The sequence below is a fragment of the Serratia sp. T13T92 genome, assembly GCF_047530105.1.
In the GTDB taxonomy this organism is placed as follows: Bacteria; Pseudomonadota; Gammaproteobacteria; order Enterobacterales; family Enterobacteriaceae; genus Chania; species Chania fonticola.
Genome location: NZ_JBLJAK010000017.1, coordinates 57,672 through 114,055, shown reverse-complemented (window position 1 = coordinate 114,055; position 56,384 = coordinate 57,672). Strand labels below are relative to the sequence as shown.

Annotated in this window: 61 protein-coding genes, 1 pseudogene and 1 riboswitch (2 of these 63 cut by a window edge); of the genes and pseudogenes, 38 read left to right on the top strand and 24 right to left on the bottom strand. The window is 53.9% G+C overall.

The window, feature by feature from the left end:
• The 13 genes from leuS to lipA form a co-directional block, all read left to right on the top strand.
• A protein-coding gene (gene leuS / locus ACMV5I_RS16885; RefSeq protein ID WP_414824878.1) for a leucine--tRNA ligase crosses the window boundary here: on the top strand, nt 1-221 show its 3' end. Its footprint begins 2,362 nt before the window's first position; 221 of the gene's 2,583 nt are visible here — the last part of the coding sequence; its start codon lies off the left edge, out of view; the stop codon is at nt 219-221.
• Nucleotides 222-235: 14 nt separating this feature from the next.
• Nucleotides 236-799, top strand: coding sequence for an LPS assembly lipoprotein LptE (lptE, locus tag ACMV5I_RS16880; protein ID WP_024483201.1), 564 nt, complete (start codon nt 236-238; stop codon nt 797-799).
• Nucleotides 796-1,830, top strand: coding sequence for a DNA polymerase III subunit delta (gene holA, locus ACMV5I_RS16875; protein WP_414824877.1), 1,035 nt, complete (start codon nt 796-798; stop codon nt 1,828-1,830). Before lptE ends, holA begins: the two co-directional genes overlap by 4 nt.
• Nucleotides 1,820-2,482 (top strand): nicotinate-nucleotide adenylyltransferase, encoded by a 663-nt coding sequence (gene nadD, locus ACMV5I_RS16870; protein WP_121606184.1) that lies wholly within the window; start codon nt 1,820-1,822, stop codon nt 2,480-2,482. The genes holA and nadD overlap by 11 nt, the downstream gene beginning before the upstream one ends.
• Nucleotides 2,483-2,665: 183 nt before the next feature.
• Complete coding sequence (rsfS, locus tag ACMV5I_RS16865; RefSeq protein ID WP_021180005.1) at nt 2,666-2,983, top strand: ribosome silencing factor; 318 nt, start codon at nt 2,666-2,668, stop codon at nt 2,981-2,983.
• A gap of 3 nt (nt 2,984-2,986) precedes the next feature.
• A complete protein-coding gene (rlmH, locus tag ACMV5I_RS16860) occupies nt 2,987-3,457 on the top strand; it encodes a 23S rRNA (pseudouridine(1915)-N(3))-methyltransferase RlmH (protein ID WP_414824876.1) in 471 nt (156 codons plus the stop codon).
• A 38-nt stretch (nt 3,458-3,495) separates the two neighbouring features.
• Nucleotides 3,496-5,391: a peptidoglycan DD-transpeptidase MrdA gene (mrdA, locus tag ACMV5I_RS16855; RefSeq protein WP_046808103.1), complete on the top strand. Its 1,896-nt coding sequence runs from the start codon at nt 3,496-3,498 to the stop codon at nt 5,389-5,391.
• An 8-nt stretch (nt 5,392-5,399) separates the two neighbouring features.
• A complete protein-coding gene (gene mrdB, locus ACMV5I_RS16850) occupies nt 5,400-6,512 on the top strand; it encodes a peptidoglycan glycosyltransferase MrdB (RefSeq protein WP_021805334.1) in 1,113 nt (370 codons plus the stop codon).
• A gap of 10 nt (nt 6,513-6,522) precedes the next feature.
• Nucleotides 6,523-7,602, top strand: coding sequence for an endolytic peptidoglycan transglycosylase RlpA (gene rlpA / locus ACMV5I_RS16845; protein WP_414824875.1), 1,080 nt, complete (start codon nt 6,523-6,525; stop codon nt 7,600-7,602).
• Between the two features lie 184 nt (nt 7,603-7,786).
• Entirely contained in the window at nt 7,787-8,998 is a 1,212-nt protein-coding gene (dacA, locus tag ACMV5I_RS16840) for a D-alanyl-D-alanine carboxypeptidase DacA (RefSeq protein WP_065686399.1), read from the top strand.
• Nucleotides 8,999-9,100: 102 nt separating this feature from the next.
• Nucleotides 9,101-9,367: a DUF493 family protein YbeD gene (ybeD, locus tag ACMV5I_RS16835; RefSeq protein WP_021180010.1), complete on the top strand. Its 267-nt coding sequence runs from the start codon at nt 9,101-9,103 to the stop codon at nt 9,365-9,367.
• A 136-nt stretch (nt 9,368-9,503) separates the two neighbouring features.
• Nucleotides 9,504-10,172: a lipoyl(octanoyl) transferase LipB gene (lipB, locus tag ACMV5I_RS16830; protein ID WP_024483206.1), complete on the top strand. Its 669-nt coding sequence runs from the start codon at nt 9,504-9,506 to the stop codon at nt 10,170-10,172.
• Nucleotides 10,165-11,130 (top strand): lipoyl synthase, encoded by a 966-nt coding sequence (lipA, locus tag ACMV5I_RS16825; protein WP_024483207.1) that lies wholly within the window; start codon nt 10,165-10,167, stop codon nt 11,128-11,130. Before lipB ends, lipA begins: the two co-directional genes overlap by 8 nt.
• A gap of 96 nt (nt 11,131-11,226) precedes the next feature.
• Here lipA and tatA read toward each other — a convergent pair whose 3' ends face one another.
• On the bottom strand, nt 11,227-11,433 hold the full coding sequence (tatA, locus tag ACMV5I_RS16820) for a Sec-independent protein translocase subunit TatA (RefSeq protein WP_121606181.1): 207 nt from the start codon (nt 11,431-11,433) through the stop codon (nt 11,227-11,229).
• 219 nt (nt 11,434-11,652) lie between these two features.
• Here tatA and adrA point away from each other — a divergent pair, with 219 nt between their 5' ends.
• Together adrA and crcB are read left to right on the top strand one after the other, a co-directional pair.
• Entirely contained in the window at nt 11,653-12,717 is a 1,065-nt protein-coding gene (adrA, locus tag ACMV5I_RS16815) for a diguanylate cyclase AdrA (RefSeq protein WP_414824874.1), read from the top strand.
• A gap of 284 nt (nt 12,718-13,001) precedes the next feature.
• Nucleotides 13,002-13,065, top strand: a riboswitch (Fluoride riboswitch).
• Nucleotides 13,066-13,137: 72 nt separating this feature from the next.
• Complete coding sequence (gene crcB / locus ACMV5I_RS16810) at nt 13,138-13,521, top strand: fluoride efflux transporter CrcB (protein ID WP_024484953.1); 384 nt, start codon at nt 13,138-13,140, stop codon at nt 13,519-13,521.
• 248 nt (nt 13,522-13,769) lie between these two features.
• Here crcB and cspE read toward each other — a convergent pair whose 3' ends face one another.
• Entirely contained in the window at nt 13,770-13,979 is a 210-nt protein-coding gene (cspE, locus tag ACMV5I_RS16805; protein WP_002210315.1) for a transcription antiterminator/RNA stability regulator CspE, read from the bottom strand.
• 345 nt (nt 13,980-14,324) lie between these two features.
• On the opposite strand from cspE, the gene ACMV5I_RS16800 reads away from it, so the two are divergent.
• Both ACMV5I_RS16800 and ACMV5I_RS16795 read left to right on the top strand, forming a co-directional pair.
• Nucleotides 14,325-14,807, top strand: coding sequence for a cold-shock protein (locus ACMV5I_RS16800; RefSeq protein WP_021180015.1), 483 nt, complete (start codon nt 14,325-14,327; stop codon nt 14,805-14,807).
• 73 nt (nt 14,808-14,880) lie between these two features.
• On the top strand, nt 14,881-15,042 hold the full coding sequence (locus ACMV5I_RS16795) for a YnfU family zinc-binding protein (protein ID WP_021180016.1): 162 nt from the start codon (nt 14,881-14,883) through the stop codon (nt 15,040-15,042).
• Nucleotides 15,043-15,046: 4 nt separating this feature from the next.
• Here ACMV5I_RS16795 and ACMV5I_RS16790 read toward each other — a convergent pair whose 3' ends face one another.
• Nucleotides 15,047-16,486 carry a GGDEF domain-containing protein gene (locus ACMV5I_RS16790; RefSeq protein WP_174333089.1) on the bottom strand — a complete coding sequence of 480 codons (1,440 nt, stop codon included), beginning with the start codon at nt 16,484-16,486 and terminating at the stop codon, nt 15,047-15,049.
• A gap of 1,090 nt (nt 16,487-17,576) precedes the next feature.
• On the opposite strand from ACMV5I_RS16790, the gene ACMV5I_RS16785 reads away from it, so the two are divergent.
• The 10 genes from ACMV5I_RS16785 to dcuC all read left to right on the top strand — a co-directional run bounded on the left by ACMV5I_RS16785 (nt 17,577) and on the right by dcuC (nt 26,915).
• Nucleotides 17,577-18,245, top strand: a complete 669-nt coding sequence (locus ACMV5I_RS16785) for a DUF3313 domain-containing protein (protein WP_414824873.1) — start codon at nt 17,577-17,579, stop codon at nt 18,243-18,245.
• 219 nt (nt 18,246-18,464) lie between these two features.
• Nucleotides 18,465-19,166, top strand: coding sequence for a Crp/Fnr family transcriptional regulator (locus tag ACMV5I_RS16780; protein WP_121606178.1), 702 nt, complete (start codon nt 18,465-18,467; stop codon nt 19,164-19,166).
• A 187-nt stretch (nt 19,167-19,353) separates the two neighbouring features.
• Entirely contained in the window at nt 19,354-20,106 is a 753-nt protein-coding gene (locus tag ACMV5I_RS16775; protein ID WP_021805343.1) for a nucleoside phosphorylase, read from the top strand.
• Complete coding sequence (gene pnuC / locus ACMV5I_RS16770; protein WP_202809674.1) at nt 20,106-20,849, top strand: nicotinamide riboside transporter PnuC; 744 nt, start codon at nt 20,106-20,108, stop codon at nt 20,847-20,849. The genes ACMV5I_RS16775 and pnuC overlap by 1 nt, the downstream gene beginning before the upstream one ends.
• Before the next feature lie 72 nt (nt 20,850-20,921).
• Nucleotides 20,922-21,128 (top strand): hypothetical protein, encoded by a 207-nt coding sequence (locus tag ACMV5I_RS16765; protein ID WP_021180021.1) that lies wholly within the window; start codon nt 20,922-20,924, stop codon nt 21,126-21,128.
• A 453-nt stretch (nt 21,129-21,581) separates the two neighbouring features.
• On the top strand, nt 21,582-22,628 hold the full coding sequence (locus tag ACMV5I_RS16760) for a porin (RefSeq protein WP_414824872.1): 1,047 nt from the start codon (nt 21,582-21,584) through the stop codon (nt 22,626-22,628).
• A 22-nt stretch (nt 22,629-22,650) separates the two neighbouring features.
• A complete protein-coding gene (locus tag ACMV5I_RS16755) occupies nt 22,651-23,556 on the top strand; it encodes a hypothetical protein (protein WP_414824871.1) in 906 nt (301 codons plus the stop codon).
• A gap of 160 nt (nt 23,557-23,716) precedes the next feature.
• Nucleotides 23,717-24,574 (top strand): MurR/RpiR family transcriptional regulator, encoded by an 858-nt coding sequence (locus ACMV5I_RS16750; RefSeq protein ID WP_414824870.1) that lies wholly within the window; start codon nt 23,717-23,719, stop codon nt 24,572-24,574.
• 133 nt (nt 24,575-24,707) lie between these two features.
• Nucleotides 24,708-25,535, top strand: coding sequence for an alpha/beta fold hydrolase (locus ACMV5I_RS16745; protein ID WP_414824869.1), 828 nt, complete (start codon nt 24,708-24,710; stop codon nt 25,533-25,535).
• Between the two features lie 9 nt (nt 25,536-25,544).
• Nucleotides 25,545-26,915 (top strand): C4-dicarboxylate transporter DcuC, encoded by a 1,371-nt coding sequence (dcuC, locus tag ACMV5I_RS16740; protein WP_414824868.1) that lies wholly within the window; start codon nt 25,545-25,547, stop codon nt 26,913-26,915.
• 328 nt (nt 26,916-27,243) lie between these two features.
• Here dcuC and ACMV5I_RS16735 read toward each other — a convergent pair whose 3' ends face one another.
• From ACMV5I_RS16735 to ACMV5I_RS16680, 12 genes and pseudogenes are all read right to left on the bottom strand, one after another.
• The gene (locus tag ACMV5I_RS16735; protein ID WP_414824867.1) at nt 27,244-27,999 is read right to left on the bottom strand and encodes a GntR family transcriptional regulator; all 756 of its coding nucleotides are present in this window, start codon (nt 27,997-27,999) and stop codon (nt 27,244-27,246) included.
• A gap of 13 nt (nt 28,000-28,012) precedes the next feature.
• Nucleotides 28,013-28,753 (bottom strand): sugar isomerase domain-containing protein, encoded by a 741-nt coding sequence (locus ACMV5I_RS16730; RefSeq protein ID WP_024484935.1) that lies wholly within the window; start codon nt 28,751-28,753, stop codon nt 28,013-28,015.
• A gap of 17 nt (nt 28,754-28,770) precedes the next feature.
• A complete protein-coding gene (locus ACMV5I_RS16725) occupies nt 28,771-30,081 on the bottom strand; it encodes a PTS ascorbate transporter subunit IIC (protein ID WP_414824866.1) in 1,311 nt (436 codons plus the stop codon).
• 2 nt (nt 30,082-30,083) lie between these two features.
• Nucleotides 30,084-30,365, bottom strand: coding sequence for a PTS sugar transporter subunit IIB (locus ACMV5I_RS16720; protein WP_024484933.1), 282 nt, complete (start codon nt 30,363-30,365; stop codon nt 30,084-30,086).
• A 75-nt stretch (nt 30,366-30,440) separates the two neighbouring features.
• Nucleotides 30,441-30,875, bottom strand: a complete 435-nt coding sequence (locus tag ACMV5I_RS16715) for a PTS sugar transporter subunit IIA (protein WP_202670880.1) — start codon at nt 30,873-30,875, stop codon at nt 30,441-30,443.
• On the bottom strand, nt 30,847-31,608 hold the full coding sequence (locus ACMV5I_RS16710) for a creatininase family protein (protein WP_414824865.1): 762 nt from the start codon (nt 31,606-31,608) through the stop codon (nt 30,847-30,849). Before ACMV5I_RS16710 ends, ACMV5I_RS16715 begins: the two co-directional genes overlap by 29 nt.
• A gap of 9 nt (nt 31,609-31,617) precedes the next feature.
• Nucleotides 31,618-32,589 (bottom strand): phosphotriesterase, encoded by a 972-nt coding sequence (locus ACMV5I_RS16705; RefSeq protein ID WP_121606168.1) that lies wholly within the window; start codon nt 32,587-32,589, stop codon nt 31,618-31,620.
• A gap of 105 nt (nt 32,590-32,694) precedes the next feature.
• Nucleotides 32,695-32,913 (bottom strand): annotated as a pseudogene (locus tag ACMV5I_RS16700) (citrate-proton symporter); the annotation flags it as partial.
• Nucleotides 32,914-32,929: 16 nt separating this feature from the next.
• Nucleotides 32,930-34,048 carry a tricarballylate utilization 4Fe-4S protein TcuB gene (gene tcuB / locus ACMV5I_RS16695; protein WP_121606167.1) on the bottom strand — a complete coding sequence of 373 codons (1,119 nt, stop codon included), beginning with the start codon at nt 34,046-34,048 and terminating at the stop codon, nt 32,930-32,932.
• Complete coding sequence (tcuA, locus tag ACMV5I_RS16690) at nt 34,035-35,438, bottom strand: FAD-dependent tricarballylate dehydrogenase TcuA (protein ID WP_202809716.1); 1,404 nt, start codon at nt 35,436-35,438, stop codon at nt 34,035-34,037. Before tcuA ends, tcuB begins: the two co-directional genes overlap by 14 nt.
• Nucleotides 35,439-35,523: 85 nt before the next feature.
• On the bottom strand, nt 35,524-36,450 hold the full coding sequence (locus tag ACMV5I_RS16685) for a LysR family transcriptional regulator (protein ID WP_024484926.1): 927 nt from the start codon (nt 36,448-36,450) through the stop codon (nt 35,524-35,526).
• 141 nt (nt 36,451-36,591) lie between these two features.
• Complete coding sequence (locus ACMV5I_RS16680; RefSeq protein ID WP_414824882.1) at nt 36,592-36,651, bottom strand: hypothetical protein; 60 nt, start codon at nt 36,649-36,651, stop codon at nt 36,592-36,594.
• On the opposite strand from ACMV5I_RS16680, the gene ACMV5I_RS16675 reads away from it, so the two are divergent.
• Complete coding sequence (locus ACMV5I_RS16675; protein ID WP_414824864.1) at nt 36,650-36,874, top strand: LysR substrate-binding domain-containing protein; 225 nt, start codon at nt 36,650-36,652, stop codon at nt 36,872-36,874. The two genes, ACMV5I_RS16680 and ACMV5I_RS16675, sit on opposite strands and share 2 nt — an antisense overlap.
• A gap of 62 nt (nt 36,875-36,936) precedes the next feature.
• Here ACMV5I_RS16675 and ACMV5I_RS16670 read toward each other — a convergent pair whose 3' ends face one another.
• Nucleotides 36,937-37,881 carry a DMT family transporter gene (locus ACMV5I_RS16670; RefSeq protein WP_414824863.1) on the bottom strand — a complete coding sequence of 315 codons (945 nt, stop codon included), beginning with the start codon at nt 37,879-37,881 and terminating at the stop codon, nt 36,937-36,939.
• 160 nt (nt 37,882-38,041) lie between these two features.
• Here ACMV5I_RS16670 and ACMV5I_RS16665 point away from each other — a divergent pair, with 160 nt between their 5' ends.
• Nucleotides 38,042-38,530, top strand: coding sequence for a YbaK/prolyl-tRNA synthetase associated domain-containing protein (locus ACMV5I_RS16665; protein ID WP_024484914.1), 489 nt, complete (start codon nt 38,042-38,044; stop codon nt 38,528-38,530).
• Nucleotides 38,531-38,734: 204 nt separating this feature from the next.
• Here ACMV5I_RS16665 and ACMV5I_RS16660 read toward each other — a convergent pair whose 3' ends face one another.
• From ACMV5I_RS16660 to nrfA, 7 genes are read right to left on the bottom strand one after another with little or no spacing between them, the layout of a single operon-like run.
• Nucleotides 38,735-39,316: a heme lyase NrfEFG subunit NrfG gene (locus tag ACMV5I_RS16660; protein ID WP_414824862.1), complete on the bottom strand. Its 582-nt coding sequence runs from the start codon at nt 39,314-39,316 to the stop codon at nt 38,735-38,737.
• A complete protein-coding gene (locus ACMV5I_RS16655) occupies nt 39,313-39,699 on the bottom strand; it encodes a cytochrome c-type biogenesis protein CcmH (RefSeq protein ID WP_284121079.1) in 387 nt (128 codons plus the stop codon). The genes ACMV5I_RS16660 and ACMV5I_RS16655 overlap by 4 nt, the downstream gene beginning before the upstream one ends.
• Complete coding sequence (locus tag ACMV5I_RS16650) at nt 39,687-41,384, bottom strand: heme lyase CcmF/NrfE family subunit (protein WP_414824861.1); 1,698 nt, start codon at nt 41,382-41,384, stop codon at nt 39,687-39,689. The genes ACMV5I_RS16655 and ACMV5I_RS16650 overlap by 13 nt, the downstream gene beginning before the upstream one ends.
• A gap of 31 nt (nt 41,385-41,415) precedes the next feature.
• Nucleotides 41,416-42,363, bottom strand: coding sequence for a cytochrome c nitrite reductase subunit NrfD (nrfD, locus tag ACMV5I_RS16645; RefSeq protein ID WP_414824860.1), 948 nt, complete (start codon nt 42,361-42,363; stop codon nt 41,416-41,418).
• Nucleotides 42,360-43,031 carry a cytochrome c nitrite reductase Fe-S protein gene (gene nrfC / locus ACMV5I_RS16640; protein ID WP_021180036.1) on the bottom strand — a complete coding sequence of 224 codons (672 nt, stop codon included), beginning with the start codon at nt 43,029-43,031 and terminating at the stop codon, nt 42,360-42,362. Before nrfC ends, nrfD begins: the two co-directional genes overlap by 4 nt.
• Entirely contained in the window at nt 43,028-43,597 is a 570-nt protein-coding gene (gene nrfB, locus ACMV5I_RS16635; protein ID WP_024486114.1) for a cytochrome c nitrite reductase pentaheme subunit, read from the bottom strand. The genes nrfC and nrfB overlap by 4 nt, the downstream gene beginning before the upstream one ends.
• A gap of 42 nt (nt 43,598-43,639) precedes the next feature.
• The gene (gene nrfA / locus ACMV5I_RS16630) at nt 43,640-45,031 is read right to left on the bottom strand and encodes an ammonia-forming nitrite reductase cytochrome c552 subunit (protein ID WP_414824881.1); all 1,392 of its coding nucleotides are present in this window, start codon (nt 45,029-45,031) and stop codon (nt 43,640-43,642) included.
• A 479-nt stretch (nt 45,032-45,510) separates the two neighbouring features.
• On the opposite strand from nrfA, the gene ACMV5I_RS16625 reads away from it, so the two are divergent.
• Together ACMV5I_RS16625 and ACMV5I_RS16620 are read left to right on the top strand one after the other, a co-directional pair.
• Nucleotides 45,511-46,149 (top strand): TetR/AcrR family transcriptional regulator, encoded by a 639-nt coding sequence (locus ACMV5I_RS16625; RefSeq protein WP_202809656.1) that lies wholly within the window; start codon nt 45,511-45,513, stop codon nt 46,147-46,149.
• A 187-nt stretch (nt 46,150-46,336) separates the two neighbouring features.
• Nucleotides 46,337-47,110 (top strand): MipA/OmpV family protein, encoded by a 774-nt coding sequence (locus ACMV5I_RS16620; protein ID WP_414824859.1) that lies wholly within the window; start codon nt 46,337-46,339, stop codon nt 47,108-47,110.
• Between the two features lie 164 nt (nt 47,111-47,274).
• Here the strand turns inward: ACMV5I_RS16620 and ACMV5I_RS16615 are convergent, their stop codons facing one another.
• Entirely contained in the window at nt 47,275-48,204 is a 930-nt protein-coding gene (locus ACMV5I_RS16615; RefSeq protein ID WP_021180041.1) for a LysR substrate-binding domain-containing protein, read from the bottom strand.
• Between the two features lie 659 nt (nt 48,205-48,863).
• On the opposite strand from ACMV5I_RS16615, the gene ACMV5I_RS16610 reads away from it, so the two are divergent.
• From ACMV5I_RS16610 to ACMV5I_RS16580, 7 genes are all read left to right on the top strand, one after another.
• Nucleotides 48,864-49,469, top strand: a complete 606-nt coding sequence (locus tag ACMV5I_RS16610) for an ankyrin repeat domain-containing protein (protein ID WP_414824858.1) — start codon at nt 48,864-48,866, stop codon at nt 49,467-49,469.
• Nucleotides 49,470-49,613: 144 nt separating this feature from the next.
• Complete coding sequence (locus ACMV5I_RS16605; protein ID WP_414824857.1) at nt 49,614-50,402, top strand: DUF2877 domain-containing protein; 789 nt, start codon at nt 49,614-49,616, stop codon at nt 50,400-50,402.
• Nucleotides 50,362-51,909, top strand: coding sequence for an acyl-CoA synthetase FdrA (gene fdrA / locus ACMV5I_RS16600; RefSeq protein ID WP_414824856.1), 1,548 nt, complete (start codon nt 50,362-50,364; stop codon nt 51,907-51,909). The genes ACMV5I_RS16605 and fdrA overlap by 41 nt, the downstream gene beginning before the upstream one ends.
• Nucleotides 51,909-53,327, top strand: coding sequence for a DUF1116 domain-containing protein (locus ACMV5I_RS16595; RefSeq protein WP_024486348.1), 1,419 nt, complete (start codon nt 51,909-51,911; stop codon nt 53,325-53,327). The genes fdrA and ACMV5I_RS16595 overlap by 1 nt, the downstream gene beginning before the upstream one ends.
• A gap of 121 nt (nt 53,328-53,448) precedes the next feature.
• Nucleotides 53,449-55,068 carry a xanthine permease gene (locus tag ACMV5I_RS16590; protein ID WP_261155561.1) on the top strand — a complete coding sequence of 540 codons (1,620 nt, stop codon included), beginning with the start codon at nt 53,449-53,451 and terminating at the stop codon, nt 55,066-55,068.
• Nucleotides 55,069-55,255: 187 nt separating this feature from the next.
• Complete coding sequence (locus ACMV5I_RS16585; protein WP_414824855.1) at nt 55,256-56,206, top strand: carbamate kinase family protein; 951 nt, start codon at nt 55,256-55,258, stop codon at nt 56,204-56,206.
• 13 nt (nt 56,207-56,219) lie between these two features.
• A protein-coding gene (locus ACMV5I_RS16580; RefSeq protein ID WP_414824854.1) for an amidohydrolase family protein crosses the window boundary here: on the top strand, nt 56,220-56,384 show its beginning. 1,230 nt of this gene lie beyond the right edge of the window; the window shows 165 of its 1,395 coding nt (coding positions 1-165); it begins with the start codon at nt 56,220-56,222; its stop codon lies beyond the right edge, outside the window.

Below are 56,384 nucleotides of genomic sequence, written 5' to 3'. Positions count from 1 at the left end.
CAGTGGCAGACGAAGCCGCAATGGTGGAAGATTCCAAACTGGTAGTGGTACAGGTTAACGGCAAGGTGCGGGCAAAAGTCACCGTGCCAGCCGATGCCACCGAAGAACAAGTACGTGAGCGCGCCGCCCAGGACCATCTGGTGGCCAAATATCTGGAAGGGGTCACGGTACGTAAAGTGATCTATGTTCCAGGCAAATTGCTTAACCTGGTTGTGGGTTAACTCAAGGAGGCTTTGTGCGACTTCGTATTCTGACGTTGTTGCTGGGGTTGGCGGTGCTTGTCACCGCCGGCTGCGGTTTTCATCTGCGCGGCACCGCGCAGGTGCCCACAGAATTGCATACGCTGATCCTGGACAGCTACGATCCCTTTGGCCCACTGACCCGTGCCGTGCGCGAGCAATTGCGTCTAAGCGGGGCTACCGTGGTCAAATACGATCCGGCCCACAAGGAAGTCCCGTCACTGCGCATCGTCAATTCGACGCAAAGCCAGGATACGGTTTCGATCTTCCAGGATGGTAAAACGGCGGAGTATCAATTGGTGATGACGGTGCAGGCTCAGGTGCTGATCCCGGGGCATGATATTTACCCGATCAACGTCAAAGTGTTCCGTTCGTTCTTTGATAACCCGTTGACTGCGTTGGCCAAAGACTCCGAGCAGGACATCATCATGCAGGAAATGCGTGAGCAGGCTGCCCAGCAAATTCTGCGTAAGATGCTGGCAGTACACGCGGCGGTGCAAGAAACGCAAGAAAAAGCCGCTATCGCTGGTGAAAAAGCGGCCAGTACCCCAGCACAATGATCCGTCTTTATCCTGAACAACTTGCCGCGCAGCTCCGAGAGGGGCTGCGCGCTTGTTATTTATTGAGCGGTAATGAACCCTTGTTGCTGCAGGAAAGCCAGGATCTGATCCGCCAGGCCGCCCAACAGCAAGAGTTCACCGAGCATTACAGCATTTCCCTGGATGTCCATACCGACTGGGATGCCATCTTTAGCATCTGCCAGGCCATGAGCCTGTTTGCCAGCCGGCAAACCCTGCTGCTGATTTTCCCCGAGAACGGCCCAACGGCCCCGATCGGCGAGCAACTGGTCAAGCTGGCGGCTTTGCTGCATGACGATATCCTGTTGGTACTGCGCGGCCCGCGCCTGACCAAAGCCCAGGAGAACAGCGCCTGGTTCAAGGCACTCAGCGCTAATGGCGTTATGGTCAGTTGCCAAACGCCGGAACAGGCACAGCTGCCGCGCTGGGTCGCCCAGCGAGCCAAATCCATGCAGTTGGAGCTCGATGACGCAGCCAATCAACTACTGTGTTACTGCTATGAAGGCAACCTGCTGGCACTTTCGCAGGCGTTGGAACGACTTTCGTTGCTGCACCCCGATGGTAAACTGACGCTGCCCCGTGTAGAGCAGGCGGTAAACGATGCTGCCCACTTCAGCCCGTTCCACTGGCTGGATGCCCTACTGGCAGGCAAAAGCAAACGTGCCTGGCATATCTTGCGGCAACTCCAGCAAGAGGATGTCGAGCCAGTGATCTTGCTGCGCACCCTGCAACGGGAACTGCTGATGTTGCTGAACCTGCAACGCCGCATGGCGCACACCCCACTGCGTACGCTATTCGATCAGCTCAAGGTCTGGCAAAACCGCCGCAGCCTGATCACTCAGGCTCTGCAACGCCTGTCGGGTCAACAATTGCGGCAGGCGGTGCACCTGTTGGCGCAAATTGAGCTCACCCTCAAGAAAGACTACGGCCAGTCGGTTTGGCCGGAGCTGGAAACCCTGTCGATGCTGCTTTGCGGCAAACCTCTGGCGACGAGTGTCACCGATGCCTACTAGCCCGCAACAGCCGCATACCCTGCACGCCTTTTTCGGTGGCACCTTTGACCCAATCCACTACGGCCATCTGCGCCCGGTGGCGGCCTTGGCTGAAGAGGTCGGCCTTGAGAAGGTCACGTTGTTGCCCAACCATGTGCCTCCTCATCGGCCACAGCCGGAGGCCAACGCGCAGCAGCGGCTAGCCATGGTCAACCTGGCCATCGCCGGTAATCCGTTATTTGCCGTGGACGATCGCGAATTGCACCGCACCACCGCGTCTTACACCATCGAGACTTTCGAAACGATTCGTAAAGAACGTGGCGCCGCAGCGCCTCTGGCGTTTATTATTGGCCAGGATTCACTGCTGAGCCTGCACAAATGGCATCGCTGGCAAGACCTGTTGCACTTCTGCCACCTGTTGGTGCTGGCGCGCCCGGGTTATAACCAGCAGATGGATACGCCAGAGCTGCAACGCTGGCTGGAACAGCACCAGATCACCGATGCCGCCCTGCTCAGCCGCCAGCCGCACGGGTTTATCTACCTGGCTGATACCCCATTACTGGAGATATCCGCCACCGAGATACGCCAGCGCCGTCACCAAGGCATCAGCTGTGACGATTTGCTGCCGCGCCCGGTGCAGCGTTATATCGAGTTACAGGGTTTATATCGATAGGCCGCATGCTATACTGCGCCGCTATTTTTCAGGTATCCGCTGAAAACCCCAAGGATCTTGGCTAGCTGGGCAAAACCAGCAGGCTTTCAGCGGCATCCTGCCGAAACCATCACGATTCAGGCCAGTGACTTTGGGCAGTTGCCCTCAGCCTCCTGATGAACAGAACAACCCGAGGGGGAACCTTTGCAAGGTAAAGCGCTCCAAGATTTCGTTATCGATAAAATTGATGACATGAAAGGCCAGGATATTGTCGCTCTGGATGTTCAGGGCAAATCCAGCATCACCGACTGCATGATCATCTGTACCGGCACTTCCAGCCGCCATGTGATGTCGATTGCCGAACACGTCGTGCAAGAAGCCCGCGATGCCGGTATGGAACTGTATGGCATGAAAGGCCAGGCCGTTTCCGATTGGGTAGTGGTCGATCTGGGCGAAGTGATCGTGCACGTGATGCAGGAAGAAAGTCGCCAATTGTACGAACTGGAAAAGCTCTGGGGTTAAGCGGTGAAACTGCAATTGGTTGCAGTCGGCACCAAAATGCCCGACTGGGTGCAGACCGGCTTTATGGATTACCTGCATCGCTTTCCGAAAGATATGCCGTTTGAACTGACCGAGATCCCGGCGGGCAAACGCGGCAAGAATGCGGATATCAAACGCATTCTGGAAAAGGAAGGCGAGCAGATGCTGGCAGCGGTGGGCAAAGGTAACCGCATCGTTACGTTGGATATCCCAGGTACCCCGTGGGAAACGCCCCAGTTGGCACAACAGCTCGAACGCTGGAAACAGGATGGCCGCAACGTCAGCCTGTTGATTGGCGGCCCTGAGGGGCTGGCTCCGGCCTGTAAAGCCGCCGCGGAGCAAAACTGGTCGCTTTCCCCGTTAACGTTACCGCATCCTTTAGTGCGTGTTTTGGTGGCAGAGAGCCTCTACCGCGCCTGGAGTATTACTACAAATCATCCTTACCACCGGGAGTAACCGGTGGTGACAGTAACAGAGTGAAAAAAAGCAGCGGGATGAAAATAGAACGTAACCCTTTTCGCGACTATACGGCCGAGTCCGCCCTGTTTGTACGCCGCGCCGTGGTGGCGTTTTTTATCATTCTGGTGCTGACAGGCATCCTGATTGCCAATCTGTATAATCTGCAAATCGTGCGTTTTGAAGATTACCGCACCCGCTCCAATGAAAACCGCATCAAGCTGCTGCCTATCGCCCCCAGCCGCGGCATAATTTACGATCGCAACGGCACGCCGCTGGCGCTTAACCGCACCATTTACCAGTTGGAACTGATGCCGGAGAAGGTGGACGATCTGAAAGCCACGCTGGATGCCTTGCGCCCGGTGGTCGATCTCACCGACGACGATATCGCCAACTTTGAAAAAGAGCGCAAGCGCTCGCGCCGTTTCGTCTCGATCCCGGTGAAAACCCCGCTGACCGAAGTGCAGGTGGCCCGTTTTGCCGTCAATCAATTCCGCTTCCCTGGTGCGGAAGTCAAAGGCTATCAACGTCGCTATTATCCTTATGGGTCTGCCCTCACCCACGTGATCGGTTACGTGTCAAAAATTAACGACCGCGACCTCGAGCGCCTGGACAAAGACGGCCAGCTACGCAACTATGCCGCCACCCATGATATCGGCAAGCTGGGTATCGAACGTTACTATGAAGATGTTCTGCATGGCAAAACCGGCTATGAAGAGGTTGAAGTCAACAACCGTGGCCGGGTGATCCGCCAATTGCATGAACAACCGCCTTCCGCCGGTAAAGACGTTTATCTGACGCTGGATCTCAACCTGCAACGCTATATCGAGCAGTTGCTGGTGGGCAGCCGTGCCGCCGTGGTGGTCAGCGATCCGCGTACCGGGGGAATTTTGGCGATGGTTTCCAACCCAAGCTACGATCCCAACCTGTTTGTTGATGGTATCTCCAACAAGGATTATCAGGGGCTGCTCAACGATCCGAACCGCCCGCTGATCAACCGTGCCACCCAAGGGGTATACCCTCCAGCCTCCACGGTTAAACCCTATATTGCCGTTTCCGCTCTCAGTGCCGGGGTGATCACCAAAAATACCGTCGTGTTCGATCCGGGCTGGTGGCAATTGCCTGGGTCAGAGAAACGCTTCCGCGACTGGAAAAAATGGGGCCATGGCCGCCTCAACGTCACCAAAGCGCTGGAAGAATCTGCGGATACCTACTTCTATCAGGTAGCGTACGACATGGGAATCGATCGCCTGTCCACCTGGCTGACCAAATTCGGCTACGGCGAATATACCGGTATCGATCTTTCCGAAGAGCGTTCAGGCCTGATGCCAACGCGCGACTGGAAATTCAAACGTTACAAGAAACCGTGGTATCAGGGCGACACCATTCCGGTGGGCATCGGCCAGGGCTACTGGACCGCTACGCCGATCCAGATGTCCAAGGCGCTGAACACCCTGATTAACGACGGCAACGTCAAAGATCCGCATCTGCTGCAAAGTACCAAGATCAACGGCGTGTTGGTGCCGTTCAAGCAAAAAGAGAGCAAGCAGATCGGCGATATCCATTCAGGCTTCTGGGAAATAGCCAAAGACGGCATGTACGGCGTTGCCAACCGGCCTAACGGCACGGCGCGCAAGTTCTTTGCAGGAACGCCGTATAAAGCCGCGGCAAAATCGGGTACCGCGCAGGTATTCGGCTATGAAACCTATAACGCCCATAAGCTCGCAGAACATCTGCGGGACCATAAATTGATGACCGCCTTTGCCCCATTTGATAACCCAACGGTGTCAGTGGCCATCATTTTGGAGAACGGCGGTTCAGGCCCGGCGGTAGGCACCATTACCCGCCAGATCCTCGACCATATCCTGCTGGGCGACAACAATACGCAATTACCGGATGCAGAACCGCTGCCGCCAGGTATAGAAGGTGATTAAGGTAGAACATGACTGAAAGCCAACAAAAGGGCTCTATCTGGACCAAAATCCATATCGACCCGACATTCCTGCTGTTTATTCTGGCCTTGCTGATCTACAGCGCCGTGGTGATGTGGAGCGCCAGCGGCCAGGATATGGGCATGATGGAGCGCAAAATCGGCCAGATCCTGATGGGGCTGATCGTGATGGGCGTGATGGCGCAAATCCCGCCACGGGTTTATGAAAGCTGGGCACCCTACCTGTATATTTTCTGCGTGATATTGCTGATCCTGGTGGATGCCTTTGGCCAAATCAGTAAAGGCGCACAGCGCTGGCTGGATCTGGGCTTTGTGCGCTTCCAGCCTTCGGAAATCGCCAAGATCGCCGTGCCGCTGATGGTGGCACGCTTTATGAACCGTGACGTGTGCCCGCCTTCGCTGAAGAATACCGGCATCGCGCTGGTGCTGATCTTCCTGCCCACCTTGCTGGTTGCCGCACAGCCCGATCTGGGCACCTCGATCCTGATCGCAGCCTCAGGCCTGTTTGTGCTGTTCCTGTCGGGGATGAGCTGGAAGCTGATCGCCGTGGCTGCCGTAGCGCTGGCCGCCTTTATCCCGGTGTTGTGGTTCTTCCTGATGCACGGCTATCAGCGTGACCGCGTGATGATGCTGCTCGATCCGGAAAGCGATCCGTTAGGGGCTGGTTACCATATTATTCAATCGAAAATCGCCATCGGCTCTGGCGGCCTGTCGGGTAAAGGCTGGCTGCACGGCACCCAGTCCCAGTTGGAATTTCTGCCGGAACGCCACACCGACTTTATCTTCGCGGTGTTGGCAGAAGAACTTGGCCTGATCGGCGTGCTGGTGCTGCTGGTGCTGTATCTGCTGGTGATTATCCGCGGGCTGATGATCGCCGCCCGGGCACAGACCACCTTTGGCCGCGTAATGGTCGGTGGGCTGATGCTGATCCTGTTCGTCTATGTGTTTGTTAACATTGGTATGGTCAGTGGCATTTTACCGGTAGTTGGCGTACCTTTGCCTTTGGTCAGTTACGGGGGTTCGGCGCTGATCGTACTCATGGCTGGGTTCGGCATCGTGATGTCGATCCACACGCATCGGAAAATGTTGTCTAAAAATCTATAAGAGGTGTGCAATGCGTAAGGAATGGCTTTGGGTCGGCGCGGTTGCTGCTGCGGTATTACTTTCCGCCTGTACCACGACGGAAGAAACACAGGCTCCGGTGCAACAAGCCTACAACGGGCCGGTGACCGAGATCGGCGGCGTGGAGCCTCACTATGAACCCTATAACCCTGGCACCCTGCAGGATTATAAGGTTAATGGCGACACTTATCGCATCGTGCAAGATCCGCAGAACTTCTCGCAAACCGGCCTGGCAGCCTGGTACGGCGAAGAAGCCAACGGCAACACTACCGCTATTGGTGAGCAGTTCGATCCCAATGCGCTGACCGCTGCTCATCCCACCTTGCCTATTCCTAGCTATGTACGCGTCACCAACCTGGCCAATGGCCGTCAACTGGTGGTACGCGTGAACGATCGCGGCCCTTATACCTCTGGCCGGATTATCGATCTGTCCAAAGCTGCCGCCGATCGCCTCAACCTGTCCAGCAACACCAAGGTGAAAGTCGACTTTATCAAGGTTGCTCCGGACGGCACGTTGAGCGGCCCTGGGACCGTGGGTACCGTCGTCGCCAAACAGAGCTACGCCCTGCCTCCACGCCCGGATCTCAGTTCCGGCAGCGGTATGGATACACCGATGCAGCAATCGGCACCGGTTGCCGCCCCTGCCGCACAAGCGATTGACAACGGCAGCATGAACTACAACGACAGCAGCACTACCCCTGCCGCCTCCACTGGCCGTAGCGGTGGTTTCCTTGGTGCGCCGCAGCCGTTAGCCCCAGGCGTTTTGGAAGGGTCAGAACCCCAGCCGGTCATCAGCGCGCCAACTGCAGCCCCGGTTGCGGCCACCGCATCTGCAACCAGTGCCAGCGGTAGCTATGTCGTTCAGGTAGGTGCCCTGAGTAATGCCGAGCGTGCGCAAAGCTGGCAACAGCAACTGAGCCAGCAGTTCGGCGTTCCTGGTAAGGTCGCCGCCAACGGCGCCGTCTACCGCGTGCAGCTTGGCCCGTTCAGCAATCGTCAACAGGCCGCACAGTTGCAACAGCGTCTGGCCACTGAGGCACAACAACAGTCCTTTATCACTGCCGCACCCTAGTCGTGAAACTCGGCAGGCCGATGCCGCCGACAGCAGGTCGTTGACTTATCTGAAACATTTTCTTTCAGGTAAATCTGTGTAAACCCCCTACTGTCGGCCGAATGGCTAATGCCTGCCGGGGCCCCGTCTGCTATAGTGTGACTCGTTTTTTAACTTAACTTTTACGGATGTTGTAGTCCCGATCATGAAACAGGTAACCTCTTTTCGCTTAATCAAAAGCCTCACGCTTGGCACTGCCATCGCGCTCAGCGCAGCGTCAGTTGCCCACGCAGACGACGTTAATATTAAAACCATGATCCCAGGTGTGCCGCAGATTGATGCTGAAGCCTACATCCTGATTGATTACAACTCCGGCAAAGTGTTGGCGGAATCGAACGCCGACGCACGCCGCGACCCTGCCAGCCTGACCAAAATGATGACCAGCTACGTCATCGGCCAGGCGCTGAAATCCGGCAAGATTGGCCAGGACGATATGGTCACCGTAGGTCAGGACGCCTGGGCCACCGGCAACCCGGTGTTCAAAGGTTCCTCGCTGATGTTCCTCAAGCCGGGCGACCGCGTGCCGGTTTCCAAGCTGACTCGTGGTATCAACCTGCAATCCGGTAACGATGCCTGTGTCGCCATGGCGGACTACGTCGCGGGTAGCCAGGACGCATTCGTTAACCTGATGAATACCTACGTCAAACAGCTCGGCCTGCAAAACACCCACTTCCAAACCGTGCACGGCCTGGATGCGGAAGGCCAGTTCAGCTCGGCGCGTGATATGGCGTTGATCGGCCAGGCGCTGATCCGCGATGTGCCAGACGAATACGCTATCTATAAAGAAAAAGAGTTCACCTTCAACAATATCCGTCAGCTGAACCGTAACGGTCTGCTGTGGGATACCAGCCTGAACGTCGATGGGATTAAAACCGGCCATACCAATTCGGCGGGTTATAACCTGGTAGCTTCAGCGACGGAAGGCCAGATGCGTCTGATCTCCGCCGTGCTGGGTGGCCGTACCTACAAAGGCCGCGAAACCGAAAGCAAAAAACTGCTGACCTGGGGCTTCCGCTTCTTTGAAACCGTCGCGCCGCTGAAAGCAGGCAAAGAGTTCGCTTCTGAACCGGTTTGGTTCGGTGATGCCGATCGCGTCGAGCTGGGCGTAGACAAAGATGCCTACCTGACCATCCCACGCGGCCGGATGAAAGATTTGAAAGCCAGCTACGTGCTGAACACCCCGGAAATTCATGCTCCGCTGGCCAAAAACCAAGTGGTTGGCACCATCAATTTCCAGCTGGATGGCAAGACCATCGATCAGCGCCCGTTGGTAGTGCTGAACGAAGTGAAAGAAGGTGGCTTCTTCGGCCGCATCGTGGATTATATCCGCCTGATGTTCCATCACTGGTTCGGCTAACCCTTGAATCGGCTGAGTTCGGCCCCATATAACAATTAACACTAACTCCCGCCCCGGCGGGAGTTATAATTTAGAGATCCGCCACAGCTGGAGCGCACCCACATGCAAAAGACTAAACTGAACGAACTGCTCGAATTCCCCTGTACCTTTACCTACAAGGTAATGGGCCTGGCACACCCCGAGCTGGTAGACCAGGTGGTTGAAGTGGTGCAACGCCATGCTCCAGGAGATTACAACCCGCAGGTCAAACCGAGCAGCAAAGGCAACTACCACTCCGTTTCCATCACCATCACCGCCACCCATATCGATCAGGTGGAAACGTTGTATGAAGAGTTGGGCAATATTGAAATTGTCCGTATGGTGCTGTAATTACAGCATAACTCCCTGCCAGCCAACCTGGTTCAGCACAAGCGCTGTCCGGGTTGCTCTGGTTCGCCAGGGATAAATGCTGGTCGCGGGCCAGAGCGCCCGGTATAATGTTTTTTACCACTTCTGTAACCTGACGATGCCCCGCTTGCAACACAATAAGATCATTCTCCGTCAGCTAGGGTTGCAGCCCTATGAGCCTGTATCCCAAGCCATGCACAGCTTCACCAATCACCGCGATGAGTCCACGCTCGATGAATTGTGGCTGGTGCAGCATCAAGCCGTGTTCACCCAAGGCCAGGCCGGTAAGGCAGAACATCTGCTGATGCCAGGCGATATCCCGGTGATCCAGAGCGATCGCGGCGGCCAGGTCACCTATCATGGCCCAGGCCAGCAGGTGCTGTACGTAATGGTGGATCTGAAACGCAATAAAGTAGGTGTTCGCCAACTCGTCACGGCCTTGGAAGAGACCGTTATTAATACCCTCGCCCATTTCAAGATCGAATCACGCGCCCGCCCGGATGCGCCCGGCGTGTACGTGGGCGAACAAAAGATTTGTTCATTAGGTTTGCGGATCCGCAAAGGTAGCTCATTTCATGGCCTGGCCCTGAATGTCGCCATGGATCTCACCCCTTTCCAACGCATCAACCCCTGCGGTTATGCCGGAATGCAGATGACACAGGTCAGCGCGCTGGCACCAGGTGTCGGGATTGCCGATGTGCATCCCATTCTGGTACAGGAATTTGTTCATTTACTCGGCTATCAGACGGTCGAGCTTCGTAACTGGAACCTGCACGATTATGAGTAAACCGATTCAGATGGAACGCGGCGTCAAATACCGCGATGCAGACAAAATGGCGTTAATCCCGGTAAAAACGGTGGCCACCGAACGCCAAGAGCTGTTACGCAAACCCGAGTGGATGAAGATCAAGCTCCCTGCCGACTCTACGCGCATTCAAGGCATCAAGGCCGCGATGCGCAAAAATGGCCTGCATTCGGTCTGCGAAGAGGCGTCATGCCCGAACCTGTCTGAATGCTTTAACCACGGTACCGCCACCTTCATGATCCTGGGGGCCATCTGTACCCGCCGTTGCCCATTCTGCGACGTAGCCCATGGCCGCCCGGTGGCTCCCGATGCCAACGAGCCGGAAAAGCTGGGGCAAACCATTGCCGACATGGCATTGCGCTATGTGGTGATCACTTCGGTTGACCGTGACGACTTACGTGACGGTGGCGCACAGCACTTTGCCGACTGCATTACCGCCATCCGTGCCAAGAGCCCGAACATCAAGATCGAAACCCTGGTGCCAGACTTCCGTGGCCGTATGGATCGTGCGCTGGAAATCCTTACCGCTACGCCGCCAGACGTGTTTAACCATAACCTGGAAAACGTGCCGCGTGTTTATCGCCAGGTACGCCCAGGGGCTAATTACGAGTGGTCATTGAAGTTGCTGGAGCGCTTTAAGGAAGCTCACCCATCGATCCCGACCAAATCCGGTCTGATGGTGGGTTTGGGTGAAACCAACGCGGAAATCGTGGAAGTGATGCGCGATCTGCGCCGTCATGGCGTAACCATGCTGACGCTGGGGCAATATCTGCAGCCAAGCCGTCACCATCTGCCAGTGCAGCGCTATGTCAGCCCGGCGGAGTTTGACGAAATGAAAGAAGAAGCGATGGCAATGGGCTTTACCCATGCTGCCTGCGGCCCGTTTGTGCGTTCGTCCTATCATGCGGACTTGCAGGCCAAAGGGCTGGAAGTGAAGTAACCGCGGTAATCTTTTGTTACGCTTCACCCGCGATTAACGCCAAAAAACGGATGTCCTTACGGCATCCGTTTTTTTATGGCTCAACGGCAGAGGCGGTTAAATGTCTTTCTTTTCGACGCTCTGCTGCGCGGTAGGCGTTTCAGCCGTATTCTGAGCAGGAGGGGTGTCGTCGCCCACCGCTTTTTTAAAGCCTTTCAGCGCAGCCCCCAGATCCGCGCCCAGAGTACGCAGTTTGCTGGTGCCGAACAGCAACACGATCAACACCGCAATTACCAGCAGCTTGGTAATACTGATACCTTCCATAATCACCTTCTTTATTCATTTATGGCTGCAGGACGCAGCGCGGGAACAAACTTTGTCTATAGGTATTTAGCGACTTTCTTTCGGCTATAACAACAACCAGTTGTAACAAGGTGAGATCTACCCGAGATGTTCTATGCTTAGATTATAGGGCATATTCTTGGCTATTCGCTTTTTTCCGGCTCCAGGTCGGCTGCATAATTCATCACAGGGAAACATGGGATGCCTACAGCTCCATCGGCTATTAACACCCGGCGTGCAGGTCTCAACTTCGCCAGGCGTCTCTACCTGCCACGTATTGTCGGCCTGGGGATTGGTTTCTTGTGCGTACTTACGGCGCTCTATCCAGAGCACCAGCCGGTTGGCGTGTGGATCTTGCTGGCAGTAAATGGCTTTATCTGGCCACATATCGCTTATCAGTGGTCTATCCGCAGCGAAGCCCCCTACGCCACCGAGATCCGCAACCTGCTCATCGATGCACTGCTAGGTGGGATGTGGGTCGCCATTATGGGTTTCAACGCGCTCCCCGCCGTGGTGATCCTGTCGATGATGGGGATGAACAATATCGCTTCCGGAGGGCCGTCTCTGTATTTCAAAGGGCTGATGGCGCAAATTATCGGGGCGCTGGTTACCAGTGTGATACTCGGCTTCCCGTTTACGCCACAATCCACGCCGCTGCAGGTTTATCTGTGTCTGCCGATGATCTTCGTCTACCCAGTCTTCCTAGGCTACGTGACCTACCAAACCGCCAAGCGGCTGGCAGAAAAGCAACAGGAACTATTACGCATCAGCACGCGTGATGGCTTGACCGGCGTGTTTAACCGCCGCCATTGGGAACACCTGCTGCACAATGAGTTTGATAGCTGCCGGCGCTATAATCATACGGCGACGCTGATCCTGATGGATATTGACCATTTCAAAGCCATCAACGACACCTTTGGCCATGGGCTGGGGGATGAGGCGCTGATCGTGCTGGCGGAAGAGTTAGTGCTGGGGCTGCGGGCGATGGATATCGTTGGCCGCTACGGCGGTGATGAATTCGGCGCGGTGTTGCCCAATACCAGTGCCGAACAGGCCAGCCTGGCGCTCCACCGCATTCAGGAGCGCCTGAACGAGGTCGTCTTCCGTGAAGCCCCTGGGTTAAAGCTGAATATCAGCGCAGGGATCGCCGATTACCAGCCCGAGATGCCCGGCTACCAGGAGTGGTTGAAGGCTGCCGATATCGCACTGTATCGGGCAAAAAATAATGGCCGCAACCGGCAGGAACTCGCCGAGCATCAATGCTAGCCCACCAGTTTATTAAGCTAATAACTTGATGGGTGAATAAGTTGCTAGCGTAATCAAGTGTTCGTCAGCTCCCCTCACCCTAGCCCTCCCACAGGGAGAGGGGACCGGACGTGCCACAGATTAGCTCCTGCGCCGGACCACAACACCGGACTGGCTCCCTCTCCTTTTTGGGGAGAGGGTTGGGGTGAGGGGGAACAGCGATGGCAGAATTGTTAGCAATACCCATCCAGCTAGCAAAACCACAGCGACAAGGTGTAAAATCTGCCCCGCGCGATTACTTCGTGCCAACAAACGGAGATGACATTCCTCCATAACCGCCTTTCACAGGCTGATGATGTCTACGTAACCTCTCAGAAAGGTGCGTAGGCGCTTGCCTGAACCTTTCTGAGCATCTTCCATCTTTAGATAGGGTTTATCACCATGTGGAGTTCTTTACTGGCTGTGTTTATTGGCGGTGGTTTGGGTAGCGTATTGCGCTGGGCAGTGAGCCTGAAGCTCAACCCTCTACATCCGCATATTCCATTGGGCACTTTGACCGTAAACCTGGTAGGGGGGTTTATCATCGGGCTGGCACTGGCGCTGTTTATCCGTATGACACACATTGATCCGGTTTGGAAGCTGCTGATCACTACCGGATTTTGCGGCGGGTTGACTACCTTCTCTACTTTCTCGCTCGAAGTGGTTTATCTGTTGCAGGATGGGCGCGTTGTCTGGGCTATCACCAATATGCTGCTCAACCTGGCGGGTTCGCTGGCGATGACGCTGTTGGCCTTTATGCTGGTCAGAGCGTTCTACGGCCAATGAAATCTCGGGGCTTAATGTTTTCTTAATCTGCCATCGGGATAATCCTCGCTCAGTAACCTGTGCTGAGTGAGGAATTGAATGTTTAACCTGCCAAAAACCACTACTGAATGGATTGTCACCCTGACGTGCGTGCTGATCGTCCTGGCCTTCATCAAGGTTTACCTGTTCCCTTAACTGCTCCCGGCCTGAAAAAAAAGCATAAAAAACCCGCTCATGGAGCGGGTTTTAACAATTTTGGCTACTGTAGCTTAGATAGCGATAACGTTAGCAGCAGATGGCCCTTTGGCACCGTTCGTGATTTCAAATTCTACACGCTGGCCTTCAGCAAGAGTTTTGAAACCATTGCTAGCGATGGCAGAGAAGTGAACGAAAACGTCCTTGCTACCATCTTCTGGAGTAATGAAACCGAAACCTTTAGATTCATTAAACCACTTAACGCTACCTTTAATCTTAGACATCAAACTTACCTTTAACGTGAATGTAAGACACAAAATGTGTGTCCAATACAGTACAGCAATTAGACGGGATTTTGTCCACAACACAGATCACATAAAATCGATAAAAAGTGAAAAAGTCGGTTATTTGCCATGTAAATTGATGTCCTCAGTTACCAGAGATGTCCGAGGCAGCCCAATCAGCCAAAAAACCGTTGAGTGACCGATTAAACACCTCTGTGGCCCATTATTGCCCCTCAACCCGCAGTTTTTAGGTTTTCGTCTTACTGATGAAACACCGCCCCCTGTCACTGCAAGGCATTACGCGTTATCATTAGCGCTGTTACGAACGACCTGATGAGAATGACCATGAACGGCAAGATAACGACTTTTTTTGAAGACAAAGGCTTCGGTTTTATCACCGACGAGAACGGGGAAAATCGTTATTTTCACGTGATTAAAGTGCAAAACCCAGAGCTGATTAAGAAAAATGCGCTGGTAACCTTTGAGCCAACCAACAATACCAAAGGGCCCTCGGCCTATGCGGTAAAGGTACAGGCACCAAGCAAGTACATCACCATCGCCAACGAGAGAATCAAAATCTCCAGCATCAAGTCCTTCGATACCTTCACCAAAGAAGTGCCGGTTAAGGTGGAGGTCGATAAAGAGAACACCGTGTTGTCCGTTGGTTTGCTGATGAACCGTATCCGTCCGCAAGTAGCCGAAGCGCCACAGACCGCCACGGAAACGCTGCGTATGCTGTCAATCACCACCTTCCAGAACGCGACTCACGTCTTCTCTGAGCATGAAATCGATATCGATGAAACCGTGCAGGCGTTGAAGACCCTATAGCCCCTGAAAACAATCAAAGCTATTTAATGGCACCTGTGTTAGCGTGGGTTTTCACCTGACACAGGTACGCGATATGTCTGAATCCACCAGCGTTAAAGGTTACAATAACCGCACCACTCAAATTGCCTGCCCAAAGTGTGCTTATGTTACCGAACAGCAATGTTCAAAACTGCGTAAACTCAGCACCTTGATTTGCCCCAACTGCGGCACGCAATTCGCACCAAAGCAGGGCTGAAACGCTATTTGAATATGACATGGTTGAGGCTGTTACCGCTGACCATGTTAAACGATTCGACGCAGTTGCGGCCTTGGGACTTGGCGCGATAAAGCGCAATGTCCGCCATATTCATCAACTGTTCCAGTGATTTATCCTCATTCATTGCCAAACTCGCCACGCCCACACTAATCGTGATCCGTAATGGCGCTTTGCCGTTCGGGTTCAGTTCGGCACTTTCTATCCGCCGGCGCAAATGTTCCCCCAGGGCCACCGCCTGCGTCCCCAGCGCTCGCGGCAGCATAATGGCAAATTCTTCCCCCCCCAGACGACCGAATAGCTGGTCGTGGCGCAGCTCACGTCGCAAAATATGGGCGAATGCCGCCAGGACGTGGTCACCGATGGCATGACCATGGGTATCGTTGATCAGTTTGAAATGATCGATATCGATTAACAACAGCGACACCGCCTCCTTCGTGCGCTGCTTCTGTTCCAGCATTTCCCTGCCTTTGCGCGTTAAAGCACTACGCGCCAGTGTCCCGGTAAGGAAGTCGTGGTTCGCACTGTGCTCCAGCCGGCGCAGCAGTTTACGGCTAACGGCAATCGAGCTGGACAAAATAAGCGGCCCCATCACCAACATGGCAATCCCCAAACGTGCTGACATCAGGCTGTCCATGACCGCCCCTCGCGCTCCCGGCGTTTCATACAGCATCAGATTGGCAGAAATGCTGACAATCTCCGTCACGCCGGTGAGAAACGTCAGCAAGGTGACGGTAAATAAATGATAACGCACGGCGCACCATAGCAGTGCGGGGATGGGGAAGGCTATCGCGCCAGGCCCACCGATATACACGCTAAGCGCCAACGAAAGCAACAACGCCAGCAAAGGCAGGCTGGAACGCAATTGCCAGCCAAACTGCAGGCTCAGCAATTGCTTTAAGCGTGGCGCGGCCAGCACCACCGGCAGGATTAACAGGTTGGTCGAGAACTGTTCGCTAAACCAGGACATCCAGGCAATGATCAGCGTATTGTTGTATTGACTGTCAGTGCGCAACACTGACAGCGTTGCCGATAGCGCGGCCCCAAGCAGACAGGCGGTAAACATATACAAAATCGCCTGGGGCTTGCCCATACGCCGTTGAGACTTGGGCAGCATTGACATCACGGCATAGCCAGTGGCAATCAGCGCCATATTGCAGGCATTTAGCCAAAGTGCCAGTGGCCAGTTTTCGCCGGCGCTGAAATCGGCAGCAATCATGCCAAGATAGGTGCCAATCCATCCCAACATCGTCGCATAGCCAGGTTTACGCAGCATCAAGCCAAGCAAAATAGCATTCACCGGCCAAAACAGAGAGAGTGACCCTAACGGGCGGGTGAAGATGCCAAACAAGGAAAGCAGGTAGGCCAATAAAAATACATTGACCAGCAGAACCGTCGCTGGCAAACGCTGTCTTTCTACGCTCATGAAATAACCTGCGAGGCAATAATAACAACACTGACTATAAGCATGCTTTCTTTCCCCAAAAAAGTAACAATGAACCACAACGCCCATTAAAATGGTCAATTAAATCAATCAAAAACCCTATCGTGTCTTATTAGTTTAATTCGCCGCTGACAATGTAAAACCCTGTTCGCTGGACTCATCCTTTTAACGAACATGGTTGTTAACAGCATAGTCTAAATTGTTAACGTTATTGAAATAACAAACTATGAGAAATTATAAGGGTATAAGGTTAAGACTCTTCTTACTTGCGGGTTATTTTCCTGCAACGCCAGCAGAAGCGCAATGAGAAAAGCCCGTAAAGAGCTGCAGACTGACTGGGGGTCGAAAACTAAATGGACAGTTACGGCGCAGGCCCACAGGCCAGCACGGGTAGTGATAGTAAGACAGCAAGCTTAGGCGTAAAAAAGCCCGGCTAGGAACCGGGCATAAAGTGTCGAAATGCAGTGTTAGCCCAAACGGGCTAATAACTGGCTTATCATAATCCTCAATTGTGCAGAAAAAGTGGATCACCCCAAGCTCCACCCTCTTTAACCGGCAAGTCACCACGCTATCTAACCGCTGCCAGACAAACTAACGTATTGAGCATGCCCGGCACACCAAAAAAATCCCGCACAAGGCGGGATAAAATCAAAGGGATGGTAATACACTACAGGACTAACACAACATCATCGGGCTGGAATAACCTTACCAGCGCGAGTGTATAGAAATGTCATGCTTGGGTAAGGATGATGTGCCAGATGTAACGCCTGATAGAAGGCACTGACAAACCTGTGGTTTTACTCTGACAGGACATTAATTGTAACCAATGGCAACATGGTTTTTATGGTGGGTGCAGCACACCAATCGCCGCTCACCGGGTGAATTGCGGGCCTTGCATTACAAACCCTTTGGCGACGCCATTGCGTCGGGGTTTATTAATGAGCTATCCCTGTCGTAATAAAAGACAATCTGTAACAGCGCTATTTTTCTGTAAGAGCTCTCCCATGTCTTATTCTATAAGTTAGTGCTATATTTTTTAGGCACCCCCCCCCTATTTCATGATGGGAAGTATATGAAAAAAAATCGTTTTGGCGTTGCCGCGGCTGCCTTGGCTGCGGGTATGTTGCTGGCGGGATGTACCTCCAAGGTTGCAGAAACTACGCAGTATTCCGGGTTCCTGCAGGACTATAGCAAACTGCAAAAAACTGAAACCGCCAGCGGGCATCAGGTTTTGCGTTGGATCGCTCCCGGATTTAAAGAGTCTGACTATCGTGGCATCTATATTACCCCATTGGTCTTCTACCCACCGGCAAAACCTACTGCCCGGGTGAGCCAGCAAACGCTGGATAAGATCAGAGAGTACGCCAGCACCTCACTAAGAAATGCCGTTGCACAGCGTACAACGCTGTTGCCTACCCCATCGGGCTCACGCGTACTGGTCGCCAAAGTTGCCATTACTGCGGTAACGGCTGAAAACGAAGGGGTTCAATTCTATGAAGTTGTGCCAATTGGCGCAGTGATCGCCACCACCATGGCCGCCAGCGGACACAGAACGCAAGACACCGCGTTATTCATGGAAATCAAACTGATCGATCAAGATACCGGTAAAACGGTAATGGCCGTAGTACGTAAAGGCTTGGGTAAAACGGTCAGCAACCAGAATGCCCCAATCACCTTGGCCGACGTGAAGAAAGCCATCGATGATATGGTGACGGATATTGTGAACTTCCCAAAACAATAATTAGTGCTGCAAAAGATGGGGAACTCGTTTTCCCCATCTTTTCCCCCCATTAAATCTGTGAGTGCCATCACATCACCACCCTGCCGATAAACAAGCTGGGACAAATGTCCCGAGCAATATTCTAATATCAGAGCCAGCTTCCAGTTTTACGCCCTTTTTGACATTGCCGTCGGACCGGCGTCCTGTCCTTACCTGCCGAGGAACTTTATAGTTAACGCTATGCAGAACGACAAAAAAAGCAGTGAATGGTTGAGCGTTGTCGAGTTGGTTACCGGTGATGCCATACTTTACGACCTGTTGAAATATTGCCCGTTGGCTATTTTACGCCGCTGGCAGTTACAACAGGTCAGACCCGGCACACTGATCTGCCAACAGCATGAAATTTGTCATGAATTTCATCTGATAGCGCAGGGTAACGTGGACGTTTTTATTCACGCCGACGATGGGCGTAAATATTTACAGGCGCGCTACCATGCCGGAGATATGCTGGGTGAGCTCGAGATCTTTGAGCAACGGCCGTATATCTGCTCGGTAGAAGCGACCAGTGAGGTGACATTACTGACGCTTTCACGCACCGATTTTTGCCATTGGCTGACGGTCGACAATTACTTCAACCAGAAAATCATTCAGTCGTTCAGCAGCCAGTACTACCAGCTATCGAAAAAAGCTGGCGAAGACAGTCTCTATTCATTGCACCAGCGCGTCTGCCATGCGCTGTGGCAAAGCTACCAACACCAGGGAGCCCAAAATGAAGGAGAAATTACCATTAATAAACAACAGCTCAGCGAACAGTTTGCCGTGGCCCCACGCAGTATCAACCGCATCCTGTTTGAACTGCGCGAGCAGCAAATTATTACGGTCAACGGTGAACGGATTGCGGTGATCGACCCAGTCCGGTTACACCAACAGGCCGGGTTTTAATTTCTGCGGTATTCGATTTACACCGCCAAACAGGAAATCCACCTATACCCTATGGATTTCAAGCTGCAGCTAGGCGACAAGCTATCCCAGCCCCAGGAGCTTACTTTTAGTAAGTGACTGGGGTGGGATAGTGCAGGTAACAACGCTGCAGTTTGAAAGACGACGGGTATAAATTTAGGTAAGTTCCATGACTCAACTACAACCTCATATCCGGCTTAGCCGGCAGATGACACACGCCCATTACGCCCTGTTACCGGGCGATCCGCAACGCGTCGAACACGTTGCCCGCTTTCTGGATCAGGTGGAGGATTTTGGCCAAAATCGCGAATACCGGGCGCTGCGCGGTTGGTTTCGTGGCGTGGAAGTCCTGGTGATTTCCACCGGCATGGGTGGCCCTTCAACCGCCATCGCCGCCGAAGAACTACATCAGATCGGCGTAGACTGCCTGGTGCGTATTGGCAGCTGCGGCGCGATGCAAAGTTCAATGAAGCTGGGCGATCTGGTGATTGCCAGCGCGGCAGTGCGCGATGAAGGTACCGGCAATGCTTATATTCCCGCAGCCTACCCGGCCAGTGCCGACTGCGGCCTGGTTTATCTGCTGCGCCAGCAGGCACAAAAACTGGGATACAGTACACACTGTGGCTATGTGCGTAGCCATGACAGTTTCTACACGGATCGCGAACAGGAGATCACCGATTTTTGGTCGGCCAAAGGTATTCTCGCCGCCGATATGGAAACCGCCCCGCTGATGGTCGTTGGCGCACTGCGTAATATGCGCATTGCCTCTATCCTGAACGTGGTGGTGGAACACCAGGGCTGCCTGGAACAGAGCATCAACGACTATCAACAGCAGGAGCATTCCTGCCAACGTGGCGAGGAACGCGAAATCGTGCTCGCGCTCGAAACGCTGTATCAGGATCATCTTGAGAGGACGCAATAATGGATTTTTTCAGCATCAATAACGTCATGGTCAACATTCCTCTGGGCGAGGGTGGTTATGCCCTGTCATGGATCGAAGCCATAGGTACGGTGTTTGGCCTGCTGTGCATCTGGTTTGCCAGCAAAGAGAAGATTATCAACTACCTGTTTGGTTTGATTAACGTCACGCTGTTTGCCGCTATCTTCTTCCAGATCCAGCTGTACGCCAGCCTGCTGTTGCAGGTGTTTTTCTTCGTCGCCAACCTGTACGGCTGGTATGCCTGGAGCCGTCAGAACGAAAATAATGAAGCCGCACTGAAAATTCGCTGGTTGCCACGGCAAAAGGCCCTCACGCTGCTGGTAGTTTGCGTAGTGGCCATCGGCCTGATGTCGCTGTTTATCGATCCGGTATTCGCCGTGCTGACACGCATTGCCATCGGCATTATGCAGGGAATGGGGCTTTCAGTGGTGATGCCTGAACTGCAGCCAGACGCCTTCCCACTGTGGGATTCCACCATGCTGGTGCTGTCAATCGCCGCCATGGTGCTGATGACGCGCAAATACGTCGAGAACTGGCTGCTGTGGGTACTGATTGACGTGATCAGCGTAGTGATTTACGCCATTCAGGGAGTTTATGCCATGTCGTTGGAGTATATTTTACTGACGGTGATTGCGCTGATGGGATCGTTTGCCTGGATCAACAGTGCACGCCAAAATGGCTCAAAGCCGTTGCAACAAGAGACAGCACTCAAGGCAATGCCTTGAAAATGGCGGGCATCCCCCCCATGTAACCTGTGTTGTCTGCCATTTCGGTAGGTCTAGCGAAAGGAAATGAATATGTTAGAGAATTATTTTGGCTCTGGGATCGCTCCAACTGAAGAGCAAAAACGCAGATTACTGGCGGTGCAGGCAGCACTGGAACTGTTGAAGGCAACGCTGTCTGACACCAACGACGGCAACGGTGTCGAATACCAGCTGAAAACGGCAGAAAAGCACGTCAGCTCTCTGGCAGATGCCATCCAGGCTGCCGTAGAGAAGAAGTAACGTCCTTGCCTTGCTGGCCCCTGCACAATTCACGTTGTGCGGGGTTTTTTATTGGCTGCTCTCCTCAACAAAAAACCTCTTGCCTCCCCCGCTGTTTTTATCCGCAATTCATATTTGTGCCAGCACTCACATATTTAACCAGGGAATTTTTGATTCCCATTCACAACATATCCCCTCTTCCTATAGTGTGAAAATTAATCACCAAGAGGGCGATAACTAAAAATACACAACTTGGGTTTTCTTATCAGCATTAAATCATGTGCGGCGCAGGTTGCTCATTGGCACGCTATTTTCTGTTCATTATTAAATAAATTATATTCATTACCTCAAGCACAAGTCGTTAGAGAGATTAATGCATCCAACTCAACTCATTATTTTTTAAGTGAGTCGCTTTAGTTCGCCTCATATTTATAAAAAACAAGAAAATGACTTACCTTACACAGGATCATAATAATGAAAACAATACCTCTGGCATTACTCCTTCCTGCCCTGCTAGCCACCAGCGCCGCCGAGGCGGTGACGGTCTATAACAGTAAAGGAACACAACTGGATATTTATGGCCGTATCGAGGCACAAACCGGCAATGAATGGACAGATGAACACACCAATGCCACCAACCTGACCGGCCGTCTTGGCTTTGAAGCCAAACAAAAGCTCGATGAGCAATTCGGCCTGTTTGGCAAGTTGGAATGGCAGGTTAACACTCAGAAGAACGATACCGAGGTCGCCGAAGATAACTGGGATATTCGTTATGGTTATATCGGGATTGACGGTAAGGATCTGGGGAAATTGATGGTTGGGCGTACGCGCAACCCGATGTACCAGTGGATGGGCATCACCGATCGTTACATGAACTACACGGCTAACGTTTACTCCAACTGGGTTGGCACGCGTATCGACTCCTCCTATCAATGGAACCGTCAGGACGGCACATTACAATATGAATATACGAATGGCGGGCTGGACGTTCGCACCGCCTACGTGATGGGTAACGGTGCCAGCGACAGCACCGTTGACGATGGTTATATGGCCAGCCTCGGCTACGCTTTTGAATTCCCGGTGATGGGTACGCCACTAAAAATCAAACCGGTGATTGCCTGGCAGAAAATGACCAAAGATCCCAAAAATACCAGCCTAAGCGGCAACTACACCGATTACACCCAAAAAGGGGTTGGCATACGCCTCAGCTACGACAAGGCTTATCTTGGTCTCAACGTTGGCCGACAAACCTACGAGCAAACCGGCAAGCCAGACAAAGATTATGATGCCTTCGACTCGCTGGCCGAATATTGGTTTACCAGCAAAGTCGCGTTACGTGGCGGCTATTCTCAGTTGATTGAGTCTGAAAATGACTACGTCCATCGCAAACAGTGGATCTCCGAATTGGAATACCGACTGAAAAAAGATGTACATCTTTCTGCCACCTATATTTATGACGATCGGGAAAGCTACGATTCGGCAGAAAATCTGTGGGTACTTGGGTTACGTTACGAATTTTAATCACTGAACAAGGATGAAAATCATGAACAGCAAACTCAGTTTATTCGCCGTGTTAGCGTTGAGTGCCAGCCTCAGCCATGCGGCCTCCCTGCCAAAAGAGAGCGGTAGTTTCGATTTCACCGTGCCACAAACCGGCAAGAAGATGGAAGTCTTCAGCTACCAGCCTCCCGGAGCCAATGCCAACACCCCGGTGGTGTTTGTCCTGACCGGGCTGAACCGTAACGCCGCTGAGTACCGCGACTCATGGGTAGAAAATGCCAAGAAAAACAAACTTATCGTCATCGCTCCGCTGTTTTCCGAAGCCGATTATCCCGGTAACGACGGCTATAATCTGGGGAATATTGAGAATGCCAAAACCCACCTGGTCAATCCTAAAGGGGAATGGGCCTTCACGGTCATTGACGATCTGTTTGCCGATATGCAAAAACAGGGGATCACCAAACAACAAGACTATTATTTATTTGGCAACAGCGCTGGCTGCCAGTTTGTTCACCGGATGCAGACCTTTGTCCCTGAGGCCAATGTCAAAGCCGCCATTTGTGCAGCTGCGGGATGGTGGACCATGCCAGATGTGGAAAACCCATGGCCCTATGGGCTGGACAATGCGCCAGTGAAAGTGACGCAAAAACAGCTGGCCGACTATTTTGCCAAACCCGTGCTGATCACCGTCGGTGAAAAGGATAACGATCCGTATCACCCTTTGCTGCGCCGTTCTTATGAAGCCATGGCACAGGGGGATAGCCGGTTAACCCGTGCACAAAGCTATTTCCTGACGGCGCAGCAGAAAGCCAAACGCTATAAGGTCGACTTCAACTGGCGCTTTACGACCTTACCCGACGTAGGGCATAGCGGCTCGAAGATGTCTGCCTATGGCGCCGAGCAATTTGCCTGGTTTGAACAGCATGGCGAGTTCAAGGTACAACCGTAATTCGAGGGGAACGCGCTACTGCCAAAGCAAGCGGTAGCGCGGGTCAGAAGGGAATGAGAGATGACACACACTTCTGACAAGGGAATTTTTGATTCCCCTTTTTTCTCCCTTGGGTTTTGTTATTAATGAAGGAAGAAATTACGTAGAGGGGAAAACTGACATGAACAGAGCGGAATTCACTCAACGTATTGCTGACATTGATAATCTGACCGAAACGGATCGGCGTATCATCGACTATTTTGACAAACACTTTGAGTCCATTCCCTACAGCAAAGTGGTTGATGTTTGTCATGAAATCAACATCGCCAAGTCTACCTTGGGGCGATTTATGATGAAGCTCGGCTTCACCGGCTTTCGCGACTTCAAAGAGTCCACCATCGAGCCTGAGCAACGCAGAAACATCTCCCCCATAGAACGCTTCGACAACAGCAAAAACAGAAAAAACGGCATCGAATTCATTGAAAAACACTGCAGCGAGATCACCGATAATATCAACAATACGTTGAAAAACATCAATCGCCAGCATTTGGAGAAAACCATCGCGCTGATTTGCGATCCGGAAAAAAGGCTGTATGTGATTGGCAGCGCAACGGCACATGCCTTGGCCGAGTATTTTTATCTGCTTGGTCGCTATATCAAAAAAGACATTGTGCTGCTGGATGCCAATATTGCCAATTTACCGCATAAGTTAATCGACTCGAGAAAGGGCGATGTGCTACTGGCGATTTCTTATTATCGTTTTTCCAGCGTGACGACAAGGTTAATAAAATGGTTTTATCAAAATCGTGGCGATACCATCGTCATCACCGATAATGCCGTCAACCCGTTCAGCCACTTCGCCACGGCGATGTTGCTGATGGAGAGCCAGCATAGCGGGCTATTCAGCAGCCGTAGCGCTGGCTTCGTATTAATCGAGGCGCTGGTTAATTATATGGGCGAAGTGAAAAGCAACGAATTAAACGAGAACTTCAACGTCATGGAGTCGTTATTCGAGGCATTTAACGTTTTCAATAAATAACACCAACACCAGGCAGTATGAATATTCATTAACCATCTTTATAGCCCTGGTGCTTCAGGGCTAAGCATTGACTCACCAGAATGCCATGTAGCAATCCATCTCTGGCGTTTATTTAATGAAAAGAGGCTTTATCATGAGCAGTGAAAACAGCGCAATCTCTGTTTGCCCTGAGCAGCAAATTCTACGTACCTCACAGGGGAATTTATCTTTCCGCGCCTGCGGTGAGGGCGAAACCCTGATCTTTTTACACGGTATTCTGGGCAGCTCGAAGGCCTGGCCATTCCAGTTTGCCGCCTTTTCTCCCCACTACCGCGTCATGGCCTGGGATGCGCCCGGTTATGCCGACTCCGCGCTGGTGCCGGCCGATATCGACGCTTTTGTGCAGATGCTGCATGAGTGGGTGCAACACTGCGGGGCAGAGAAAATTTCCCTCGTCGGGCACTCAATGGGCGGTACCGTTGCCAGCCGCTACGCCGCCCGCTATCCCGAGCGGGTAAAAAACCTGGTGTTGTCCTGCACCCATCCTGGCTATGGCGCGCCAGAGTCGGCACCCAGCTCGGAAAAGCTGGAAAAGCGGCTGAAAGAGCTCGCCGAAATTGGCCGCGAAGCCTACGGCAGAAACCGCGCACGTGATCTGCTGCCGTTCCCAGATGTACCTGCGGCAGTGCTGGACTATGCGGCAGAAATTGCAGCAGGCACCAACCTGGAAGGCCTGAGGCGTGCCACTCGCATGTTGCAGCTAGCCGACAACCGCCCGCTACTGCCCCAGCTCAAGATGCCAACGCTGATCCTCACCGGTGAAAAAGACGCCGTGGTGCAACCACAGCTCAAGGCCGATCTGCTGGCGCTGGTGCCCTACACCCAACATATCGAGATGCCCGGGATGGGCCATGCGCCTTATTTCCAGGCTCCGGATTATTACAACACGCTATTGCATGAGTTTTTTGCCAAACACTCATAAGGGGACATGATGACTGGATTTATCATCGGGATGATCGTTACCGTATTGGCGGCCTGGTTTATTATCAAAAACTACCAGCCGCAAACCGTGTTACTGCTGGCGGGGCTGAGCCTGCTGCTGATCACGGCGGTGTTCTTTCCCGAGCAATCGATACTGTACGGCAAGGCCAAATCCATCGGCTGGGTTGGCGGGGATATTTTCGCCTTCGTGAAAGAGTCTTTGACCACCCAGGTGGCGGGCATCGGTTTGATCATTATGGCGGCGGGCGGTTTTGCCGATTATATGGATCACATCAAAGCGTCGAACTCGATGGTAAATCTGTGCATCAAACCCTTGCAGATGATCAAGGCTCCTTACCTGATCCTGGCGATCGGCTACATATTATCCCAGTTGCTGCACGTGGCGATTTCCAGCGCGGCCGGTCTGGCGATGCTGCTGCTGGTCACCTTCTTCCCGGTATTGGTACGGCTTGGAGTCAGTAAAGCCGCCGCCGCCTCGATGATCGGTATGTCGGCGTTTATGGATCTCGGTCCGGCAGTGGGCACCGCCAACCTGGCAGCCAAACATGCCGGTATGGAAACCGCAGTCTACTTTGCCCACTACCAACTGCCGGTCGCCACCGGCGTGATGCTGGCGGTAGCGGTACTGATCTTCTTCACCGCACGCTACTTTGACGCCAAAGACGGACATGTCGTCACCCAACAGCAGGTGGAACAGCCAACCAGCGAAGATACAGCCAAGGTACCGGCATTCTACGCTTTCCTGCCGGTGTTCCCGGTGATACTGGTGATCGTCTTCAGCCCGCTGGTGATCAGCAGCATCAAGATTGACGTGGTGACGGCGATGATTATCGGCACCCTGTTGGCATTTTTCTGCGAGTTGCTGGTACGGAGGGATTTCAAAACCGCCTGCAAGGGCATTCAGGTGTTCTTCAAAGGCATGGGCACCATGTTTACCAGCATCGTTTCCCTGCTGGTGTGTGCCGACGTTTTCGCCCAGGGCTTGCAGATCATCGGGGCCGTTGACTTCATTATCCACACCGTTCAGGCCGCGGGCTTCGGTTTTGGCAATATGACGATAGTGATGGCCCTGCTGGTCTGCGTGACCGCGGCGCTGACCGGCTCCGGCGTGGCTGCGTTCTTCTCCTTCTCCGGGCTGGCTCCAGGCATTGCCGCCAAATTTGGCGAAAGCGCCGTCAGCATGATCCTGCCAATGCAACTGATGGCCGGTATGGGAAGATCGATTTCCCCGGTGGCCGGGGTAATCATTGCCGTCAGCAAGGCCGGTGAATGCTCGCCGTTTATGATCGTCCGCCGGACGCTGATCCCCGCTGTAGGCGGGATGATCACCATGCTGGTGCTAAACGGCATCCTGAATTAACGTCGTGTTAAAACTCGGGGCAGGGAAATCTCTGCCCTATCATCAAACCCTCGCCAACTGCCCATTTCTTGACCATAAACCTGGTCTTTTCTGAAATGTTTCACCGCCTCTATATCGCCTGGTTATCCCCCTGTACACTGCCTGAAAATCGCCCTTAATCCGGGCAGGGATACCGTTTTATTAACAAGGAGTGTTGATATCATGTTCTCAAAGATCATGTTTATTCTGTTTTCCGCCACCGTGGTATTGGTGCTGATTAACTGGGAACGCCTGTGGGACTATATCCGCCCAATGGTGTGAGGTAGCGTAATCCTGCCCCTGACATAATTCACTGGGCTTTATCGATGGTGCAGTTCCATTGCTGGTTCACCACGCTCTGATTAGCGACGATCTGTAACGACAGTGCAGCATCCTGGGTATGAGTGATGCTGTATTCAAGCACCACATCGTCCAGATTACTGGCGGTCCGCTCAACCCTGAACAAAGCCGAGCCTTGCTCAATGTTCAGCAAGCTGGCCAGTTTGGCATCGCAGATCATCGGTAAATAACGTTCCGTTGCCTTGGTTGGTGAATAACCGAACGTTTCTCGTAGCTGTTCATACAGCGGGCTGCTTCCGTCAACATGACTCAGATCGTTATACACCCGTCCATTCAAGTGGGTGATCGAATGGCCCACCACTTTCTCCCCCTGCATGAACAACCGCTCAAGACGCATCAGTTGGTGGCCTAAATCCAGATGCATCCGTTCAGCCACCTCTTGATCGGCCATGGTCGATAACAGGGAAAGGATCTCTACTTCAACCGGCATAGCCGAATTAAAGCTCAGCAGGACATCTGGCAGATCGGTGTAGTGTTTATGCAACGCATCACGATTGATGAAGGTCCCTTTGCCCTGCTCCCGATGCACCATGCCAACACTGGCCAGTGAATCGATCGCTTGCTTGATGGTCCCGCGGGCGACCTTAAACTCATCGGCAAGCAGTAACTCGCCGGGGAGTTTATCGTCATAGGTAAAGGTGATGATCCGTTGCAGGATAATGCCTTTTATCCTGAGATACAGTGGCAGTCCATCCGACTCAAACATACTGATGCTCCGCTCAGAGGTAGTGTATTTGGCTCCTGTAAGCGTCAAGTATATCCTGATTTATCTGCTGATTGCCGTCTATGTTTGCGCTTGCCAGGATCGGTGGCGTGCGCTGTTTCTGTTGCATCAGTTCACAGATCCGCAGTACCAGACTGTTAGCAATAGTCGCCCCCATAATGGTCGAGAGCGGTGCCGCCTTCTGGGCCAATCCCGGCAGGCTGACGGCGGCATCACCATACTCGCATTGGTTATCAATGGTGATATCGGCGATATCCACCAACAGCTTGCCGCTGGAGTGTCGGGATGTCACCCTGGCCGCGGTGGCCAGACTGGTGATGGCAATCACCTTCGCGCCAACCTTCAGAGCGGCCAGCGCGACATCGATGGTAATGGCGTTGCGGCCAGAAACCGAGTGGATCAGCAGCGTATCCCCCGCTTGCAGCGGTGATTGCTCGATCAACACCCGTCCCAGGCCTTCAACGTTTTCCACCGCGCTGGTCAGCGTCAATGGCCGGACATTGAGCATCAGTGCAGGGGTAAATAAAGGATTAACGATAGCCAAGCCACCGGCCCGGTAGCTCATCTCCTCGGCCAGAATGCCGGCATGGCTGGCACCGAAAACGAACAGATCCCTCTCGGCCAGCACCGTGTCCGCCATCATCTGCGCCGCACGGTTTATCGTGTCTGGCTGCGATTCCAACTGGGCCAGCTTCTGCCGGATTTGCTCATAATACTGGGTCAACGCTTTACTCATAGCCTTCCCTCTCAACATCAGAATGTTAGCAGCCTGGTTAAAGCCGCGATCAGCGGTGCCAGCACAAACATATCGCTGTCACCGGCCCACAGAGCGGTGTCGGGAATGGTGTCGTTGATAAAATAGCTGACACAGAAATATTGCCCCCAGGCCACCACGGTCGAGGTAATAAATCCGGCCAACAGCGCCCCCTTATAGCCGCCGGTGATATTGCCAAATACCCCTGCCGTACCGGCATGGAAGAAAATCACGATCATGCTGGGGATAAACACGTAGCCGGTATAGCGGCCGATCAGGGTGAGCCACAACAGCGAGCCGATAAAGGCACCGACAAAGCCTAACACCACCGCATTGGGGGCAAAGTTGAACAGGATTGGGCAGTCGAGTGCAGGTTTGGCTCCGGGCACCAGGCGTGAACCGATACCGTTAAACGCTGGCACCATTTCACCGATGAACATCCGCACGCCGAGCAACACCACGGCAATACCACCGGTAAACATCAGTGACTGTTTCAGCGCATAGATGTAGAAACTCAGGTCGCCAGACTGCGCCAGGATTTCAGCCGCTTTTGGCGTACCTTTGATTTGCAGAATAAAGGTCCCAATAAAGAACAGCAGCGACATGGTCAATGCGGTCACCACGTTAGAATCCCGCAGAAATCCCAGTTTTTTCGGTACTTTGATATCTTCAGAGCTGATTTTGTTGGCCGCGAAAACCTGGCCAAACAACGCCCCTAGCAAAGCCACAGAGGCAGAGGTGTGCCCCAATGCCACGTTGTCGTTGCCGGTGATCTTGCGCACCCAGGGTTGTACCAGCGCTGGCTGCAACGTCCAGTAAAGCCCCATGATCGCCGTCAGCATCAACGTCAGTTGCAGGCCGGAAATGGCCGGATTACTGTTGACCATCACCCCGGCAAAAATCATCGTGGTCCAGAACATCATGTGGCCAGTCAGATAGATATATTTAAAGCGGGTCAGCCGAGCCAGCAGCAGGTTAAGCGCAAACCCGCCAGCAATGGCGATAGTTACGCTGCTGCCATAGCGTTCGGAGAAATGTACCTGGCCGATAATATTCGTCAGATTCATCGAACTCAGGCCAAACACTTCCGTCCAAATGGGCTGGAAGATGAGCAAGGCCGAGACGATAATCCCCGCCCCTGCCCCGATAATCAGAAACCCCAAAATGCCTTTCAAGGTACCAGAAACTATATCCGCCAGCGGTTTACCTTGTAACACCAAGCCCAGCAGCACAATCAGGCCGATTAAAATAGACGCTTCCCCAAAAATATTGACCGTGATCCAGCGCAATACCCCCAGAAATTCGCTCATGGCTATTCCCCCTGCTTAATAATGCCGGCCTGTTCCAGCGCCAGGGCGATCTCTTTGCTGTCGATGTAGTTATTGACGACCGACACCGGGCAAGAGAGATGCTGCAGGTTATCCACCAGCTCGGCATTGGTGATCACCAGATCGGCACTGGCCGAGGCCGCCGAAGAGACATCCATATGTTCCACCGAAGCCTGGATCCCATGCTGTTTTAATACCGCTTCCACGTTCATTTTTAATATCAGGCTCGATCCCATACCTAAACCGCATACCGTCAGAATTTTCATTAGTATTCGCTCCGAGTTGAACCTTCAAAATCGCTACCCTGGGGATGTCAAGTGACAGTTGAACCGTGAGGAGAGTTACCCCGCGCCGGCTATCAGTTGATAAAGCTGCTCAGGGTCGCGGGAATTCATTAGGGTATGCAGGTTATTTTCGTCTGCCAGCAGGGTGACGATATGCTGGATCAGTTGAATATGCCGCTCGCTGCTGGTAGCTGACAGCCCCAGCAAAACCTGTACCGGATCGTTTTCTGTGTGGCCAAACGCTACCGGTTCACGCAGCCGCACCAGACTCAACTGCGCTTTAATCGCCCCTTGCTCTGGACGGGCATGCGGCATGGCCAATCCAGGGGCAATCACAAAATAAGGACCAAACTCCTGGTAGCTGGCCACCATTGCCTCAACATATTCCGGGCGGCAAGCACCAGACTGGCAAAGCGCCTGACCCGCTGCCTGAATCGCGTCTGTGGCAGTACTGGCCGGGTTATCAATAAGTATTGCCTGGCGAACGATCATCAGTGCCTCCTGCAGCTAAATGGTGACGGATGGAAGCCAGAGTTGTCTGCAAGGCGTGCTGTACCAAAGCCAGCCCTTTTTCCTCGCTGGCGCAGCCTGGATCGCCTAGTACCGCATAATCGGAAAACTCCGTCCAGTGCACGGGCTGATAGCGGAAATTCTCTGGAAATTCTGGGTAGTGCGAACGTGCCAGCGTCATCTCGACGTGTTCGGGGGCCAATGCCAGCATCAACGAGGTTTCAATCTCGTCTGCATGCATATAGCCGGGATAGGCAACCGCAGAAGTTCTTAACCGCTGGGCGCAGCTGTCCATCCCGGCCCAGCTATAGCTGAGCAACGTGATACCCTCCTCCTTCAACTGCCTGGCGGCGGCCTTGATGGCATCAAAATTGCCGTAGTGCGCATTGATTACCGCAGTGGTGGTAATCGCGTAACCGGCCATATTGCGTGCTAGCGAGAGCAATAATTGCGTCAACAGATCGTTACCAATATCGATCGCTCCTGCGTGCCCACGCAGTGACCACACCTGGCTGTAGGACACCACCGGCAGGCTTAGCACTGCCTCCCCCAGTTGCTCATCCAGCAAGGCGCAAAATCGCTCAGCCAATAAATTATCGGTATCCAACGGCAGGTGGCCGCCATGAGGCTCCACTGCACCTAGCGGCAACAATGCTATCTGTGCTTTCGCCAACGCCTGCCTGGCCTGCTGCTCGTTCAACTCATGCAGTTTCATGAGGCCTCCTTAGCCAAAAGCAAAGTAGCGTGCCGGATTTTCTACGAAGAAATCATGCAGCAATGCTTCGCCATCAAACCCTGCCTCTTGGGCCTCCTCGATAAATCTTGGCCGCCAGTCGGCCAGAATAAACTTCAGCCCCAGACCGCCTTTACCGTAGTGGGCACTCATGGATTTACGGGCGAAATCACCGCCGATGAGAATTTGTTTCTGGTAGCCACGTTGGCACAGCGCCAAGATGGCCTGGGTGCGGATATGTTCTGGGTAATATTTTATCCGGCTCATACCGTCAAAAGAGAGAAATGCCCCGGTGTTGGCAATCTGACGGTGGAGCCACGGATCGGGGTTACGATCCATATGAGCGAAGCACAGGCGGGACAAATCCAGCCCCAAACCTTGAAATATCTGCGCCTGCTCTAATCCCATAGTGCCCATTTCCGTATGGCTATGCATCGGGGCTCCAGTACAAAGCTGTGCCCTTACGATGACTTCCATGGTTTTCCGTTCCAGCGGGGAGATGGTGTTATAGCCGGTGCCGCATTTCACCACGCCAGCGCGATAATCGCTGCCTTCGATACCTTCAGTGACTTCACGGCTAACGTGTTCAACCAGTTCATCAATCGAAGCCCCTTCGATCCATTCTGCAAAGCTTTGCGTCGATCCAGGCCGCTTGCTGCTCCACAGGAACCCTTTGTTAAACCCGGCGGTGGCAATGATATGCACCTGCTGCCGCTTGGCCATTTCGGCTACGGCAACCACCTGACGGCCATAATCGGGAGCCGTGGCGTCATAAATGGCATTGCCGCCGGCCTGATGGAAATCTGCCAGTTCTTGCTCTGAAGCCTGCGGATCATCCAGTAATAGATCGTCATCCCCACGCTCTGCCCAGTAGGGAGGAATACAGTAAATATGATCGTGGCTGTAGGTTACGCCGAGCTGGCTGGCGGCAATATCACCATTTAACGTGCGGATGGATCCCATGAGAACGGCTCCCTGGAACGGAAAAGAAGGTAGCTTCAACATAGGCCAGGATCACTTGATCAGTCAAGTGATCAAGTTCGCAAATTAACCAATCTGCTAGCGAACCACTTGCCTGATAAACAATAATGGCCACGCCATAGCGCCGCTATACATGCCAAAGAAAAATGACAGCCACAGCAACACTATCGTCATGCGTTCAAAGCTCGGTGCCTGGGTCAGCCATTCCAACGCCGGGTAAGTGGTCAGTAACGCCAACATTGCGATGGTCATTAATACCGCTCTGCGGCCAATGCAGTCGGAAATGGCCCCGCCGATCGGTAACCAGAAGTTGAAAGTCGAATCAGGCTTTACGCCTTTTTTCTATCGCCCACTTTAATAACGCCGCGGTACGATAAAAACCATGGGCAAACTTGCCGTAAGGCAGGGTTAAAAACAGCGCCATCACGGCCCCCAGATGCACCGCCAGTAATGCCCCCATCAGCGAAGTATCACGGCCAACCAGCAAGGCGATACCGGTAATACTCACCAACAGCAATAACAGGATAAAACCCCGGTCCATCGGCTTTTGTGCCGCATCACCGTGGGCCGGGTTGCGGCGCAAGTTAAGCCACAGCAGGCCTGCCGGGCCAATAATCAGCCCTATGCCCCCCAGCGTGCCCAAGATCACCGGTAAACTCAGCAAGTCATATGGCGCTTCTTGCCCCAGCAAAAAGTGATAGCCGGTGGCCACTATGGTTGAGGCAAAGCACAGCATAAAGCCGTAAAACGTGAAGTGATGAAAACGGCGCCGCCGCAGGGTGAAGGCGTCGTCCTCATCGTTACAGCCCTCGCCGTGTCCGCCGTCCAGATAGGTTAGCGTCAGCACATTACGGGTGGTTTCTGCCAGCGCAGGCAGGCTGCCCGCCACCGATGAGATCTCCCGCCAGAACTTTCGGGTGCTGAACAGTAACGAACACAGCGAAAATACAAACACGCTGCCAAACATCCCCGCCAGCAAGTTATGGGGGAATATCTGATAAAAATCACCGGCCAGCGGTTGATGGAGCAGGCTGCCGTTAAGTGCCATCACCAACAGCAGAAACAGCCCGATGCCAAAAGCCAATGCCAGCACCACCGCCATTCCCGCCCGCTTGTACAACATGCCAAAGCTGGCTGGCCAGGCGTATTCCTGATAGGTCTCGACGCGTACCTTAGCCATCGCCTGCGGCACATTAACGCCAAACTCATGCGGTGGCGCATACTGGCAGGCGTGCAGACAGGCACCGCAGTTATGGCACAGGTTGGCCAGATAGTTGATATCTGCCTTGCCAAACGTCAGCCGGTAGGTCATGGCGGGGAAGACGGCACAAAAGCCCTCACAGTAGCGGCAGGCGTTGCAGATTTGCATCACCCGCTCGACCTCCTGCTCGTTGTCGGTCAGGGATTGCGCCTCGCGGATTAACGACTCAAGCTGTTTCATAATTAGCCTCTCGCTGTGCGGCCAGTGCCGATTGATGACCGGCGATACGGCCAAAGACGGTGCCAATAGACATTCCCACACCAGCGGTGTAGCCCTTACCCAGCACGTTGCCGGCCATCATTTCTCCGGCCACAAACAGGTTGCGGCTAGGTTGGCCGTTAAAATGCACGGCGGCATGTTCATTCACTTTCAGCCCCAAATAGGTAAAGGTGATGCCGGGTCGTAAGGCGTAACCAAAGAAAGGTGGCGTGTCGATGGGCAAAGCCCAATGCGTTTTCGCCGGAGTAAGGCCTTCGGTACGGCAATCGTCCAACAGGGTATGATTGAACGTACCTGGCTGACATGCGCGGTTATAGGTTTCGATGGTTTTTACAAACTGGGCGGGATCCAGCTCTAATTGCATGGCAAGATCGTGCAGGTTATCGGCTTTCACACCTGGGAAGACCGGTGGCATAAAGCGCCCGATGGCTTTGCTATCAATGATGGAATAGCCGATTTGGCCGGGCTGCTGCGCAACCAGACGGCCCCAGATCGCATAGCGTTTAGGCCAGAAATCTTCCCCTTCATCATAAAAACGCTGCGCCTGACGATTGAGCATGATCCCCAGCGAAACACAGTCGACGCGGGTGCAAATCCCGCCGTCATACAACGGGGCGCGAGCATCAATAGCCACGCAGTGAGATTGGGAAGGGTCACCAATCACATCGGCCCCCGCCTCCATCATAAACTTGAGCAACACCCCTTGATTAAAACGGGTACCACGGATCAGAAAGTTATCTGCTGGCCATTCACCTGCGTCATTCTTCCCCCAGGCCTCACGCAGCCACTCGCGGTTGGATTCAAACCCACCCGCGGCTAGCACACAGGCGCGGGCTTCAATTCGTTGGTCGCCAATCCGCACCGCAACAAATTGCCCATCTTGTAACTCGATGGCATCAACCGGGCTGAGATAGCGGATCACTACGCCCATTTTTTCAGCACTGCGGTAGTAAGCGTTCACCAATGCCTTGCCCCCGCCCATAAAGAAGGCATTGGTACGGGCCACATGCAAGGCGCCGGACAGTGGCGGCTGAAAGTGGACGCCGTGCTTTTTCATCCAGCCCCGGCAAGTCGATGACGCCCGGATCACCATTCTGGCCAGCGGTTCGTTGGTCAGCCCACCGGTGACCTTCAGCAGGTCTTGCCAGTACTCTTCTTCGGGATAGCTGCCCACCAACACATCCTGAGGCGCATCGTGCATGCAGCGTAAATTACGGGTATGTTGAGAATTACCACCGCGCCACTCCTTGGGAGCCGCCTCCAACAGCAATACTGAGGCCCCACTTTCCCGCGCGGTCAGGGCGGCACACAGCGCCGCATTGCCCCCGCCAATGACCACAACATCAAACATAGTCACACTCTCGGTGTTATCCTTTTGTGACTAAAATGTAACCTTTGGTATAAAGGCCAGCTAGCGGGCAATGCTTAACGGGGGTTTAGGGATGGTAAAGGGTCGCGCCTGGCCAGTTGCCCTGCGTTACCAGTTGACGGATCACGCTTTGCAGCACCACCCTGGCGGCCAGGCCTACCGGCGAGAGTTCATCATCGGAAAGGCTGACCAGGAAATTGGGGCGGCTTAATACCGGGTTATCAATTTCGATCACTTTCAGGCTGTCATCCAGAATGCGGGAGATGGCCGCACCGGGCTGAATGGTAGCTCCCAGCCCCTGGCGAACGGCGTCCATCAAAATCGCCAGCCCGTCGATCTCCGCCACAACGGTTAATTCCAACTGCTGGCGGGCAAAGCTGGTATTGAGCAACGCCCGCAGGCCATGAGTCTGACTGGGTAAAATCAACGGCAGCGAACAAAAGGCTTCGGGCGTAATAGGCTCATCCTGAAAACGTCCGACAATCTCTTGGGTGCCAATCAAGAACAACCGCTCTTCCAACACTGGGATCGCGCTCCAGGTCTGCAGCTTTTTATGTTGGAATACCACCGCCAAATCCAACTGGCGGACCTTGATCATCGACGCCAGATTTCCGGACAGGCTTTCTACCACATGCAGGCGGATATCGGCATAGCGCTCACGCATTGCCAGAATAAACGGCAGACCGAGTACTGAGGCAGTACTTGGGGCCATTCCTACGCTGACGTGCCCAGATAAGCGGGCCTGCTTGGCGGCCCGCACGGCGTCATCGGCATGGCGCAGGGCCAATTGAGCCTGAGAAAAAAAGGCCAGACCGGCGTCGGTGGCAACAATCCCACGCGAGGTACGTTGCAATAGGCGGATAGCCAGCTCGCTTTCGAGCCGACTTATCTGCTGGCTCAAGGCCGAGACACCAATATTCAAGTCAAGCGCGGCCTGGCCCATGCTACCTAATTCAACGGTGCGAACAAAATAACGTAACTGTCTCAGTTCCACCCTTCTCTCCCATTAACCCCCAGCGTTACCCTATACTTATCATGGAAAAGCTAACAGAGAAGAGCAAAGTCTGGCGTAGCGGTAAATTTTATCATCGCACAAACAAGAAATAGCAGGCCAGCCTGGCTGACCTGCTTAGGCTTAGCGGGAACGCAGATCCAGCGCCACGTCGACGATCATATCTTCCTGGCCACCCACCATGGCAGCGACCAACATTCTGGTCACCATGAATCTGGTAGGAATGGGGCTAGGCTTGTCTATTGTGCCGCGCTATGTCAGCCATTTTCAGTCCTCTAACGTAGTCTTCCGCCCACTACCGACCAGTGCACCACAGATTGAATTATTGATGGCCTGGCACAGAGAGAACAGCAGCCCGGCACTGGCACAGATGATTGACCTGGTGGAAGAACAACCAGAGGTTTAGCCGCATCCAGACCTTTTTTGCAGTCTCAGAACCCACCACTTGGGCGGGTCCTTGAGAGATTGCTAGGCGATAGCTTCGCGCTTTTCCTTGCGCACCACGTTGACCCGCCAGATGCCAAAGCACACCAGCACCAGCGCCACGGCATAACGCCATTCCATGATGCTTTCCTGTAAGAAAATGGCCGACAGCACCGCGCCGGAAACCGGGATCAGGAAGTTGAACGGTGCAATCATGCCCACGCGGTTATATTTCAGCAGCAGGCTCCAGAGCGCAAAAGCGACCGAGGACAGCAGCGCAAGGTAGCTCAGGATCGCCACCGATGCCCAACCGTGGAACTCTAACCGGCCCCCCGCCAAATATCCCCCTACTGTCAGCATCACGCCGCCGATGGCCAGTTGCCAACCGGTCATGATGGTCGGATCGACGGTCTGCGAAATGCGTTTGCCATACAGCGTAGCGGCCGAAAGGATAAACGCAGCGATCACCACAAAACCGTCCCCCAGCCAGCTAAAGCTGAAGTCCATCAGTTGACTGTTGAAGTTCACCACCATCACCCCGGCAAAACCCACCACGCAGCCGACGATTTTATTCATGCTAAGGCGATCGTTTTTATAAATAAAATGCGCCAGCAACACGCTAAAGAAGGTGCCGGTCGCGTTCATGATCGATCCTTTTACCCCGGTGGTGTAGGCCAGACCAATATAGAAGAAGACATATTGCAGCGCCGTTTGCGTGCTCCCTAGCACCACCAACTGTGAATACTGGCGCCGTGACAAACGGCCGATGGGTTTACCCTGCAAGATGGCAAACAGCAGCAATAAGGCCCCGGCAATCACAAAGCGGTAACCGGCAAAGACGATCTTGCCGGGGAGATCGTCGGTGGCGATCTGGAAAATTTCATAACCGTTTTTAATCGCCGGGTAGGCACTGCCCCACAGCAAACAGCAGAAAGCCGCACACAGCCAAACGAACTTCGGCTGGGTAAACAACGACAGGTTAGTCTTCACGCCCCTTTCCTTTCAAAAAATTAAAATCCCGTTTCATAAATACGTATTATCCGTAAAAACAAAAAAATAGCCCGTTGTTTAATCAATAATTTGGCTGAACCCTTCGCCGTCATAACGCGTTATGATAGGGCCGGAAAATCAACACTCAGGAGAACATGACGTGTCTACCGCAACCTTTAGCCGTTTAACTTCCCTTCTTGACCAACAGCAGGCGCGCTATCGCGTAGTTGATCATCCCAAGGCAGGGAAATCCGAAGAAGTCGCCAAGATACGCGGCACCCAGTTAGGTCAAGGGGCGAAAGCGTTGGTGTGTCACGTTAAGGGGAACGGCATCAAGCAGCACGTGCTGGCCATCCTGCCCGCCGACCAACAGGCCGATCTCGGCGCGTTGGCACAGGGTGTTGGCGGTACTCGCGCCTCACTGGCCAGCCCGGTTGAAGTCGACCAACTGACCGACTGCGTCTTTGGCGCGATCCCGCCATTCAGCTTCCACCCGGACTTGCTGCTGGTGGCCGACCCGCTGCTGTTTGAGCGCTTTGACGAGCTGGCCTTTAATGCTGGTACGCTGGAGCGTTCGCTGATCCTTAACACAGGGGATTATCAGCGCATTGCTCAGCCCAAGCTGGTGAAGTTTATCCGCGTGGAATGATCTCCGGCCCCCTCACCCCAACCCTCTCCCCCAGGAGAGGGAGCTGATCGGCGTCGTGATCAGGCTGTGCTGCTTCGGGAAGTAATGCGTAAGAAGAATGGCAATCGTCCCCTAATCCAATGTGGATCACCGGATTTTCAGACTCACTCGATCGGTCCCCTCTCCCTGTGGGAGAGGGTTAGGGTGAGGGGCAATCACTCAATTTTATTGATTATTTAACAACAGCTTAGCCATATTAATGGCCTCAATCAGCTGTGGCCGGTTAACTCGTGGCGACTGGCTGTCCAACAGGCGTTGCCACAAGCTTATCGCCTTGGCATATTCCGTATGTAAAAAGGCATCGGCAGCCAGCAACATCAGCGCCGAGACCTCATCCTTATCCAGTGCCAAGGCCTTTGCTATATTGCTCTCCACCTGCGGGGTAATACGCTGCCCTGCCTGGTAATAAAGCACCGTTGCCAACGCCGAGTACAGTTCGGCATTCGCCCCCCGCAGAGACAACGCTCTCTGATAGGCCGCCTGCGCATCGGCAAAATTATCGTTAAACAGATAATACTCCCCCAATTGCGCCCACAACACGCTGTCTTGCGGTGACTGGTCGATCTGTTGTTGTAACTGCTGAAACTCGCTTTCTGCCTGCTCTTGAGGCGTGAGCGGTTGGACAGGCAAGCTACGCTTATGCTGTTCGGCCAACACAGTCTCCGGGCGGCCGCTGGCCACATACCAACACGCGGTGAGGCCAAGCACCAGCACGATAAACAACAGAGGGTAACAACGCGATTTCATTCCGCTTTCCTCCGCCGCCATAACACCAGCCCGATCGCCCCTAACATCAGCGGTGGCAGCCCCCAAAGTAACAACGTAGAGGCCTCAAATGCGGGTTGATAGCGGACAAAGTTGCCGTAGCGTGCCGTCATGAAATTCATGATTTCCGCCTGCGTTTTGCCTTGTTCGGTCATGGCAAACACCTCATGGCGCATGGCGACCGCCGCAGGGGCATTGGACTCCAGCAGGCTCTGATTCTGGCACTGCGGGCAACGGATCTGGCCTGCCACTGCCAACGCTCTCTCCTGCATTTCCGGCGAGGTAAATACCCAGGTATCGACGATCTGGGCCGCCAGCGGCAACGTGATGCTTCCCCACAACAGCAGAGCGGTTAACCAGCGCATGCTCGCCTCCTTTGCCAACCGGTGGCCAATACGCCAATCATCATCAGCGCCCCTCCCCACCAGATCCAACGGATGCCGGTCTGCACATAAAAGCGCATGGCATAACGCTGATCGCCACTTTTTTCGCCCATCACCACGTACCAGTCATGGAAAGCGTTCCAGTCTATGCCGGGCTCAAACATCTGTTGGCGGCGGGCGGTATAAAACCGCCTTTCAGGCGTCAACTGGGCCACGGGCTTGCCTTGCCGGGTAACCTCAATCACCGCCTGCTCACTGGTGAAATTAGCCTGAGCCTGTAGATCTACCGAGCGCAGCGTAAATTGGTATCCCGCCAGGCTGACCGTCTCGCCCACGGTGACGTTCAGGCTGATTTCATGGCGTTGCAGCGCCGAACTGGCGATGCCTAATGCCGTCAGCAGCACTCCGGCGTGAGCGATCCACTGGCCATAGCGCCGCCGCCTAAACCCGCCGTAGCACATCAACACCAACCCCAACAGCCCAAACGGCAGCAGCACCAGATTGAAATAAGGCGCGCCGACCGAGATCTGCCCCCATCCCATCATCCGATAGAGCATCGGGTACAAAGTGCCCACCAGCACGATCAGGGCGGCGGAGCTGAGAAGCAACAACGCGCCGAGCAATGCAGGTTTCACCGGGGACGTAACGGCTTTCCCCCGGTTGGCGCGTAAGGCATAGATTAAAAATGACGACCCGCTAAGAAAGGCAAACAGGATAAACAGCGGCAAGGCGCGCTGCTCATCCAGCGCAAAGGCGTGTACTGAAACCAGAATGCCAGAACGCACAATCAGGGTGCCCAACAGGCTGAGAACAAAGGTGCCCAACGTCAGCAATAGCGACCAATGCCGCAACCCACCGGTACGCTGGCCGACCGCCAAACTGTGTAACAAAGCGGTCGCGGTCAGCCAAGGGAGCAGCGAAGCATTTTCCACCGGATCCCAGAACCACCAGCCGCCCCAGCCCAACTCGCTGTATGCCCACCAGGACCCCAAAATGATCCCGGCAGTGAGGAAACACCAGGCCGGTTTGGCCCAACGCAGGCACTGCCCGGCAATCTCGGCGCTAAACTCCCCTCGCAGCAAGGCGGCCAGCATCAGAGCACTGCAGGTGGCAAACCCGGCATAGCCCAAATAGAGCAGCGGAGGGTGCAGGATCAGGCCGATATGTTGCAGCATCGGGTTCAAATCGCGCCCCTGTACCGCCGCAGGGAAGAGCCGAACGAAAGGATCGGAGAAGAACAGGATGAAAAGCAGAAAACAGCCGACGATCAGCGCCAGAATGGCCAACGTGAGCGGCTGTAGTGAGCGTACCGATTTGGGGCTGAACAAGGCAAAGCAGGCAGACCAACCGGCCAGGCACAGCAGCCAGAGCAGCAGCGAGCCTTCATGCCCACCCCACAGCGCCCCGGCCTTCATCAGCGGTGGCAACTGGCTGTGACCATGTTGTGCTACGTACATTACCGAGAAGTCATTACTCAAAAACAGCTGGAGCAGAATGGCGAAAGACAGTGCGATTAACACAAAAATGCTCAGGCTCCAGCCACGCGCTGGCAACAGCCCACCCCAACGGCGATCCTTCAACGTCAACAGCGTAATGCCAGCCAGCAGCAGCGACGCCGTGCAGGCCAGCAATAACGCAATAAATCCCAGCTCGGGTAACCACAACACATCTACCGCCTTATTCTGCTACAACATGCCTTCAAGCAACTGTCATCTGCCCGGCATACAGAATGAAATAACGCAGCAACAGCACGCCACACAGGCTAGCGCCGCTGATCAACAGGATATGGAAACGCGCTTTCCCCCAGCCCAAGGCCTTCAGCAGCAATGGCATAATCAGCCCACAGCCGACGACGCCCAACCAGAACCACCAGGACCAGAACCCACCGCCAAGCGCGGCCGACAAGGCACGGAGTTTGCCGTCATCCCCCAGCCACAGGCCGATGAAGAACGCCGCCAGCAGGAAGATCTCCAGCCACACCACCGGCGTCTCCAGGCGATGCAGGAAATGCACTTCCCGGCTGTGCAGATGACCTTTAGGGCCGAAGGCCGCCACCAGCAGTGCCACCGCGATCCCGGACGAAACGCCCGAGAACAGGAACAGCACCGGTAACAATGGGTTATTCAGCATCGGGTACGACTTCAGCGCCGAAAGCAGGAAGCCGGTATAAGCCCCCAACAGCACCGCCAACACCAGCATCACCGTTTCTATTGGCCGCAACAACGGCAGCAAGCGCTGCAGCAGACGCGGGATCACCGCCAACTTTGGTAACCAACGCTGTTGTAGCGCCGCCACCTCGTCTCGGAAGATCAGCGCCAGCCAGACCACCAGCACTACCATGTAGACCTGGAACAGCATCACCCCCATCGACATCACCGAGGTGAAGCTATAGTGGAACATCAGTTTCCAGAAGGTCCACGGACGGGTCAGGTGGAAGATCAGGATCACCAACCCAAGCATGACCGAGGTTGGCGCGACAAGCAGCGTGGTCAGCATCACCCGGCTGTTGGATGCCCCCTCCTCTGGATGATAGCGGCGCAACAGGATAGCCAGGGTGACCAGACCGGCGGAGATGCCGATCAGGAACAGGTAAATCGCAATGGGCCAGTCCCAGACCAGAGAGTCAAAATGAAAGGCAGAAGTCATTGACTTGTCTCCCCATATTTAAACGGCACGCGATACATTTTTGGCCGTGTCCCTAACGCTATCTTGTAGCGATAAGTGGTCTTTTGCTGCAACAGACGCGAAATATCACTGTGTGGATCGTCGAGATTGCCAAAGGTTAATGCCTTGGTGGGGCACGACAATACACAGGCTGGCTGCTTGCCCTGCCGCAGGTTGGTCTTGCGGCAAAAATCGCATTTATCCGCCGTTTTGCTCACCGGATGAATAAAGCGTACCCGGTAAGGGCACGCAGCGATGCAGTATTGGCAACCGACACAGAGATCCGGGTTCACGTCGACAATGCCGCTGGCGGCATCGATAAACGAGGCACCCGTTGGGCAGACATGCACACAGGGAGCGTCATCGCAATGCTGGCACGAATGGCGGAAAAACCGGTACTTCACGTCCGGAAATTGGCCTATCGGTTCGCTACGAACGATCTCCAGCCGTGAAACGCCGACCGGCACCTGATTGACTTCGCGGCAAGCATCGATACAGGCGGTACAGCCGATGCAACGCGACTCATCGTGGATCATGCCGTAACGGATGCCATTGACGTTCATGGTGCGCGCCAGCAGCTTTTCCGCTAGGGTCGAGCCAGCCGCCAACACGCCAATGCCTACGATAAAACGGCGCCGTGAGCAGCTCATGGCTGCCCCTTATCCAGCCTTACGGACGCTGGATTAAACGCGGGATCATCCTGTTGTTGACGGTGGCAGTCCACGCAGAGCTTGATGCGCCCCTTGTCGTTCAGCCCTTGTACCTTATCTTGCTGCGGGTGCAACGTATGGCAGCTGGCGCAGCTCACCTTGGCCAAATGCACATCATGTGGCCAGAAGGCTTTTTGCAACGTCTCTGGCAGGTGGCAGGACATGCAAACGCTGTTTTGCTGTTCGACGCCGAACATTGGCTCGTTGAAACGCATCACATCCTTCACGCCCTCACGGTGATGCAGTGAAGGTGAACCGTGACAGTTGGTGCAGGTCAGCGGCAATTTGTTATTCGGGTTAATGGCTCCCGCATGTTTACCGTGCATCGCATTCTGTTGCGGCTTATGGCAGCGCAGGCAGGCCTCATCCGGATTACGTTGCAAGGTGACTTCCGCCGATTGCTGTTGAACCGCGGGGCTGTCGGTCTGGGCCGATACCGGTAATACTGTCAGCCAAAGGCTACAGGCAAGCACCCCGGTAGTTAATAACGAACGCAGTACGCTCATATTGACTCCATTTATTTACGCCCCGCGCACGGGGCGGAGGGGTTATTTGCCTAACAGCCCGGTTTTACGTGCCTGTTCTTCCCACTGCGGTACCACCGTCTTGAGGAATTCCTGCTTTTCGGCGTTCAGCTGCGGCATGTCCATACCCAGCGCCAACTGTGCCTTTTCCTTGGTGGAAATGTCCGGCAACTTGACTTCGGTGGTGATGCCCTTGGTCGCTAGCAGACGGATCAACTGAGTCCGAGCCTGTGCTGCCTGATCGAGCGCGGTGCCCAAAATACGCAATGCAACTTCTGGCGCATGCATTTGAATACCGTGGGAAGCAATGGAAAAATCCCAGCGCCATTGCGCATGACGGATGTGGGTCAAGATAGGCTTCATCTCGGCTTCGGTGGCACCGGCATCCCAAGCCGCTTTCGCTTCAAAGTGCGCGTGAACCAGTTGGTCTTCTACCTTCAGCTTGATCTCGTTGATATCCTGCTTACGTTTTTCGACCACCGCCTGCATGCTGGCTTTATCCTGGGTGTGGCAGTTCTTGCAGGTTTGTTCGAAGTTATCGAACGGGTTGCCAATTTTGTGATCGGTATAGATCTTGCCTTCGGCGTTTTGCACTTTCGGCATATGGCAGTCAATACAGGTGACGTTGTTCTTACCATGAATACCCGCGCTCCAGGTTTCATATTCTGGATGTTGGGCTTTTAGCATTGGCGTCTTGGACAGCGGGTTGGTCCAGTCGGAGAATTCGATATTGTCGTAATACACCTCCATGTCATCGACCGTGGTGCCCTTGTCCCAAGGGAATTTCACCGCTTTGTCTTTACCATCAAAGTAATACTCAACGTGGCACTGCCCACACACCATCGATTGCTGATCGAAGCGGCCTGCCTTGTCAAACGGCTTACCTATCGTTTCCATGGCACGAGCCGCGTAAGGGCGGGACAGGTGCAGCGCAGGTTTACCGGCAGCAAAATCAGCGGAAGCGGTATTGTGGCAATCCGCACAGCCGAGATTATTAACGATTTCCGGCCCGCCACGCGCCCATTTACCGTGGAAGTAGGCCGCTTCGCCCTGTTCGGCGATCACCCTGGCAACGTCCGGGCTTTTACAACTCCAGCAGGCCATCGGCAACGGACCATCTTCTGCCGTTTTTGGTGCACCCGTTCGCAAGGATTCACGAATATCCGTGATGGCATAGGCATGCCCACGCGGCTTGTTGTAATCCTTGGCAAACGGGTATCCGGCCCAGAGAATGACCAGACGCGGGTCGCCAGCCAAAGCGTCTACCCGATCGGACTGCTCGGAAGTCGCCTGCCAAGACTTATATTGGTCAGGGTGAGGTGCAGAGAAGGTTTCATTCTTGGCTTCAACCTTCTGCAGCGTGGCGGCAGGTGTCGCCTCTGCCTGTGCCGAGAAAGAGAGAAAAACCGCGTACATCCCTGCCAGAAATAGCATCAATAACTTGCTTACCTTATTCATAAGCATCCCATCCATTTAGCCTGCTTGAGAGCAGTGCTTTTATTAGTCGTTAAGTTCTTGTTAGAACAGATTTTCGCCATTACACCGTGCGTAGGGATACCATAGACCCCACAAAAAATGTTGTCTTTGGTCAAGTTCCGGCAGGTTGTTCAGTTGTTGATTGAATTTTGCGAGGCAGCGCAAACTCGAACTAACTCTAATTAGTTATTGAAAGATAAGGAGTTGGATGGGGAAACAAAATGATGACACGTACTCGATGTTCCCCCCTCCCCCCAAAAAGGAGAGGTGACTAGTTCGGAGCGGTAGTCAGATACGGAAGGTATTCTGCGGAATATCCACCCCGGCCATTGCGTGCAAAAAATCTGCATTTTTTTGTTGACTGACCGTCAGTCAATTACTACCGTAGCGCTACTCCATACGAAAAAGAGGGTTTTAATATGGTACGTACTGTGAAAACGCCAGAGGTGCGCCGGGCTGAAATTTTGCAGGCGGCAAGCGAGCTGTTTCAGGAAATCGGTTATGAGTCGACCTCTGTTGATTCCATCGTCCGCAGCGCAGGCATCGCCAAGGGGACGTTTTATTACTACTTCAAATCCAAGGATGAAGTCCTGGCAGCGCTGGCACAGCAACTGTGTGCCGAGATGGTTGCCCGTTCACAAATCATTGCTGACGATCCGCAACTGGGGGCGATTGAAAAGTTCTGCGCCATCATCGCCGCGCAGAATCAAACCGTAGAAGCCGGGCAGGCTTTGGTTGAGGACTTACACCGCCCAGAGAACCGCGCATTGCATGAGCGCAGCAATATTGAAACGGTGTTGGCCTTTGGGCCAATTCTTGCGGCAGTGGTCGAGCAGGGAAACCAGGAAGGCGTATTTCAGGTTGATGATCCGCTATCGACGGTGCAGTTCATTCTCGCCGGTTCGCTGTTCCTGTTCGGCCACCAGATGTTTAGCTGGACGCCTGAAGAGCAAGCCGCACGTATGCAGGCCATGCTGTTGCTGATTGAGCGCGCCTTCGGTGCCGTTGCCGGGTCTTTTGCCACCGTTTTAGGGGCCAGCATCCAAGGGGAAGAATAAAATGGCTCCGGTACAATCTATTATTCTCTGCAACGCTAATGGTGGCGTTGCTTATTTACATTAAACAGGAGACTGTTAAAAATAAAACAATAACATTTCATTAGTGTATCAATAAAAACATGAACTTTAGTTATCGGCTCATTAGCGGCTGATGGCTACCTTTTGACCTAACTCTGGGGTGTTTATCATGATGGATTATTCTTCTTTATCTACTCGCACGTCATTTTTAATGGCTAAACCATTCTCGCTGACGGCCATATTATTAACGGGCAATGCCTATGCTGGCGATTGGTCGGTAGGGGCTGGCGTTCTGGCAGAACAGTTACCCTATCGCGACTATAATGCACAATATATGCCGCTACCCATTGTGACTTATCAAGGGGAGCAGTTTTTTATTAATAGCCAAGGGATCGGCATTAATCTTCTGAGTTCCGAGAAGCATAATCTGCATTTGGCGGTTAACTACTCCCCGCTAAGCTTTAAGCCTGCGGATAGTGACGATCCGGCGATGAAGAAGCTGGATAAGCGGCGAGCGACCGCCATGGCAGGCATCGGTTATCAGTATCATGCCGATTGGGGGAGCCTTAACGCTGATATTGCAACCGACGTGCTGGGTTATAGCAACGGCGTAATTGCCGATGTCGGCTATCAGTACCGCTTCCAGTTTGGCAAATTGCAGCTGGTACCCGGTTTCGGCATGCGCTGGCAAAACCGCGCCTTCAATAATTACTATTTTGGCATCAGCGAACGGGAGTCACAGCGCAGCGGAATGCAACAATACCGGGCGAAAAGTGGCGTCACATCTTACATTTCTCTCGCCAGCTATTATGCCATTAATAACGACTGGCAGCTGTTCCTGATGGGATTTAATGAACAGATGAGCGACACGGTGAAAGATAGCCCGATGACCAACCGTGATTATAGTATCAATGCAGTGGCCGGTGTTTTATATAGTTTCTGATCGACCCACTATTTGATAAAACCAGCGATGACTCCCAATACGCATTTATGGGAAGGGGCTGTTTTCGCCATAACCCACTGCACCTTAATTTGTGACTAGCCAACTTTAAGGTGCAGTTTACTTTCTGCCAGGGTAAGAAAATTTTAGGCACCAAGATCCCCGAGTCACTCCCGGTAAAGCAAATCCCCATAAATCCCGGTCAGCACCCCACCCGGAGCGAACTGCTTTTTGATCCACTGGGTGACCTGCCCGGTTGCCGCATGCTGTGTCGCCAGCAACATGCTGGAATCCTGCCGTGGGTTATGAATGGCGCGGGTAGCCAATAGCCCTTCCGCTACCGGTTCACGCGCCATATATTCCGGCAAGAAGCCAATCCCCTCCCCTAAAATCTGGCATTGGCACTTGGTGTTAAAGTCCGGCACCAGGATCGCTTCCTGCCCATGCAGCAACCACCCTACCTTCTTGTTGATGGTATGCGCGGTGTCTTCCACCATGATGTTGGGATAAAGCCGCAGCTGGCTCTCAGAGATCGGCTCTGGCATAAACGCCAATGGATGATCGGGCGCAATGGCGAACACCCAACGGATGGCGCCGATTTCGGTGTAATCAATGCCGCCGCCGTCCAGCAACGTATCCGGTGCACCAATGGCGATATTGGCCTGGTTGTTGATGATGGAATCCCAGACGCCGTTGTACACCTCAGTGGTCACCGTGATGTGGCAGGTGGGGAATTGCTTCTTCAACACCTGTAGCAGCCGGGCGGTATGCCGTGGTGTGTAGAGTAACTGATTGATACAGATACGCACCCGCGCTTCGATGCCCTGCGATATGGTATCTATACCGCGCTTGATGGCATGGAAGTCGTTAAGCAGGTCGGTCGCTTTACGGTAGAAGTAAAAGCCGGACTCGGTGAGTTCGATGCTGCGCGTGCTGCGGTTAAACAGCACGACGTCCAGCCCGGTTTCCATCCGTTTGATGGTATAGCTGATGGCCGAGGTCGTCAGATCCAGCTCCTTGGCCGCTTTGCTGAAGCTGCCAAAACGCGCCGTGGTGGTAAATGCCAACAGATTTTCTTCGGTAAAAATAGAATTCATAGACCCCTCACCCTAGCCCTCTCCCACAGGGAGAGGGGACCGATCGAGTGTGTTTGAAATTATCGTGACTCACTTTGGCTAGGTCACAACATACCTCGCCTTTCTTGTTTTCACTCCCTACTTTCCGAAGCTGAACGGTCCAACCACGCACTCCGGACAGCTCCCTATCCCTATGGAAACAGATCGATTTCGATGATCTCCCATACATCTTCTTTTTGCACCCCACTTTCCGAAGCTGCACAGGCTAACCACGCACTCGGGGCAGCTCCCTCTCCCTGTGGGAGAGGGTTGGGGTGAGGGGCCGCCGCATTGTTGAATGTATTTGTAAATCCTATGGCACGCAACCAGTATTGAACAAAATTTAACACTGCGATCACAACTGATTTGAAGACAATCACACTTCTGATTATTAGTTTGGAGCCTGATGTGGCGCGAGGTGAAAGCCTATTCCCCGCAGGGACGTTTGCCGTGGCAAAAGGCGCAAAACATAAGAGAAAGATTGCGCCGACGCACAGTTTGTCTTTATTGTTGAATTACTTTCAACAATTACACCCTTTGCGATGAATGATTCTTAAGCGGATGTTTTTATCCAGCATCTGTTGCTATTCTCAGTAGCAATGAAAGCATCCAATCCCACTAAAAAAACAGGGAGCCAGAATATGTCTGATAAAGCGCTAATCACAGAATTTCTTTTTGCGGCGGAACAGGGTGACGGCGACGCGCTGAAAAGCTGCCTGAGTAAAGGTGCGGATATCAATGCCACCAACCGCCAAGGCCGCACCGCAATTACGCTTGCCAGCTTGAATAAACATTACGACTGCGTGGAATTATTAATCGCTGCCGGTGCTGATATTGATAAGCAGGATCAGACCTGTTTTAACCCCTTCCTGCTGAGCTGCCTGAATAACGATTTAACGCTGCTACGCCTGGTATTGCCAGCAAACCCGGATTTGGACCGCTTAACACGCTTTGGCGGCGTGGGTATTACCCCGGCCAGTGAAAAAGGCCACGTCGATATTGTACGTGAATTGTTAACGCGTACCGAAATTAACGTCAACCACACCAATTTTGTCGGTTGGACGCCGCTGCTGGAAGCCATTGTGTTAAATGATGGCGGCGCGAAACAGCAAGAGATTGTCAAATTACTGCTCGAGCACGGTGCGAATCCACATATGACCGACAAATATGGTAAATCGCCGCTGACGCTGGCCCGTGAAAAAGGTTATCACGAAATTGCTGAACTGCTGGTTGCCGCCGGCGCTTAACAGAGGAGAAATGCCATCGCACAGCCGCAACGGCAGTGCATTACAGCGTTATCGGCGGAGGTGGCGTTCCCCCGCCAGCAGCTAAGTGGGCAGGTCGAACAGGTTTTTTCCCGCGCGGTAAACCTGTTCGTCCCCGAGCAGAACATGCTCTACACGTTATTAAGCGACGAGTACGATAACGCCCCCAATAGTTGCCGCATAGCGCTCAGGCACTGTGACCAGATATTTAGCCCAGGAGATCGCGTCGAGTTCTCTCAGAGCGGCATTGAAATAGGTAAACATTGTTGGGTTGATTTTTCCCACTGCGATATATGGCAGCAACCTGACCTGTATTTAACCGATAAAAACCGGGCATCTATTGACTGGTTACAATGGGGAGAATGCATTAATCAAAAAGCTTCATCCGGTAATTCGCCGTTTAATTACCGTGGCGATAATATATTTTATCGGGAAATGGCCAGGTTATTACAACTGCATCGTGATGCGTTATTTCTGGCGATACGGCGCAATGAAGATCCCGACGAGGCCATACATTCCCTCATTGGTTTGGGCATTGGCCTGACGCCTTCTGGGGATGATTATCTGGTTGGGCTTTGCTCTATATTACTGTTGCCCGGTCATCCGGTACAAAAGTATCGCGAGGTTTTTCTGGCGGTGCTGGAAAAAGCACAACATAAAACCACGCTGCTAAGCGCTATTACCTTAGAGGCGGCAATCAATCAGCGTTACCGACAGGTGATAAGTCACCTGTTAGAAAAATTAATACACGACGATCGTCACCTTATTATCGATACCATTAACAAGATTAAACAGATTGGTTCAAGTTCGGGTTGTGACATGCTGTATGGCATGGCCGATGCCTGCCTTTTGACCTCATATTTTGGAGAAAAATATGTCCATCAGGATAGTGGTAAAAAACAACACCTGGTTTGACTCTGTTTCGCTGATGTCTATTTCCACCAAAGCGAACAAACTTGAAGGCGTTGAACAAGCGTTTGTGGCCATGGCCACGGAGATGAACAAAGGGGTGCTGGAGAATCTGGGCTTGTTAACCCCGGAGCTGGAAGCCGCCAAAAACGGTGATCTGATGATCGTGATTAAGGGCGCCAGCGATGAAGCTAATGAGGCAACCCTGCAAGCGATCGAAGCCTTGTTCACCCACAAAGATAAAGGTGGCCGCCACGAAGCGCGCTACGCCACCCTCGCCAGTGCGAAAACGCATATCCCGGAGAGCAACCTCGCGGTGATCTCGGTCAACGGGTTGTACGCGGCACGTGAAGCTCGTCAAGCGCTGGAAAACGATCTCAACGTAATGCTGTTCTCCGATAACGTCTCCATCGAGGACGAATTGGCGCTGAAACAGTTGGCGCATGAAAAAGGCCTGCTGATGATGGGGCCAGACTGCGGCACCGCCATCATTAATGGCACCGCCCTGTGTTTTGGTAACGCGGTTCGCCGTGGCAACATCGGTATTATCGGCGCTTCCGGCACCGGTAGCCAAGAGCTGAGCGTACGTATCCATGAGTTTGGCGGCGGCATTTCGCAGCTGATTGGCACCGGTGGGCGCGATCTGAGTGAAAAGATCGGCGGCCGGATGATGCTGGATGCGATAGCGATGCTAGAGAACGACAACGGTACAGAGGTGATTGTACTGGTCTCCAAGCCCCCTGCCCCAGCCGTGGCACACACCGTGCTCGAGCGTGCCCGTGCCTGCCGTAAACCAGTAGTGGTTTGCTTCCTTGGGCGCAATGAGCCACCAGCCGATGAACCAGGGTTACAGTTTGCGCGTGCAACCAAGCAGGCAGCGTTAAAGGCCGTGCTGCTTACCGGCATCAAAGAAGAGTCCCTCGACCTGCATCCACTCAACTGGCCGCTGATTGAAGAAGTGCGTGCCAAACTGACGCCGCAGCAAAAATACATTCGCGGTCTGTTCTGTGGCGGCACCCTGTGCGACGAAGCGATGTTTGCCGCACTGGAAAAATACGACGACGTATACAGCAATATTCAACCTGACCCGGCCATGCGCCTGCAAGACCTCAACCGCAGCGTGGCGCACACCTTCCTCGACTTTGGCGATGACGACTTCACCAATGGCAAACCGCACCCGATGATCGACCCGACCAACCGCATCCAACGTCTGTTGCAGGAAGCGCGCGATCCCGAAGTCGGCGTGATCGTGATGGACTTCGTGCTTGGCTTTGGCTCTCACGAAGATCCGGTGGGCGTAATGATCGAGGCGATCAAAGAGGCCAAGGCCATTGCGTCCAGCGAGAGTCGACCGTTGGAGATCCTCGGCTATGTGCTGGGCACCGATCTCGATACGCCGTCGCTACAGCAGCAGTGCCAGATGCTCACCGATGCGGGCGTGATCTGGGCGAGTAGCAGCACCAATACCGGATTGCTGGCGCGTGAATTTGTCTGTAAAGGAGGGAAAGCCTGATGAGCCACTCGTTATTTAACCAACCGCTGAACGTCATTAACGTCGGCATCGCCATGTTCAGTGATGACCTGAAAAAACAGCATGTGCCAGTGACCCAGCTCGATTGGACTCCGCCGGGCCAAGGTAATATGGCGGTGGTTGAGGCCCTCGATCAAATTGCCTCCCCCGCGCTTGCCGAGAAAGTCGCTGCCGCCAACAAACTGGCGCTGGAGCGCATTATTCAGTCGCATCCAGTGCTGGTAGGTTATGACCAGGCGATCAACGTCGTCCCTGGTATGACGCGCAACACCATTTTACATGCAGGCCCGCCGATCACCTGGCAGAAGATGTGTGGTGGGATGAAGGGCGCGGTCACCGGTGCGCTGGTGTTTGAAGGACTGGCGGCCAACCTCGACGAAGCCGCAGAATTGGCAGCCTCCGGGGAAATCATCTTCTCGCCGTGCCATGAACACGACTGCGTTGGCTCGATGGCGGGCGTGACTTCTGCATCGATGTTTATGCATATCGTCGAAAACAAAACCTACGGCAACCGCGCTTATACCAATATGAGCGAGCAGATGGCGAAGATCCTGCGCATGGGGGCCAATGACCAGAGCGTGATCGACCGCCTGAACTGGATGCGCGATGTGCAAGGCCCGATGCTGCGCGATGCCATGAAGCTGGCCGGTGAGATCGACCTGCGGTTGATGCTGGCACAGGCGCTGCATATGGGTGACGAGTGTCACAACCGCAACAATGCGGGCACTACGCTGCTGATCCAGGCGCTGACGCCGTGGATTATCCAGGCGGGCTACCCGGTTGAACAGCAGCGCGAGGTCTTCGACTTTGTCGCCAGCAGCGATTACTTCTCCGGCCCAACCTGGATGGCGATGTGTAAAGCGGCAATGGATGCGGCGCACGGTATTGAGTACAGCACCGTGGTTACCACCATGGCACGTAACGGCGTTGAGTTTGGTCTGCGCATCAGCGGGTTACCGGGCCAGTGGTTTACCGGCCCGGCACAGCAGGTTATCGGCCCGATGTTTGCAGGCTATAAACCAGAAGACTCGGGGTTGGACATCGGCGACAGCGCTATCACCGAAACCTACGGCATTGGTGGTTTTGCCATGGCGACCGCTCCGGCCATCGTTGCACTGGTTGGGGGCACGGTGGATGAAGCGATCGATTTCTCGCGCCAGATGCGTGAAATCACCCTGGGCGAAAACCCCAACGTCACCATTCCCCTGCTGTCGTTTATGGGGATCCCAACGGCGATCGATATTACCAAGGTCGGCAGCAGCGGCATCCTGCCGGTGATCAACACCGCCATCGCCCATAAGGATGCGGGGATCGGCATGATCGGTGCCGGGATTGTGCACCCGCCGTTCACCTGTTTTGAGAAAGCAATACTGAGTTATCGCGACCACTACTGCCAATAAAAAAATAACGGGGCTAACCCAGCGTTAGCCCCACCTGACACCAGAGAGTTGTTCACCTGCAGGACCAATGGCGATCCCGTGGATCGTCGAGAGTTGTTAAACGACCTGTGAAGGATTTTCCATGAACAAAATGAAATTAGAGTGGAAACGCGGTGACTGGGCAGCCTACTTCGGGCTGATGACCAATAACCTGACCAACCTGCTCACCATGATGGGGTTACTCATCTTCGTGGTGGGTATCCCAAAAGAGATTGTCTACGGACGCATAGCCCCGGCCTTTGGCCTGGCCGTGATGATGGCCAGCATCTGTTACACCTGGTTCGGCCTGCAAATGGCTCGCCAGACCGGGCGGAGCGATGTGACCGCGCTGCCTTCTGGCCCGAGCGCACCTTCCATTTTTACCGTGACCTTCCTGGTGCTGATGCCGGTTTATCAGTCGACCGGCGATGCGGACTTTGCCATTGCGATCGGCCTGGTGTGGTGCTTTGTTGAAGCACTGATCCTGGTGGGCGGCTCTTTCCTCGGCGAAACCATCCGCAAGATGATCCCGCGCACCGTGCTGCTCTCCTGCCTTTCCGGCTTGGGGCTGTTGCTACTGGCGATGAACCCGATGCTGCAAGCGTTCGAAGCGCCAACCGTTTCGTTCATCGTGCTGCTGCTGATCTTTATCAACTGGTTTGGCAAAAAGCCAATATTCGCCCGCATTCCGACCGGTTTACTGCTGTTGATCGCCGGTACCGCGCTGGCGTGGATCTCCGGCCTGCAAAGCCCGGATGCGATTAAAGCCTCGATGTCTTCCTTTGGCTTTAACCCGCCGGGGTTCCATGTCGACAGCTTTATGCAGGGCCTACCGCACGCGCTGCCTTATCTGGCCTCTGCGGTTCCGCTGGGGTTGGCGAACTACATCTTTGACCTGGAGAACATCGAGAGTGCTCACGCTGCCGGGGATGAATACAACACCCGCAAAGTGATGATGGCCAACGGCCTTTCCTCCATGTTCGGCTGCTTACTGGGTAACCCGTTCCCGGTGACCGTATATGTGGGCCACGCCGGTTGGAAAGCGATGGGCGCCAGTATCGGTTACACCTTGGCTTCCGGCGTGACAATGTTCCTGGTACCGCTGTTCGGGCTGGGTGCCTTTATGCTGGCCGTGATCCCGATGACGGCGATCGTGCCAATCCTGGTATTTATCGGTGTGGTCACCGCCAACCAAGTGGTGAGGGAAACGCCGAAAATCGAGGTCCCGGTGATCTTCATCTGCCTGTTCCCGTGGATCGCCAACTGGGGATTAACCATGGTCAACAGCGTGCTGGGGGCGGCGGGCACCTCGGGAGCCAAGCTGGGCGCTGAGTTGTTACATAGCAAAGGCGTGTATTACCAGGGGCTGGTGCATTTGGGTAGCGGTGCGCCGCTGGCCAGTATGCTTTGGGGATGTGTCGCGATTTTCGCCATCATCAACAAACCGCTGCGTGGTGCGGTGGCGGCGGCAACCGGTGCGCTGCTGGCGCTGTTCGGCGTGATCCATGCGCCAGCCGTGGGCTTTGCCGAGGGAAGCTCGTTGCTGTTCACGCTGGCTTACCTGATGATGTCGGCCATGTTTGTGCTGAAACATTTTCTCGATAGCCGTGAAACGGTGGCCGCCGCAGTTCAAGAGCCCCCTCACCCCAACCCTCTCCCACAGGGAGAGGGAGCTGCCCCGAGTGCACAACTAGCCCGTACAGCTTCGGAAAGTAGGGAGTAATAAAAGCAGGGTATTACACGGAAAAATCAACGGACTCAGTTAGGTGAAAAAACAAGGTGGGCGGGTTTTTACGCAGAAAAATCAACCAACTCGATCGGTCCCCTCTCCCTGTGGGAGAGGGTTAGGGTGAGGGGCAATCACCAGCTCCCGCCCCTATTTAAACGGCCTTTTTAATCGGAAAACCCAGATGAAAGAACTCGTCGTCGTCGCCATTGGTGGCAACAGCATTATCAAAGACAACGCCAGTCAGACCGTGGAACATCAGGCCGAGGCGGTGAAAAAGGTCGCAGACTCGGTGCTGGAAATGCTGGCATCGGATTACCACATCGTCCTCACCCACGGCAACGGCCCGCAGGTGGGGCTGGAGTTGCGCCGTGCCGAAGTGGCTCACGAACATGAAGGGCTGCCGCTGACCCCGCTGGCCAACTGCGTGGCGGATACCCAGGGCGGTATCGGCTATCTCATTCAGCAGGCACTCAACAACCGTCTGGCACAGCATGGCGGGCAGAAAGCGGTAACCGTCATCACGCAGGTTGAAGTGGATAAACAGGATCCCGGCTTCACCAACCCCACCAAACCGATCGGCGCTTTCTTTAGCGAACAACAGCGCGATGCGTTATTGCAGCAATATCCCACCTGGCGGTTTGTAGAAGACTCCGGGCGCGGCTATCGCCGGGTGGTAGCCTCACCGGAACCCATCAGAATCGTGGAAGCCGACGCAATCAAGGCACTCACGCAACAAGGGTTTGTGGTGATCGGAGCAGGCGGTGGTGGCATCCCTGTCGCGCGTAATTCACAAGGGGATTACCAAAGCGTCGATGCGGTGATCGATAAAGATCTCTCCACTGCCCTGCTCGCCAGGGAAATCCGTGCCGACGTGCTGGTGATCACCACTGGCGTAGAGAAAGTGTGCATTCACTTTGGCAAACCGAATCAGCAAGCGTTAGGCCAGGTGAACGTGGCCGAAATGACCCGCTATATGGCAGAAGGCCACTTCCCTGCTGGCAGCATGCTGCCGAAGATCATCGCCAGCCTGGCGTTCTTACGCGATGGCGGCAAACGCGTCGTCATCACCTCGCCGGATTGCCTCCCCGCCGCACTGCGCGGTGAAACGGGCACCCATATCGTTAACCTCTGAGAGGCAACAACAGATGAATGAGAACAAAAGTCGCCGTGAGTTTTTGAGCCATAGTGGCAAAGTGGCTGCGGCCTGCGCACTATTGGGTGCAACCTCCTCCGTCGGTTATGCTGCTAACCCGGCAACCGCGAACTGTGAGGCAGACCAGCGTATGAAAATTACCGACCCGCACTATTAT

Coding starts and splice junctions, on each gene's coding strand:
- ACMV5I_RS16590 (WP_261155561.1), top strand. CDS start 53,449: ATGAACAAAATGAAATTAGAGTGGAAACGCGGTGACTGGGCAGCCTAC.
- tcuB (WP_121606167.1), bottom strand. CDS start 34,048: ATGAAACAGCTTGAGTCGTTAATCCGCGAGGCGCAATCCCTGACCGAC.
- lipA (WP_024483207.1), top strand. CDS start 10,165: ATGAGTAAACCGATTCAGATGGAACGCGGCGTCAAATACCGCGATGCA.
- ACMV5I_RS16660 (WP_414824862.1), bottom strand. CDS start 39,316: ATGAAATCGCGTTGTTACCCTCTGTTGTTTATCGTGCTGGTGCTTGGC.
- ACMV5I_RS16620 (WP_414824859.1), top strand. CDS start 46,337: ATGATGGATTATTCTTCTTTATCTACTCGCACGTCATTTTTAATGGCT.
- nrfD (WP_414824860.1), bottom strand. CDS start 42,363: ATGACTTCTGCCTTTCATTTTGACTCTCTGGTCTGGGACTGGCCCATT.
- ACMV5I_RS16790 (WP_174333089.1), bottom strand. CDS start 16,486: ATGAGCGTAGAAAGACAGCGTTTGCCAGCGACGGTTCTGCTGGTCAAT.
- ACMV5I_RS16735 (WP_414824867.1), bottom strand. CDS start 27,999: ATGTTTGAGTCGGATGGACTGCCACTGTATCTCAGGATAAAAGGCATT.
- nadD (WP_121606184.1), top strand. CDS start 1,820: ATGCCTACTAGCCCGCAACAGCCGCATACCCTGCACGCCTTTTTCGGT.
- ACMV5I_RS16725 (WP_414824866.1), bottom strand. CDS start 30,081: ATGAGCGAATTTCTGGGGGTATTGCGCTGGATCACGGTCAATATTTTT.
- ACMV5I_RS16585 (WP_414824855.1), top strand. CDS start 55,256: ATGAAAGAACTCGTCGTCGTCGCCATTGGTGGCAACAGCATTATCAAA.
- ACMV5I_RS16745 (WP_414824869.1), top strand. CDS start 24,708: ATGAGCAGTGAAAACAGCGCAATCTCTGTTTGCCCTGAGCAGCAAATT.
- ybeD (WP_021180010.1), top strand. CDS start 9,101: ATGCAAAAGACTAAACTGAACGAACTGCTCGAATTCCCCTGTACCTTT.
- nrfC (WP_021180036.1), bottom strand. CDS start 43,031: ATGAGCTGCTCACGGCGCCGTTTTATCGTAGGCATTGGCGTGTTGGCG.
- ACMV5I_RS16710 (WP_414824865.1), bottom strand. CDS start 31,608: ATGAAACTGCATGAGTTGAACGAGCAGCAGGCCAGGCAGGCGTTGGCG.
- ACMV5I_RS16605 (WP_414824857.1), top strand. CDS start 49,614: ATGCTCTACACGTTATTAAGCGACGAGTACGATAACGCCCCCAATAGT.
- ACMV5I_RS16715 (WP_202670880.1), bottom strand. CDS start 30,875: ATGATCGTTCGCCAGGCAATACTTATTGATAACCCGGCCAGTACTGCC.
- adrA (WP_414824874.1), top strand. CDS start 11,653: ATGCCTACAGCTCCATCGGCTATTAACACCCGGCGTGCAGGTCTCAAC.
- ACMV5I_RS16720 (WP_024484933.1), bottom strand. CDS start 30,365: ATGAAAATTCTGACGGTATGCGGTTTAGGTATGGGATCGAGCCTGATA.
- ACMV5I_RS16780 (WP_121606178.1), top strand. CDS start 18,465: ATGCAGAACGACAAAAAAAGCAGTGAATGGTTGAGCGTTGTCGAGTTG.
- holA (WP_414824877.1), top strand. CDS start 796: ATGATCCGTCTTTATCCTGAACAACTTGCCGCGCAGCTCCGAGAGGGG.
- ACMV5I_RS16705 (WP_121606168.1), bottom strand. CDS start 32,589: ATGGGATCCATCCGCACGTTAAATGGTGATATTGCCGCCAGCCAGCTC.
- nrfA (WP_414824881.1), bottom strand. CDS start 45,031: ATGTACGCGGTTTTTCTCTCTTTCTCGGCACAGGCAGAGGCGACACCT.
- fdrA (WP_414824856.1), top strand. CDS start 50,362: ATGTCCATCAGGATAGTGGTAAAAAACAACACCTGGTTTGACTCTGTT.
- nrfB (WP_024486114.1), bottom strand. CDS start 43,597: ATGAGCGTACTGCGTTCGTTATTAACTACCGGGGTGCTTGCCTGTAGC.
- ACMV5I_RS16750 (WP_414824870.1), top strand. CDS start 23,717: ATGAACAGAGCGGAATTCACTCAACGTATTGCTGACATTGATAATCTG.
- mrdB (WP_021805334.1), top strand. CDS start 5,400: ATGACTGAAAGCCAACAAAAGGGCTCTATCTGGACCAAAATCCATATC.
- ACMV5I_RS16595 (WP_024486348.1), top strand. CDS start 51,909: ATGAGCCACTCGTTATTTAACCAACCGCTGAACGTCATTAACGTCGGC.
- tatA (WP_121606181.1), bottom strand. CDS start 11,433: ATGGAAGGTATCAGTATTACCAAGCTGCTGGTAATTGCGGTGTTGATC.
- rlpA (WP_414824875.1), top strand. CDS start 6,523: ATGCGTAAGGAATGGCTTTGGGTCGGCGCGGTTGCTGCTGCGGTATTA.
- ACMV5I_RS16755 (WP_414824871.1), top strand. CDS start 22,651: ATGAACAGCAAACTCAGTTTATTCGCCGTGTTAGCGTTGAGTGCCAGC.
- ACMV5I_RS16675 (WP_414824864.1), top strand. CDS start 36,650: ATGGCAGCGACCAACATTCTGGTCACCATGAATCTGGTAGGAATGGGG.
- ACMV5I_RS16795 (WP_021180016.1), top strand. CDS start 14,881: ATGTCTGAATCCACCAGCGTTAAAGGTTACAATAACCGCACCACTCAA.
- cspE (WP_002210315.1), bottom strand. CDS start 13,979: ATGTCTAAGATTAAAGGTAGCGTTAAGTGGTTTAATGAATCTAAAGGT.
- ACMV5I_RS16625 (WP_202809656.1), top strand. CDS start 45,511: ATGGTACGTACTGTGAAAACGCCAGAGGTGCGCCGGGCTGAAATTTTG.
- ACMV5I_RS16765 (WP_021180021.1), top strand. CDS start 20,922: ATGTTAGAGAATTATTTTGGCTCTGGGATCGCTCCAACTGAAGAGCAA.
- ACMV5I_RS16800 (WP_021180015.1), top strand. CDS start 14,325: ATGAACGGCAAGATAACGACTTTTTTTGAAGACAAAGGCTTCGGTTTT.
- lipB (WP_024483206.1), top strand. CDS start 9,504: ATGCCCCGCTTGCAACACAATAAGATCATTCTCCGTCAGCTAGGGTTG.
- ACMV5I_RS16615 (WP_021180041.1), bottom strand. CDS start 48,204: ATGAATTCTATTTTTACCGAAGAAAATCTGTTGGCATTTACCACCACG.
- mrdA (WP_046808103.1), top strand. CDS start 3,496: ATGAAAATAGAACGTAACCCTTTTCGCGACTATACGGCCGAGTCCGCC.
- ACMV5I_RS16610 (WP_414824858.1), top strand. CDS start 48,864: ATGTCTGATAAAGCGCTAATCACAGAATTTCTTTTTGCGGCGGAACAG.
- dacA (WP_065686399.1), top strand. CDS start 7,787: ATGAAACAGGTAACCTCTTTTCGCTTAATCAAAAGCCTCACGCTTGGC.
- ACMV5I_RS16655 (WP_284121079.1), bottom strand. CDS start 39,699: ATGCGCTGGTTAACCGCTCTGCTGTTGTGGGGAAGCATCACGTTGCCG.
- dcuC (WP_414824868.1), top strand. CDS start 25,545: ATGACTGGATTTATCATCGGGATGATCGTTACCGTATTGGCGGCCTGG.
- pnuC (WP_202809674.1), top strand. CDS start 20,106: ATGGATTTTTTCAGCATCAATAACGTCATGGTCAACATTCCTCTGGGC.
- tcuA (WP_202809716.1), bottom strand. CDS start 35,438: ATGTTTGATGTTGTGGTCATTGGCGGGGGCAATGCGGCGCTGTGTGCC.
- ACMV5I_RS16775 (WP_021805343.1), top strand. CDS start 19,354: ATGACTCAACTACAACCTCATATCCGGCTTAGCCGGCAGATGACACAC.
- ACMV5I_RS16730 (WP_024484935.1), bottom strand. CDS start 28,753: ATGAGTAAAGCGTTGACCCAGTATTATGAGCAAATCCGGCAGAAGCTG.
- ACMV5I_RS16785 (WP_414824873.1), top strand. CDS start 17,577: ATGAAAAAAAATCGTTTTGGCGTTGCCGCGGCTGCCTTGGCTGCGGGT.
- ACMV5I_RS16760 (WP_414824872.1), top strand. CDS start 21,582: ATGAAAACAATACCTCTGGCATTACTCCTTCCTGCCCTGCTAGCCACC.
- crcB (WP_024484953.1), top strand. CDS start 13,138: ATGTGGAGTTCTTTACTGGCTGTGTTTATTGGCGGTGGTTTGGGTAGC.